The organism is Brevibacillus reuszeri, from assembly GCF_001187725.1.
GTDB lineage: Bacteria > Bacillota > Bacilli > Brevibacillales > Brevibacillaceae > Brevibacillus > Brevibacillus reuszeri.
This window is the reverse complement of the sequence record NZ_LGIQ01000009.1, coordinates 669,216-726,886: the sequence shown is the minus strand read 5'-3', so window position 1 is coordinate 726,886 and position 57,671 is coordinate 669,216. Positions and strand designations below refer to the sequence as shown.

Genomic DNA, 57,671 nt, shown 5'->3' with positions numbered 1-57,671 from the left:
CCGCTGCTCAACCTGATCGGACAGACATGGGGCTGGCGTTTGGCATCCTCGTCGCGGCCTGTTTGCTCTCGGCGCTGTTAATGGCCATCGTGCTGCCGCAAATAAAAGCCGAAGGATCGGTTGGATTCGCCACCTTGGCCAGTGTGCTACGGAACAGCAAACTGTGGCGCGTCTATACGGTGGCAATCATCACGGTCGCTGCGCATTTCGCAGCGTTCACATACATTGAACCGTTTCTGAGAAACGTCCCTGGCATTGCCCCCGCTATGATCGCCGCTCTGCTCTTTGGCTTCGGGGCCGCCGGTTTGCTCGGAAATGTGCTTACCGGGGCACTGATCGACCGCTTTATGAAGCCGGTCATCGCCGTATCACTGTTACTTATGTTCGCATCACTCATTGGTCTGGGAACGTTCGGGCTAAGTTCCGGGGTAGTGCCAGTGCTGGCGCTGCTCATTATCTGGGGCGCCGCAATCTCGGTACTTATTATCGGTATCCAGACATGGGTATTGCGAACTGGTGGGAAGGCGGCCATACCGGCGTCTGCCGTATATACGACCGTGTTCAATTCCGCTTCTGGCGTGGGAGCCATACTCGGTGCATTCGTTCTGAACAATGCCGGTTTGTCTGCCATTATGACCTCAGCCGGTCTGGTTATCGTCATGGCTATTACTATCGTCGTATTGGATCGTGGGGTGAGGAAGACATCATCACGATAGGCAGGGAGCGGAGCTCAGAAAAACTCTGCACACGATCCTGCACGATACGGATCATCCCTCCCATATTGTGTTGTCAGTGATCCCTCAATTGAACTAAAACATAAGAGAAAGGTGTTTGCAAATAGCCAAGATTGTGTCGTCTTCGGTACCAATGGCGTGGCGGGTAATCGGTATGCGGGCAAGTTGCTCGACAAGCATATGTTGAGAACGACGCTGCTTTATCCGATCGCTTTGATGGTGTGCTACATTCTTCTTCGATAAGCAGAGGCGTCACTTATATGGCTCGTCGGTATTGTTTACTGTGGGAGCCGTGCATACAAGTGGGTTGATTGTCAGTCAAATCTAGATGACAGCGGCAGCACCCGAAGCGCCGGAATTTGCAAACAGTCTGTTCGTCTCCTTCTCAAATCTTGGTGTCAAGACCGGTAGTCCGTAGGAGGCTGGCTGATTGCTATCTCCGGTACGGGTGAATCGTGTGGGGAGGAATTTTGTTTGCTATGCTTGCCAAATCACTTACTTCTGGGTCATACTGTGCTGCTTTCTCCATGAAGCTCTTCGCAGACCATTAAGAAAGAAGCGAATAATCGATGTTCCAATGGGGCTGCCACCATCCAATCATAGATACTATTTATGGTCAAAATTGAATTGTTGACATTGATCAGTCGTTTGGTTAATTCTTTAGTGGAAGTTAAACATACAAGAGGAGGAAACATAGTATGCTTGAAACAGTGCTCACGATCACTTCGATGCAGACCCCCGAAGAAGCGCAGGCCTTCAAAACACTTAACGAGGAATGGATCGCCCTCATCTTTGCCATCGAAGAGGAAGACCAGGTTATCCTCAATAACCCAGTGGAGAACATCGTGAACAAAGGAGGAGACGTACTCATCGCACGCGATGGCGATTCAATCGTCGGATGCGTTGCACTCGTTCCAACTGGGGCCGGTGTTTTCGAGCTCTCGAAGATGAGCGTTACACCCGAGGTCCGGGGGCGCGGATACGGACGGAGAATCATCCATGCCGCCATTAACCGCGCACGCGGGCTTGGCGCGACATCACTCTTTTTGGGCAGTAGTACCAAGCTACCGAACGCTGTTCATCTTTACGAATCGGTTGGGTTCAAGCACGTTCCTGTTGAGCAGATCGGGCCCATGCCCTATGTAAGAGCGGATGTGTTTATGGAGTTGAAACTAAAATGAATATGGAGACAAGATTATCGACGAATCCGTCAATGTTAGCACGAGATCTGCGCGTACTGGAAGATGGAGGCTATCGTACAGAAAAGGTGCAACCAGTGAGTATGCACCAACGTAGCGGTGCGACAGGATCGAATCGCCTGATACCGGACGGAAGCAGTTGGAAGATGAGCTTTACGTGTTATTTGAACGAGGTTCAGGATGAAAGAGACCGTCTGCAAAGTTTTACAGGGGAATCTGTTTTCTTTCATGCGACAAAATTCGAATAACATCTCCACTAAGCTTTGCAACTATATTGCTGATTCATTTTTTTGAGACACGGCGCTTATTAAATCCGTTTGATAGAATATAGAATTTATTGCAAAACTGAATCTGACTGATCGAGGGGATAAAGGTATGAGCAAAATTCAGGAGTTTAAAGTATTACATGAATCAAACGAGCTTTTATTGTTAGGAAACGCTTGGGACTTGTTTTCTGCATTGTCTCTGGAGAAAGCCGGATTCAAAGCTATCGGCACAACCAGTTGGGGAATAGCGAAAAGCTTGGGTTATCCGGATGGTGAAAAAATTGAATTTGACACAATACTAAATCGCATAAAAACGATATTGGATCATGTTAACATCCCTGTTTCTGCCGATATAGAGACGGGTTATGGAAAAGATGAGAAAACGATAGTCGAGAATGTATTGAAACTTGCGGATATAGGCGTTGCGGGGATCAATATAGAGGATTCTTGCAAGGATCAAGCAGGACTCAAAGCATTAAAAGAACAATGCGAGCTTTTATCGAAAATAAGAATGTCACTAGAGAAGAGTGGCTATAAAGATTTTTATATTAATGCAAGGACAGATACCTATTTGCTGAATATAGATCCGAGCAACGAAACGACGGTCCGGGCGCAAGCCTATGTGGAAAGTGGCGCAAGCGGAATTTTTGTTCCTGGATTGAGGGATGATAACGAAATCAAAGCGGCTGCAGTGCAAATTGCCGCTCCTCTAAACCTTATGTCTGCGCCAGGGCTTACAAGTTGCAAAAAGCTCCAGGAGCTTGGAGTAAAGCGTCTAAGTCTCGGGGGCGCCTTTTATCGGAAGCTTCAAACGTTATTGGACACGTGCGCGGCTCATATTTATGAATCTCAGGATACGTCTTTGCTATTCGATTGAATGCAGAAAGGATAGCTAAATGAACGAGCTTCTAATATGCTATCGAAATTCGATAACAGGTGGAATACAATCTTCAACCGTAGAACAACTGCTGGGCATAAAACCTGTAGCAATCGCCCCGTGGTCAAGTCCTGTTTGAGAGGAGGCGACCGAATAACAGCCTGGGTGGGACAGGCTCTATATGGTAGAAGAAGCCCCGGAAATGGGGCTTCTTCTTTCAAGGATTGGTTATTTTGTAGTATCGCCTTGGATTTATGCTTGAGTGAATCCAAGCAGTGCTTCGGTTCAGCTTTCAAATAAACAATTCAATTATACTGAATTTTTCTAAAGAACTAAATAAGCGTCAATTGAACTAACTGGTATCACTAGTTCAACAAACTCGAAATACGGATTAATCCCTTCCAAACATAGTGAAGCTAATAGAAAATAGCCTTGGGAGGGGTTTTGTTTTATGAAAATGACTGATATCTGAACGTTGTATGAGGCCGATAAACGCATTCTGGGTTTTAGTCCGCACACTTTGAAAGCGTATCTCCTTCAGATAAGGGTTTAGAGGTCAAGGGTTAGAGTTCAGGTTATGGTCTTTTTCTGTCCCCATTAGCGTTCGATCAGAGAATAAATTATCTTCTAAAATGTGGTATTATCATTTCATGCGTGTTTGAATTTTTTGACTGAAAAATCGAGAAGGTGAGGGTGAAAACAGCATATTATTATTGACTTTTCACAAGTGGAACTATATAGTCCTGAAATAATGATCTTAATCAAACTATCTGATACATACTTTAGTAACATCATATATTTGAGTCTTAATAGAAGTATAAATATTGAGATAACGGAGTATTTCGATGAAAAACATGAAAGATCTCATTCTTTATTCCCAAGATGAAGGAATAGCAAAAATCACTTTAAATCGTCCTGAAACCTTAAATGCTTTGAACTTAGAATTACTTCTAAGCCTATCTGAAACCTTAGATAAAGTTAAGGTAGATCAGAATGTAAAAGCTGTAATTATAACGGGAGCTGGAGAAAAAATATTTTCTGTAGGTGCGGATATTAAGCTATTACACTCATTAACTCCCCTTGAGGTAAGAGATCTAGCTAAACTTGCTGTCGAGATTACTCATAAAATAGAATCCTTGGGTAAAGTAGTAGTTGCTGCTATAAACGGCACAGCATTAGGAGGAGGACTTGAGATTGCCGAAGCCTGCATGCTGCGTATTGCAGCATCACATGCAGAGCTCGGACATCCTGAAGTTCGGATTGGTGCAGTAGCTGGTTTCGGTGGTACCACGCGCCTCCCACGATTAATCGGAAAGGGCCGAGCAGCAGAACTTTTACTAACTGGAAATTCTATCAACGCGGAACAAGCCTATAATATGGGACTAGTAAATAAAGTAGTTGAACCTGGGAAATTACTTATAGAAGCCGAAAATATAATTCGAGGGATTTTATCCCAATCACCTATGGCAGTAAAATTAACTTGGGAGGCTCTGCACCACGGCCTTAATCTAACATTAGAAGAGTCTGCCCAACTCGATGCGAATTACTTTGGTTTAGTCGCTTCCACAGAAGACTTCAAAATCGGTACGAAATCCTTCATAGATAAGACAACACCGGTGTATAGTAAAATCACAAATAAAGAACACGTCATACAAGTCGCTGCACAATTATTTTTGAAAAATGGCAATACATCAATGGATGAAGTGATGAAAATAAGTAAAGTTTCGAAATCAAATATTTACTACCACTTCAAAAACAAGGAAGAACTTCAATTAGCTGTTGTGAAGTATTGGACTATTTTATATGAAACCAGTCTGATAGAAGCTTTAAAGCAAGATTATCGACCTGTCAGAGAGCGTTTAAGCGATTTTACTGATTTACTTTTAGGTGGCGTGATAGAAAGAAATGGAGTTGGGACTTGTCCCTTCATTTCTTTGTACATCCAGTCTTCTGAACAATCTTCTGAAGTAAAGGATGCTATCACTCTTTTTTTCCGTGAAATAGAACCGATCGTCATTAAAATATTTAAACAAGGGAAGGATAATAATGAATTTAATAAAACTGTTCACCCTAGACAGATGGCATTATTATTCTTAAGCACATTAGAAGGTTCTCTTATTCTCGGAGAAATGATGAAGGACCCTTTACTTATTAAACAAACAATAGACAACTTCTTTCTTCTTCTTGATTAACATATTTCTCATCCACTCACCTTTATATAAGAGAAATAAAAAAACAGGCAATCCAGTCTGTTTTTTTTTGTATTCGGATTTTTTAGTGGAGACAAACTCAAAACATCTCACTTATAAATCGGAGAATATGGTGGTATTTTGCTAAAGACTTGATTTGTAGCAATATCTTAGTACAATGGTTTTATGACTACTCAAAAATCATTGAATAATGAGCACAGGATCAAAATGTTTCAAGCATTAGCTGATGAAACAAGATTGGAAATCATACGAGTTCTATACGCCAATAAGAAGGAGATGAATTGCGGAGAAGTTGGGGACATTTGCAATACTTCGAAGTCGAATACTTCGTATCATTTGCGTACTTTGAGGGAGGCGAAATTGATTAAGGTACGAAAAGAAGCTCAAACAAAGTATATGAGTATCGACATGGAGACGTTTGAATCTTATTTGCCGGGATTTCTTGATACGTTGTAGAAAGAAATTCTTTTTTTCTTCATTAGTTCAAAAGTTATTGAACAACGAAACTAGGATTGATAGGAGAAGATGAATCACATGAATAAGTTAACAGTTTTATTTTTTCTCATCATGTTTGTTATCGGTACGGATACATTTTTGATTTCTCCGCTCATCCCCACTCTTCAGAAATTGTTTCATATCCCGACCGAATATGCCGGTTGGATGGTCGGGGCATATGCGTTGGGATATGCCATATTTGCTCTGATAGCCGGACCGCTTTCCGATGGATGGGATCGCAAAAAAGTAATGTTTTCCGGCATGGTTTGCTTCTCGATTTCAACCATTTTATGCGGCTTTGCGACAGGATTTTGGACGATGTTTTTATTCCGTTTTTTGGCCGGAGTCAGCGCAGCATTCACAGCGCCGCAAGTCTGGGCCTCTATTCCTGCTCTGTTCCCTGCGGCAAAGACCGCCAAAGTATCAGGAATCGTAATGGCAGGCTTGGCTGCTTCCCAAGCGTTCGGCATACCGATTGGAAGCCTGCTTGCTGCAACCCATTGGTCGTATCCTTTTTTTACAATCGGTGCGTGCTCGTTGTTGGTGGCGATATTCATCCCCTATGCTTTGCCCGAAATGAAACCGAATCAAGACCAAAGAACCAAGCTTCCGATATTTAAAAGATACGTCCCGTTATTGACAAGCCGAATCGCGAGAAGATCTTTCCTGGCTCATTTCTTATTTCAATGTGGATTTTTTGCTGCCTTTTCTTTCATTGGAAAATGGATGACGGACCGCTTTCACCTTTCGGTTGATCAAGTGGGGTACGTAATGTTTTTTCTTGGTCTTGGAAATATGGTCGGGAGCATTAGCGGTGCTTATGTGATCAAAAGGTTGAACCGTTTCAATACGATGGTTGTGGGCTTTCTTGTCTCTATTGTATGTTTTATTGCTTTGCCTCACCTTCCATCGGTTTCGGCTTTTGAAGGTGTTTACTTTTTCATATTTGTTAACATGGGAATCGCATTTCCGCTGATATTGGGAATGCTGAATTCGTTAAATCCGACCATCCGTGGCACGATCTCAAGCTTAGCCAATTCGATCATGTACGCTGCGACAACACTCGGCTCTTGGTTTGCAGGCTTCATTTATGCGAATTTTAACGGTTTTTCCGCTGTAGCTATATTTGCGGCTATAAGCTTTGCCGGTTCGTTGTTAACATTTATATTAAGTGGTATTTTGACTACTCACTCAAAAACGAAAAAGGAACATGCATCATAAATGCATAGAAGAAATTCGAATGGATATTCTAAATCTTCCAAAATTCAACATCCTAAGTATTAGTGAGAATGAACACGATTTTCTAATACAAGTGGTGACGAACTCTCCACCTTCAGCTTGCCCTCATTGTGGATGCAATGCAAACCTCTATAAGCACGGTACCAGGGAACATGTTTGTATGGACTTACCTATTCACGGCAAGCATGTAGAGCTTCTTATAAAGCGTCAGAGGTATCGTTGTCGTGAATGCTCTCAAACCTTTTGGGAACGCTTGGACCACACGATTGACGCAAAGCGGAACTGTACAAAGCGTTTGTTATACTACGTAGAGAAGCAAAGCCTTAAGCGTACATTCGTCAGTATTTCAGAAGAAGTGGGGCTTAACGAAAAGACGATCCGCAATATCTTTCGCGATTACATTAACCACCTCGAAGAAACATTTCGGTTTGTGACACCTAATTGGCTTGGCATAGATGAAATTCATATAATCAAGCCTCGTTGCGTATTAACCAACATTGAAGAACGAATATTACTGGACATTCTTCCTAATCGAAATAAGGAAACAGTTGTTGGATATCTCTCACAACTTCCGAACAAAGGGCGAATACAGTATTTCACGATGGATATGTGGAAACCGTATAAAGACGCTGTGAAGGCTGTATTGCCAAAGGCTACTATCATCGTCGATAAGTTTCACGTTGTCTGTATGGCGAACCAAGCGTTAGAAACCATCCGTAAACAGATAAGAGAGGATTTATCACCAACGGAACGGCGTGGGCTCATGCACGACCGATTTATCCTTCTGAAACGCCATAAAGAGCTTACAGAGATGGATAAAATAACGCTTGATCTATGGACGAAGAATCACCCAACTCTCGGTATTGCGTATAACTTAAAGGAATCATTCTTCGATATTTGGGATTGCGATTCAAGACAAAAGGCATTCATCAAATATAACGATTGGAAAGCCAAAATACCGAAGGAACTCCAATCCGCTTTTGAGCCTCTTATAAAGGCCATGATGAATTGGGACGAAGAGATATTCGCTTACTTCGACCACCGCATTACTAACGCTTATACGGAGTCTCTGAAAAGCCTTATCCCTGTCATTAACCGTTTGGGTAGGGGCTATTCATTCGATGCCCTGCGAGCCAAAATTCTCTTTCAAAAGCGTATGGATGACTACGAACTCCGAGATTACAACTTCCCGATGTTCGATATTACGCCTCCTGTCGGTGTGGTTCGTGAGCGTGGCGAACAACTTCGTGGTATCTACATTTCTACCTTGATTGAAAAATTGGAGAAGGGCGAATTATAAGCCCTTTTCCACTATAATTTCCGAGTACCTTTTTTTCTGTGAAAAACGGTCATGACCGATTTGTTTAGTAATGTTCATCCCTAATAATTAGTAATTTTCCATCTCCTGCTTTCCGCTTCTCAGAGAAATTCCCCTCAAAGGTAAATGGAATAGTACAAATTTTTTGTCTAAAGGGGTATTGACTCCGGATTATTAGTACTATATATTTCTAATCATACACCAGGATTATCCATAACCCATTTTTTATAGCCTTAAATAGTACTGAGTGTTTCTAAAACACCGAGAGTTCTCGATACTTATCAAGTGAAAAATTTTATAAGAAGAGGTGATTTTATATTCGAGATTAAATTAGTACCGTTTAGTTCCTGTATCCTTACAGAAGAATGGGGAGATGTATTATGTCACACAATGATGTCGTTCTTTATTCGATTAAAAATAGTATTGCAACCATTGCGCTAAATAGACCTGAATCATTAAATGCTTTAAACCGAGAAATGCTTGAAAAGCTTTCAGTTGCATTAGAAAAAGCAAAAAAAGACCAAGAAGTAAAGGCGGTTATTATAACAGGTACAGGAGAAAAAGTATTTTCTGCTGGTGCTGATATTAAATTCCTTAATTCCGCTACCCCTCTTGAGGTAAGAGATTTTGCAAAACTAGCTGTTGAAGTCACTAGTAAAATTGAATCCTTAGGTAAGGTAGTAGTAGCTGCCCTTAACGGATCTGCATTAGGTGGCGGTCTTGAAATAGCCGAATCTTGTATGCTTAGAATTGCTGTCAACCATGCTAGAATTGGTCATCCTGAAGTTCGTATTGGTGCGGTAGCTGGATTTGGCGGAACTACTCGATTACCAAGATTAGTGGGAAAAGGTCGTGCTGCTGAGTTATTACTAACAGGAAACTCTATAAGTGCAGAAGAGGCATATACGTTCGGTCTTATAAATAGGGTGGTGGAACCTGAGAATTTATTACCTGAAGCCGAGAACTTATTACAAGAAATCTTAGCTCAATCACCAATAGCCGTTACACTAACGTGGGAAGCCCTTCACCGCGGGCTAAATGTAACACTAGAAGAATCTGCACACCTCGGGGCCGATTTTTTTGGATTAATTGCATCAACAGAAGACTATAGAACGGGAACAAAAGCTTTTATTGAAAAAACCAAACCGGAATATAAAGGGAGATAGAATAGTAACGAATAATAAAAGTTAGAAAATTGAGAAGAAAACGCTCATCAGTGAGTGTTTTCTTCATTATAATAACGATTCGTCTAAAAGGAGAGAATTGGATGCCAAGAGTAAAAAGAATGTACATTAACGGTGAATGGATTGAGGCAAAATCAAACAAAACAATAAACATATATAATCCCGCTGCAAGAGAAGTTGTAGGTGAAATAACTTTTGGAGGTCGAGAAGAAACACGAAGAGCAATTGAATCTGCAAACGATGCATTCAAAGAATGGGCAACTGCTACCGCAAAAGTACGTGCAAAATACTTATCAAAACTAGGTACTTTAATTGCTGAAAATCGTGATGAGCTGGCAACAATCATGGCGTCAGAAATGGGTAAGCCTATTAAAGAAGGAGTCGTCGAAGTATTAAGTGCTGCAGACAATTTCAATTGGTACGCTGAAGAAGCAAAGAGGGTGTATGGTGAAACAATACCTTCCACCTTCGCAAACAAAAGGTTACATGTGGTTAAGGCTCCAGTTGGTGTTACAGCGGCTATAACTCCTTGGAATTTTCCAATTAGTATGGTTGCAAGAAAACTTGCACCGGCTCTTGCTGCAGGATGTACTGTCATTTTAAAACCTTCTGAGCTATCACCATTAAGTGCAATCCGCATATTTGAGCTCATAGAGGAGGCTGGATTTCCTAAAGGTGTTGCAAACGTTGTACTAGGTGAACCAACAGAGGTTGGAAAAGAATTTATGGAAAACAAAATGGTAAAAAAGATAACTTTTACAGGATCTACAAGAGTCGGAAAGTTGCTATATCAACAAGCTGCTAATCAAGTTAAACGCGTTTCTTTAGAGCTTGGAGGTCATGCACCATTTATCGTTTTTGAGGATGCAAATATTGATTTAGCCGTAAAAGGTTTAGTAGAAAGCAAATTCCTCAATGCAGGACAAACTTGTATCAGTACAAATCGACTTTATGTTCATGAGAGTATTGCTGATGAGTTCACGAAAAAACTGGTTACACGAATTGAGAGGATCGTTGTTGGGGATGGTCGTAATGCTGAAACGGAAATTGGACCTTTAGTAAACGAAGCCGGATTAAATAAAGTATTAAATCAAATCGAAGACGCAAAGCAAAAAGGAGCTTCCATCATAATTGGTGGACACCGTTTAACAGGTGAGGATTATGATGATGGCTACTTTTGCGCCCCTACTGTTCTAGCGGACGTAAGCTCAAAAATGAAAATTTTTACAGAAGAAACATTTGGTCCTGTCGTTCCAATTGTTACGTTTACAGATGATGAAGAAGTTATTAACATGGCAAATAACAGTGATTATGGGTTAGCAGCTTATATTTTTTCACAAAATGTTAAACGATGCTTAACCTTTCCAGAAAAATTAGAATATGGGATTATTGGTGTCAACGATTCTGTTCCTCCGCAAACACAAGCACCATTTGGCGGAATAAAAAATAGTGGTCTCGGACGTGAAGGCGGAAAATGGGGGATTGAAGGATTCCTCGAAACAAAATTAGTTTCTTATGGAGTATAAAAGAGTAAGAATTAACATTTGCAGTTGAGAGTTTACACATGTATGGGTGAAACAACGTATTATTGAATCTCTTGATAAATGATCGCTCTGTGCTCGCCAAAACATCATTGTTGGGACCAGCACCGGGGCAGACCGAGAGGACGGAGCGAAGTTGAAGTTGAAATTGAGTCGGTGTCATGCGATTTCTCAACTAACGAAGTCGAGTTAGCTTAATAAAACAGCGGCAATACTCCATCACAGAATACGGTAAAGGTATGGTAACCATTTTGCAGGCGCTAAATGTTTGGGGAGTAGCTCATGTCGAGCATTTAAATGAGTTATACGGTAAGAATCAATCAGTGGAACCGTACACAAATGATGCAATGGATAAATAGATTACGCTAACGGGTACACTAGTTCAACAAATTAGTTCGAAAATACGTATTAATCCCTCCCAAACATAGTGAAGCAAATAGTAATTTTCCTTGGGAGGGGTTTTGTTTTATGAAAGTGACTGATATCTGGACGTTGTATGAGGCCAATAAACGAATTCTGGGTTTTAGTCCGCACACTTTAAAAGCGTATTCCCTTCAGTTTAAGGTACTAACTCGCGAGATTGGCAACTTAAATATCGGAGAAGTGACATTGGACTTGCTGAAAGAATACTTAGCAAAGCAGTCGGAACGGTTAAAGCCAAGTAGCTTCGGACATCGTATTCGGTTTATACGATCCCTGTTTCGTTTTGCATTTGAAGAAGGACATATTATTAAAAATCCTACGGCTAAGTTAAGAGAACCAAAACTAGAAAAGTTCATAAATGAAGCACATGATATCTAAATTTCAGGAATATAACAAAGTGAAAATTCGACGACATCATACCAAACATGAATTACATTTTTGCCACTATGCAATGATTCAACCCACATATATAATGAAATCAAACCGATCGGTCTCAAAACTCACAACGAACGATCTTTTCCAACGGAGGCAAACAGATTCATGGCTAATCGTAAGGGAGAACACACTAAAGCGCTGATCGTGCAAAAGGCATCGAAGCTGTTTAACAGCCAAGGCTACATGGCATCCTCCATATCCGGCATCATGCACGAAACCGGCTTGAAAAAAGGGGGGATCTACAATCATTTCGAAAGCAAGGAAGAGCTGATGCTGAGCGCTTTTTCCTATTCCATCGAGATGATGGGTCACTTTTTTTCTGAAGCGCTGGCGGGCAAAAAAGGATGTATGGAACGGCTGCTTTCGATCGCCTCTGTCTTTAAACGGCATTCCAAAAATGAGTTGCTGCCTGGTGGATGTCCACTTATGAACGCAGCGATTGAGGCGGATGATGCAGACCCAATCCTACGGGAAAAAGTCTGTGCGGCGATGGACGAACTTTTCGAGCTGATCGCTAGGTTTGTCCGCTTGGGTATCGAGATGGGGGAGGTTCGGAAAGGCGCCGATCCCGAGTTCGTCGCGACCATCATGATTTCCACGCTGGAAGGGGCACTGATGTTGAGCAAGCTTTACGGCAATCAGGTGCACATGGAACGCGCTATGCAGCATGTACAATTCTTTTTGACAGCAGAATTAGGTTTGCCCAGCAAAAATTAGAAGAAGCCGAAAGCGGCCTTTTTTCTATACAAAAAACAGACCGATCGGTCTTGTAAATCATTTTCTGGAGGTAATATTATGAAATCTGGCAATGATGCAGTCATTGTAGATGCTGTCCGTTCACCGATGGGGAAAAAGAATGGGACGTTGAGTCATATACGTCCTGATGAGCTTGCCGCACAAGTGTTGCAGCGATTGGTCGAGCGCAATCACTTGGACCCTTCGCTTGTGGGGGACGTCAAGATGGGGTGTGTAACACAGGTCGGGGAACAGGGCGGAAACATTGCACGATTAGCTTTGCTGCTCGCAGGTTTTCCGGTTGAGGTCTGCGGCGTCACGTCCAACCGGGCATGCGGTTCCAGCCTGGAAACGCTCAATCAGGCCGCTCACGAAATCATGGCTGGGATGAGCGATGTAGTCATTGCAGCGGGCGTTGAAAGCATGAATCGGGTCAAGATGGGCAGCGATGTCAAGGCTTGGAACCCGAAGCTGTCCGATCGGTATGAGATGATCCCCCAAGGCATTTCGGCTGAGCGAATCGCGCAGAAATGGGGACTTTCACGTCTGGACTTGGATGCGTACTCCTTGAGGAGCCATGAAAAGGCGTTAAAAGCCCAGGCCGCCAACCGATTTGTCGATGAGATCGTACCGGTGCGCGTTCCATATCTAGAGAGCACAATGATTGATTTTCAGGTAGATGAAACCCCGCGCGTGACATCGCTTGAAAAAATGGCAGCGCTGCAACCGGCTTTTCTTTCGGACGGGATCATCACAGCAGGAAATGCAAGCCCGATTAACGATGGTGCATCTGCGGTACTCCTGATGTCCCGGCAAAAGGCGGAGCAATTGGGTTACAAACCGCGGGCCCGGATTGTGGCCACTGCGGTTGCCGGAGTCGACCCGACGATCATGTTAACCGGCGTGATTCCCGCCACCCAAAAAGTGATGAAAAAGGCGAATCTAGCGCTTAATGATATCGACCTATTTGAAGTGAATGAGGCGTTTGCTTCCGTCGTCTTGGCGTGGGAAAAGGAGATCAAGCCTGATCCTGACAAGGTGAACGTCAATGGCGGGGCCATCGCCATCGGCCATCCGTTGGGTGCGAGCGGAGCGCGTCTGATCACGACGCTGCTGCATGAGCTGGAAAAACGTGAGGCGCGGTACGGTTTGGCCACTCTCTGTATTATGCACGGAATGGCAGTCGCTACGATCATTGAACGTGAGGCATGAGTAGTTGGGCAAATCGCTTTAACGGATGATGATCAGCAGACTCGCAACGAACATCATCAGGCCAGCCAGATGGTCGATGAGCGTCTTGGCAGAGGAAAACGCGAATGCTTTTCTCGCCACTTCTGCCGATGGGGTAGCGTGACATCTGCGACATAGGTAACACAGGTACACCAGCTGACATAATCCCGTCTAGAATGTCTTGTCTCTCGAATTACCTCACTTGACCAGAATTCTTTTTTGAATCTTGGGCAAGTGAGGTAATTATATTTCGTTCAAATCATTGGAAAATAATCTAAGGAACCTTGCTGACCCTTTTAGGTAGTTTAGTTTTTTTTCTGGATAAACAGAATGTGAGCAGAATAATAATGGCCAAGAAACCAGCCAGTGCATAGATGCTGAGAAGAAATGAATTGGCATAATTTTACTTGTTTGCAAGTGAAATGCTTTCAGCAAACAAGTGTTTTACTTCAGGAGCAGTTGTATTCGATTGGCAAATGGCCGGAACGTCAGTCGGATCGCTGGAATGTGCGTATTCCGAATAATACGATTCCGGAAGCAGAGCCAATGTTGCTTTTTCGGATTTTGGCAAGTATCGTATTCGCCAACGGAGCGGCTATGAACCCTTGACCAAGTCCTATCATGCTGAATGCGGGAATCCATTCATATCCGACAATGGAAGTTCCCGTCTTTTGGACGAAATAATCAAGAGTCAAATAACCGATTACGGTGAGCATCGCACCGAAGGCTAGAGGTGCAATTTATGATGGTTAGGAACAAAATAATGTTAATCGTTTCACAGTATAAGGCTCTTATGAAGATGAAGAGGCAAAATTTAATCAGATTTAACGTTATGTAAACTGAATAGTAAAAGTGTTGATCTCAGTTCATAAAAGAGCCATTTCATGAACTGAAAGTAATTTTGAGAAAACCTCAATCGTCAGGGATGTGTTTTGAAACGTCTCAGGTAACTGAGGTTTTTTCATTTGGTGAATTATTATCGTTAAAAATTGTGTTAATACCTAACTAGTAGCTAAGCTAATGATCATGTGTCAAATCTTTACGTGCTTGATCAATGCTAAATTTTGTGACACAAACAAGGTTACCAAAATCTCGGTTTAGTATACTTGTTTGCGTCACAAAACAATGAAGTATACATGTTTGTGTCACTCGACACTTCACCAATCTAGTTATGATTTGGGTTTATCGAACCATAAGTAAAAAGGCCTTACTTACTTCAGAAATTACCTCCTGAGAGAGATATTTTGTCACAGGAGAGAAGTGCGCTGATCTGATAGCTGCAATTAGTCTGTAAGTCTTGTTGAGCGTTTGAGAAGAAAAGTTCTTTGCTTTCAACTATTCCGAAAAGGACACTTTTCTGATTAGTTGGTTTTCTGATCGAGTCATCTCGAGTCATCGCCGGCGTTTCGATACTAGACCCTCATAAGCACTTACTTAAATTAATATATAGCATATTTTACATTCGGTATTTAAGGTTCAGTAATAAAAGTAAAGAAGTATTTTTGTGTCGCTGTACTCTTCCACAGCAGGGGTTTACTTAGACTTAATCACAAACTAGAAACAATTACCATTATTATACATAATGGTAATTGTTGAAAAATAGGGCGTGGCGGAAACAAAAGATTAACTCGATGTTAGAATCCTCCCAGATCAGCAGAATCAAAAGGATTTATTTTAACTTAAATGAAGCCTTCATTGCTATTTAAAGAAACAATAAACATCCCGGGTGATCATAGCGGATAAGACACACTAGAGCTTCCTGTTACCACATGATCGTAGAGAGTTTGAAATACAAAACGTGCTGCGGAAAATTACTTTAGCAGACCAACTCTTTTTTCTATATGAGGAGATGGTCCTGTGATTTATTTTATCACCGCGCTAAGAACGTCTAATACTTCTTATTCTTGTATTAACTGATGCACGGTGTCAGCAAATACTACCGAGTTGCATAAGTATACAATCTTAAAAAGTGAAGGTTTTTCATGGGGATTATTTTTTCCGAGTAATTATGTCAAATACTGAAAATAGGGCGGCATTTGTAAATTGAGTCCGGTTAAATATGTCATTTAGCTATCTATTTTATTGGCTCCTACAGTCAATATGTCCGATTAATTATGTCTTATCACAACGAGGAAACTGTACATGGCGAGGGAACGAAAGATTGATAAACAAAACAGCCGTCTATTGAGGTGGCTGTTTTGTATGTCTGTGACAAACCGGAATACCAGAAAAAGGAAATTTGCGAATGGGTAGGTGATTCCGTTAAAATAGTTTTGTATATTTTAACAAATCCTTACGATGTGCATAGCTACACATTGAGGTGAATAGAAGATGAAGTATGTAGATGCGAACAACCAATGGACATCAGAGTTTTTGACATACATTCAGAATTCCGCCAGATCATCCATCAAGCTGACTCTCTCCAAAGAACAGACGCGAATGACGGATAGCAAGGTTGGCGGCAAGCCGTGGCTGCCACCGATGGTTCAGATTCCAAAGGATGAGGATGGAACTGATTATTTGTTTATAGCACAAATAAATTGGGCGCAAATGCCACCATTGGAGGACTTCCCTTCACGTGGATTGACCAGTTTTTTTGTGAAGCAGGATGATGTCTTTGGCGTGCTCGACCAATCCTTTCATGTCTTTCATTTTGAAGAAGTGACCGACTCGCCAGATATCGATCCGTTTCAGCCAGAAGACCCTGAGTTGTATAGTCCGGTTCTGGGTGGTCCTTACAAGCTATGCGGGAAACTGGAGACGCAGCTGATCCCTTATAAGAATTGCCTGTCGGACAATTTTCAACTCCCTCCTGATCAAGACGAAGCTGCTTACTCAAAATATTGGGATCTATCTGATGCCAGTGGATCACGAATTGGCGGCTATCCATACTTCACGCAAGATGATCCGAGAGCAAGTGATTCGGTCCTCCTCTTTCAGCTGGATATGGAAGGCGACCACAAAGATTATTATGTTTCATGGGGAGATAGTGGTGTAGCCAACTTCTTCATACGCCAGGAAGACTTGGTTCGCCTGGATTTCTCAAACGTAGAATACACCTGGGATTGTCTATAAAAAGGAAAAGAAGATGAAAGAACGAGGTGTAGGGGAAATGGAACTGATACAAGATGTTCAGATGCTGATCAAAGCATCGAATCATACGCGATTGAAATATGTATTCTTTTGGGGCAACACCAAAAAGAACACGGATGTGATCGATAAAACCTGCTTCAGCCAATGGTATCCTGCTGCTTTTGTTGAGGACGATACGACGTACCGCACGGCTGAGCATTATATGATGGCGAAAAAAGCGGAGCTGTTCGGTGATCTTACCATCCGCGATGAGATATTGAAAGCTGGTCATCCGAAACAAGCCAAGGTACTTGGTCGTCGGGTTCATTCATTTCATGAGCGTGTTTGGGATGAAAACAAGACGTCGATAGTACGTCAGGCAAATCTGTTAAAATTCAGCCAGCATCCTGAATTGCTGGAATATCTTTTGGGAACAGGAGATCGGATCATCGTAGAAGCGAGCCCCTATGATCGCGTATGGGGCATCGGAATGGCTCAAGATCACCCACACGCTGAGCAGCCAGAACGGTGGCGAGGTGAAAACCTTCTGGGCTTTGCCCTGATGGCCGTAAGAGCGCAGCTGCGCACACGAGCTTAATGCAAAAAGTATAAGTGTGCGAGAGCAGGGTGGCAGCTGCTTCTGACGGATGCCAAGTTTGAATCTATTTGCTCAAAATATAATCAGTCATAACGACGCTTTCCCATTTGGGAGCACCCTTTGGACTCGTATTGCTATAAAGGGAGATGGAGCTGGCAGGATCGAGAACGGCCTTTAGTTCGAAATTCATTTCTTTTGGCTGACCATACTCTTTGTATAGCTGCTGGTAACGAGGATCGCCATTTGCCTTTGCTTCTTTAATGTAATCAACGGTGTCAGGATCTTTCTCATAGTTTTTGTATATCAACTTATACGCAAAAGTTGCTTCAACACTCCCGTTCACTGTTGTCTCCTGATAATCTGTCATTTGGTATTCCAGGAGCTGATAGTACGGAGAAAATGCTTTTTGGCATTCTGTCTCCAAATAATTGGAGATTTTTTTCTGACTTTCTGATTGATTCTGTTTACCAGTGCTTTCTGAATCGTTTTGTTGCTCTGTCGGATGTTGTACTACCTGGGTCTGAGTGGTTGGCGTTTCAGCTTCTTGATTGGTTACAGAACTACAAGCACTTGTGCCAAAGAGCAAGAGTATGGCACATATGCTTGTTATGCTTTTTTTCATGTGGGATCACCTCTTCTAGTTATCATATACAATTTTTGTCATTTTTTCATTCATTCCCATTCATTCATTCATGAATACTACTTTCTGTAGATGTGTATTGAATCTCGCAAGCGCTGCGTGATAGGATTTGGGAAACGTGAGTAGATGATAGAAACGGGAGGGTCGTTGCCATGCACTATTTTGGACAATTTGAGTCGCGCGAGTTCATACCGGATTTTTTATCAGGGAAACGGCATCCTGCAGATGATCCTTCCTGGCAAACATCGGGTGCAGCGGATCAGAATGAATATGCGCGGTGGTGTTCCCATATTTGCGGAATGGCATGTCTGAAAATGCTGCTTGCACAGTGGCGCAATATCACGATTCCTACGATTGAGCTGACCAAGCGGTGCCAAGAATACGGAGGATACACAATCACCGAGGACGGTTCTATTAAGGGCTTGATTTATCGCCCATTCGTTACTTATATCGGAGAGAAGTTTTCCCTTCACGCTGAGGTAAAGGAGCATACGCCAATCGAAGAAATATACGACTTGCTCGGTCATGGCTATGTGTATCTCGCTTCTGTTCATCCCAGTATCCGTACTCCAGAGGTGACGCCACCAAAGCAAGGGGGACATCTTGTGTACGTATTTGACAAGGATGACCGTCAGCGGGAAGTCATTTTTCACAATCCTTCCGGACATACAGCCGCTAGTCAGGAAAATGTTCATGCAAGTCTTGAAGACTTTTCACGTTTTTATGCCAACCGTGGAGTATTAATCAAGGTTTCTTAAAAGGTAGCCAAGTTATTTTATAAGCCTGTCGAACACTTCGCCTTTCGTGTTTGAACAGGCTTATTCTATGCAAATTCAGCTTGGAAGTTGATCTGCATGCAAGATGATCATATTTTCAAGAAAATTATAAATCTTGTGTCTTGAAAAAGGTGGGGGAAAAAATATAATATTGGAATTAGAGCATAAACTTCTGATATTAGATCATAAAGAAGTTTACACTTCATAGAGGGATTGTGAAGCCGCCTAGGCGGAATTTTTACAAGGGGAATGAGGGATAGGGGAATGGGAGTGCAGGCCGCGGAACGGGTACAGCAGCTACAACGTGCTGCTCAAATCATTGATGGGCATTTTGATCTGTTGATGGATGTGGAGATTCAGCGATCACGAGGACGAAAACGGGTGATCGAGACAGATTATCTGCCTGCATTTGAACAAGGCGGTGTCAAAACGATTGTTGCCGCTATCTTTGTAGACAACGAGTTTTTACCGGAAATGGGTCTGCGCAAGGCATTGAATCAAATTAGCGCCATGCATGAGGAAGCTTTAGAGTCCTCTGACAAAATCATGCTGTGTAAAACAATGGAGGACCTCAACACTGCAAGAGAGCAAGGAAAGGTCGCTTTTATTTTGTCATTGGAAGGCGCGGAACCGCTTTCAAATGATCTAAGTCTGCTGCGAATTTTTTATGAGCTGGGTGTGAGGCTGCTTGGACTCGTGTGGAGCAGACGCAATTACGTCGGGGATGGCAGCTTTTTTTCTCCCGTTCGCGAGGGGAAAAAGGGAGGAATTACAGATTTCGGTGTGCGCTTAATTGAAGAAGCAGAAGCCATGGGGATGATTATCGATGTAAGTCACCTCAATGATGAAGGCTTCTGGGATGTGATGGAGATCGCGAAAAAGCCGGTGATTGCGTCTCATTCCAATTGCCGCAGTCTCGCGAATTCCATGCGCAATCTGACCGACGAGCAGATTAAAGCACTCGCAGTACGCAACGGCGTTATCGGAATGAACGCAAATAACTTCTTTACTGCCGACAGTGACGAGGAAGCAAATGTCAACTCGTTACTCAATCACGTTGATTATATTGCAAAGCTGGTTGGGGCCGAGCATGTCGGTCTTGGTCTTGATTTATGCGATGACTTCATGAAATACGTCTCGCCAGAAAGCCTGAAGCATGCGCCTCGTAAGCCATTTGATGTGGTCAAGGGACATCAATCCGTACCTCAGTTGACGACAGGACTTGTCGAACGCGGATATACAGATGAGCAGATCGAAGGAATTTTAGGAAAGAATTTTGAGCGTGTATACCAGGACGTTTGGAAGTAAAAGCAATGCTTTTCAATAAAAAAACCGTGATGGAGGAATCGATTCATGGCAAACGAAAAATGGATTTCTACCTATGAGACATTCGTTGACAAATTGGTCCTGGAAGAGAAGGTACCGGGTGTGGCGATTGGCCTTGCCAAAGACGGAGAGCTTGTTTATGGAAAAGGTGTGGGCTATCGCAACGCTAGTGAGCAGCTGGAAGTAACACTGGATACCATTTTTGGTATCGGTTCGATCACCAAATCGTTCACCTGCATGGCTATTATGCAGCTGCAGGAAGCAGGGAAGCTGTCCGTCCATGATCCGGTTATTAAGTACCTCCCTGAATTTCGTCTAAAAGTCGGCGATGTGGTTGAGCAAATGACCATTCATCATTTAATGACCCATTCGGCTGGTCTGCCACCTATGTCTACACTGGCGGCAGCACTGAAGCGTAGTATTGAGCTTGATCCTGAGTTTGAACACAATGAGCAGGATAAATACAGCCTTGCGAAGATCGTTCCTGTCGATACGTACGCTGAACTGTTTGATTATATGGCTGAGCAGGACTTCGAATTACTCGGAGCTCCGGGCACCGAATTCAGCTATTCTAACGAATCTTATGCCATGCTTGGCGTGATCATCGAACGCCTCAGCGGTAAATCTTACGAAACGTATATGAAAGAACACATACTGGAGCCAGCAGGAATGAAGGACAGTGTTTTCTTGCTGAATGAGCTGGATGAGTCAGCGACGATTACCTCTATCTATGCTGCCAAAACCAAGGACGGAGAGAAAGAAGTGTTCCTCTCAGACAACTGGTGGGATGCACCAGCCATGCGTGCTGCTGGATTTCTCAAATCGACTGTACGAGATATGTTGAAGTACGCGGACATTTACCGCACGGGCGGTCTTGCTGGCAACGCACGGATTTTGACAGAGGACAGTGTTAAGCAGATGGTGACGCCTTTTATTCAATGCGAACAGGGTTGCTACTACGGCTACGGCCTAATGATTGCCCCAGATTATCATGGCACACTTTTGGTCGAGCACGGCGGCAGCATCAAAGGAGTTCAAGCACAAATGCATGTACTTCCAGAAGAAGGCATCACAGGTATCGTACTCACCAACCTCGTTGCATCACCTGCTACGGCACTGATGAACGGCGCAATCAATGCATTTGCGGATCGCGCAGTTGATGCATCTCATATGCCTGAGAACGATTACGAGGTTCCTCTTGATCGGGTGGAGGACTTTACAGGTGAATATCATTCCAATGAGGGCTCAAAGCTCACGATTATCCAGGAAGACGGAGCCTTCAAGCTCGTAACGGAGGATAACCAATCAATGCTGATGAAACCAATTGGCGAAGACCTCTTTTTAGTCAAACGCAGAGGATCGGCAGCGACTGTTCGGTATATCAGGGATAGCAATAATAACGTGATTCGCATCAGCTTTGGTTTCCGCCAAATTCCGAAAGCAGCAAAGCCGCAGCCTGTTTAATTCGAGTCACATGTCACGTAACCAACAACTGTTGATAAAAGGGAGCGATGAGAAATGAGAACAGTAACTGCAGCAGACATTTACAAGTTCCAATGGCCGAGCAAGCCTACAATCTCACCAGATGGTCAGCACGTTGTATACGAAAAAACCGTCGTTCGAAAAAAGACAGATGATTATGAAACACAGCTTTGGCTGTCTGATGCACAAGGGCAAACACGTCGTGTGTTAACTTCTACTGGTACACGCAATATCTACCCAGTGTGGTCACCGGATAGCAGGACGATCGCCTTTCTTTCCAACCGAGCTTTTGGAACGCAGCTCTGGCTGCTTTCACTAGATGGTGGTGAAGCACGTCAAGTAAGCCGTTTTTGTCAAGGGATCAGCTCGATTTCTTGGGCACCAGACGGAAAGACCATCTATGGAATAGTCCCTGTTGCACAAGGGGCAAGTATTGAGGTCTACGATGCCGAGGTGACAGCCAAAGAAGCAAATGAGCGCATCGATCAGGAAAACAGGCAGTGGGTGAACGGCCCTAAACGCTTTGATCGACTGTACTACAAGCTCGACGCTGCTGGTTTGCAAAAGGCTTTTGTACGTCAAATCGTTGCCATTGATATCGAAACAGGTTTGCACACACAGATCACGGACGGTCCTTACGATATTTTTGAACCGACTGTTTCGCCAACCGGAAAGCATATCGCTTTTATCGCCAATTCAAACCAGAATGAACAGCAAGCTTTTGGTGGACAAATTTATCGGGTCGCGATTGACGGAGGGGATGTGGAGCTTCTCTACAAAGGGCTCCGAGTTTCGTACCTCTCTTATTCTCCAGATGCAAAAAAACTGGCATTTGTCGCAAGCAATATCGACCACAAAGAGATGTTTGTCCTTCCAGCTGGTGGGGGAGACCCGGTTTGCCTAAGTAATGATTTTCCCGATACCCTGACTGATCTCACTTTCACCGATATGCGCTCTCTGAGGTACACGCCAGTGCCAAAGTGGTCCGATGACAGTCGCTATGTTTTTGCACTGAGTACCCGCCAAGGAAAAAACGAGATTGTCCGTTTTTCCACTGAGGATCGCAATTCGCCCGCGGTTACTGTTATTGGCGGAGAACGCACGATTTTCCATTTTTCCTATGACGGGAAAGAGACAGTTGCTATCGCTTACTCAACCGTGCAGCACCCTGGAAAAATAGCTTCGGTGAAGCTTTCACAAGCAGCTGAAGTGGTAAGAAAGCTCAGATCACCGAAAGAAGAGTTTTCGACCGAATATGAAGCTATTTTTCCTGAGAATGAAGTGCGTCTGGATGATTGCAATGATGAGCTCTTGGCTGAGCTTACTGTCTCTCTACCGGAAGCATTTTCGTATACTTCCGAGGATGGCTGGCAAATCCAAGGGTTTGTGCTGAAGCCAGCAAACCTCAAGCCAGGTGAAAAATATCCGGTACTCTTGGACATCCATGGTGGCCCACACTCCATGTTTGGCTATACATTTTTCCACCAAATGCAGCTGTTTGCCGCAAATGGCTACGCTGTCGTTTATACAAACCCGCGCGGCAGTTCGGGCTTTGGCGCAGAGTTTACGCATTCTGTCCATGGCGATTACGGCGGCAAGGACATGGCTGATATTTTGAATGGACTGGACGAAGCAGCCAAGAGATACGATTTTATTGACAGAGAACGCGTAGCTATTAACGGGCTTAGCTATGGCGGCTTTATGGTGAACTGGCTCGTCACACATACTGATCAGTTTTTTGCCGCTGTTTCAGAAGGCTGCATCTCCAACTGGATTTCCATGTACGGAACGAGCGATATCGGTCCAGACTTTCTGGATATGGAGTTCCTCGGCATGACGGACCTGGAAACCCTTTGGAAGTTCTCACCTTTGGCCTATGTGCAAAATGTAAAAACGCCGCTGCTGCTGCTTCATTCTGATGATGACCTGCGCTGCCCGCTTGAACAGGCAGAACAGTTTTACACGCATATTAAAAAGCAAGGTGGAGAAGTGGAGCTGCTTCGCATACCACACTCCAGCCATGGGGTTTTGCAAAACGGAATCCCTTCCTTGCGACAAGCGCGATTGGAAGCCATGTTTGAATTCATTAACGCTCGGTTGCCTGTTTCGAAAGAGCAAGCTTCTCTGGCAAACGAAAAGTGAGAGACGAGAGGAGAACCACTATGAGCTTAGAGCAAAAATTGCTGGACGTGATAAGTGATGTATCTGGAACGTTTGGTGTCGCCGTCAAGCACCTACAAACGGGAGAAGCAGCGAGTATCAACGGCGATCAGTTGTTTCAACTAGCCAGTACATTCAAAATTCCAATTCTCGCAGCCTTATACCGGGACGTGGAAGCAGGCAAGCTATCCCTGGAGGATCGAATCAAAATCACCGAGGAAGATATGGTCCCGGGTTCTGGTGTGTTGCAAGAGCTACATTTAGGCGTGGAAGTAACCGTTAAGGATTTAGCCATGCTCATGATCATTGTCAGCGACAACCTGGCGACAGATCAACTCCTCAAGCTGGTAGGAACTGATCAGGTAACGGCGTATATGAGAGAGCTGGGTTTAGCAGATGTTCACATCCATCATAGCTGCTGGGATCTGCTTAGCCTGTGCGTAGGAATGGAGCCATCAGCTTATTCACAGCAAGCGCTTAACCAAATAAAGGCATGGCAGTTTGATCCAAGCAGTATCGTTTTTCAGGCGGACCCGCGTAACAACGTCGGTACCCCGGTAGATATGGCAAAGCTAGTAGAGCTGATTGCGCTAAAAGAACTGATCTCTGAGCAAGCGTGCGATGGCATGCTGGATATCCTCTTCCGTCAGCAGTTTAACAGTCGGCTGCCTTATATGCTCCCCGGCAAGGCCAAGGTTGCGCATAAGACGGGTACACTCAGCAGTGTCGTCAACGATGTCGGTGTTGTCTATTTGCCGGATAACAAAGGGGCTTTCTCGATCGCGGTCCTGTCAAAAGACAACCCGTCGATGGAAGAAGGAGAGCGGACGATTGGTCGAATAGCAAGAGCTGCATACGATCATTTCGTGAACGCATAGCTGGACCCGTTTGGGATCAAGACAACGATTGTGGAGCCGGGCATTTTCCAAACCGAATTCATGGGCAACTCCCGCATACTGGCAGAGTCTTTGCCGGAATACAAGCCGATCTACGATGCCTTCGATAAGAGCTATGCAGATGTGAAAAAGGGAGATCAGCAGAAGGCCGTTGAAGCCATTATCGCCATGGTTAAAAGTGATAACCCACCTGTCCATTTCCCGGTAGGATCAGTAGCCACATATGGCATTCGCGATGCTTTGCGCAAACGTATTGATGAAATAGAGGCATGGGAAAAGGTTTCCCTAATCGCTGAATAAAACGAGCAAACTATGAATGCAAAATGAAAAGGCCGCCAATTGGCGGTCTTTTGACTGAGCGTGCGTCTAATATTTTTGATGCAGCAAAAGAGGGGAACTGGCAGGGGCAAATAAAAGCTACTTGCATATGAGGACCAACTGTTATCACAGAGGTTGGTCCCCAAGGACGGCGTAATAGCTGGTCAATGACCATTTTCGAGGCAAAAAGGATTGACGATGTAATTTTACAGCAGTGACCCAAGACAAATCCTCCACGTGAACATTGGATGCCCCTGCCTGTCGCCAGATTTCGGCAGCCTGCTCTGCATGCTTGATATTCGATAAGGGAGTGGCTTCTTCAGACGAGAACAGCAGCTTCCCTTTATGGGAGCGGGAATCAACGCCGAAAAAACGGCGAAGGGCAGACTGCTGTTTGAACACTCGACTCCGGTTGTCCAAGCGCCGCAGGCTATCGATGGCGGCAACTCTGCCACTGGGGCCGACCAATTTACCCCAAGCTTGCACAGCTGCTAGGGGATTGGGGAGAAGCCAGATTAAATTGCGACTAATGACTGCATCGACTTCGCCTGGCTCAATCGGCGGTTTCACGGCATCTCCAATCCGAACCTCTGCATGTGGGAAGTGCTCCAGACGTTCAGTAGCTAGCTTTGCGCGACTCTCTGCATTTTCAATCGCAATCACTTTGTAACCAAGCGAGGCAAGATGCTCGGCCATAATTCCGGTTCCACTGCCCATGTCAGCAACACAACGAATCGTTCGTCCCTCTGCAGGGTTTTTAAGTAAAACAGGGATAAGAGAAAGCCAGATAGGGTGTTCTCGAAAACCTGCGCTACCCCCGAATCGCTCTTGCTCACGCAGCGTTTCCACTTTACCCCGATTGTCCCAATACTGTTGAATTTTATGTTCGATTTCTTTCATTCGAGCAAGTGTCCTCCTTTTTGAAACAACACAACATTCTCTTAGTTTCTTTGCTTGGCTCTTTGCCACAATAGAAAAAGGAAGTATGGACCTCCGATGACGGAAACAAGTAAACCTGCTGGTATTTCAAGTGGTGGAAGCATGCCTCTTCCCAACGCATCCGCAATCAAGATAACCAATCCACCGAGCACAGCAGCAGTGGGGATCAGAATCCGGTGCCTAGAACCAACTAATTTTCTGGCTGCATGAGGCGTAATCAAACCGACAAAACCGATTGTTCCAACGGCAGAAACAGCAAGCGCGGTCAGCATAACCGCAATAGCTAGAAAAAACATTCTTGTTCGTTCGACACCCACACCGAGATTTTTGGCTAAGGGATCACCCAAGCGAAGGACATCGAGGCGCAGGCCCAAATACCACACAATGGGAATGAGGATGACCAGACCAGGCAGCATTTGCATGAATTGGGGCCATGATCTTCCCCATAAGCTTCCCCCGAGCCATATAAGAGCGGAGCTGACATTCGATGTTGATTTGGAAATGAGCAGTTGGATGCCAGAGGAGCAGAACGCACTTACGGCTATTCCCACCAGTGCGAGGCGGACTGGAATAATCCCTTTTCGATAGGCGAGCAAATAAACGGCTATAGCAGCCACAACCCCACCACCAAAGGCAGCCATTGTCAGGAGAGGGGGGAACTGTCCTGGAAACAGAATGGTGACAATAACAGCAGCCAGCCCGGCACCACTTGTTAGCCCCAAAGTATCTGGCGCAGCGAGTGGATTTCTCATCACGCTTTGTGCGATAACTCCTGCAACGGACAGGCATGCTCCGGCTGCTAACGCTACTGCTACTCGGGGCAAACGATAGCTGTAAATGAGATCACTGACCTCCGGGTTGCCCATTCCGATCATGGCAGACAGAATATCTGTAAATCCGATAGCTGCACTTCCCAGCTTCATACTTAGGACTGCACTAGCGCTTGTCAAGATAAGCAGTAAAGCCAGCACGGCGAAGTTGCGATTTTCACTCTTCCGATTCATTCCGCCGCTTCCTTCCTGCGTTTTCTAGCCAAATAAATGAAATAAGGAGTCCCGATAAGGGCAGTAACGACACCCACTGGAGTTTCAAATGGGAACATGACGTACCGCGAGAGCAGGTCTGCTGATAGCAAGAGTATCGTACCGAATAAAGCAGACAGTGGCAGCACCTTGCGATAATCGTTTCCAATCAAGTATCGGACCATATGGGGTACAATCAGGCCGATAAAACCGATGGGGCCAGCCACAGCCACCGCGGAGCCAGCAAGCATGATGACAACCAGTGAGATGAGACCTCTTGTTCTCTTGATTTTTTGCCCAAGACCACTTGCCATTTCATCACCCAGGCTTATTACAGAAGCGGCTCGCCCCAGGGTAAATGCCGCTAGCAGAACAGGAAGACTCCACAGCAAAAGTGTTTGGACATGCTCCCATTTTCGGGAGGCTACTGATCCTGCCAACCAAAATAAAATGCGATCCATTTGTGTTTCATTAAAAATAAGCATCATTTGTGTAACAGAAGACAGCATGAGCTGAATGGCTACTCCGGTTAAAGCCAAATTGACAACGGGATGATTCCCCCGGAAAGCAGAGGACATCCCATATATGAGCAGCGCGGCAGAAATCCCACCCGCCAAAGCGGCAAAAACAGTTTCGTGAGCGGTTACATGCGGTACAAGTACAGTCAGCATCACGACCGCTGTTGATGCTCCCGCATTAATACCGAATACACCAGGGGAGGCGAGAAGATTGCGGGTGATGGCTTGCATGAGGGCTCCAGCAACCGCTAAATTGGCACCGACAAACATCGTTACAATCAGCCGGGGAAAACGGACCGTATTCATGATGACATGATCCCGGGAGCCGTCATTGTATACAAGAGCCTGCACCATTGTGGCGAGGCTCATCCTCCTTGTCCCGAGTGCGAGTGACAAATAGGCACAAAGGATAAGCAGGAGCAGACCTGCGATCCAGATCCAAATGAGACGGCTTTTTGATTGATGTTCTAGGGATGTGTGAAGTGGCCATTTCCCCAAAGTAAGTTCCTCCCCTGACAGGCAGCTTTCGGCACAAGATTAGACTATTTGACGATGTCTGCTTCCAACTGCTCGATAATTTGATTCGCACCTTTTATACTTCTGCGAAGAGACCATGTATAGCGGTTCACATCAAACAGCTGATTGTTTTTTACAGCCGAGAGTTCGTTCCACAGAGGATCTTCGAGAATAGGTCGGTTTCCTTTGGCATCTTTTTTATCTACTTCACCAGACATAAGAACAAGAATATCGGGATTGATCTCCAGAAATTGCTCCACGGTCATTTTGATATTTCCTTTTTCTTTTTGTCCGGCAAAAGAAGGGACATCATCGAGTGCATAACGATAGCCGACCGTTTTTAAGAGCTCAGCCGTAAAAAAGCCAGTATTGCGGACTGTAATTTCGGTGTCTGTGTTTCCTACCAAAACGATGCTTTGCTTGTCTTTGGTGACTTTTGCCTGTACCGCTTGAAGCTTTGCTTTATGCTTGGCGACTACATGTTGCATTTCGGCTTTATTGTTTACAGCTTCACCAATGGTCAAAGCAGTCTGGATCGTCTCTTCATAACCGGCTTCAAGGTTGTTCAAGGCAATCGTTGGTGCGATTTTGGACAATTGATCATATACACTGCTATGACGACTTGTATCAGCAATGATCAGGTCAGGCGACAAAAGCTTGATCTGTTCCAAGCTTGGTTGGGATCGCATTCCGACGGAGGTATATCCTTTTATTTGTGTCAGAGCATCTTCCAGAATCAGACTTGACTTATTGTCATCAGCTACACCGATCGGTTTTATCCCCACATCGAGCAAGGCGTCGATAAAGCCCAATTCCAGTACGACAATTTTTTGCGGTGTACCGTGGATGACGGTTTCGCCCAAATCATGCTTGATGGTTCTCGTGTCTGCATAAGCATCGTTAGATGGGGCAGCAGCCGCCGGTGTAGAAGTCTCTGAACTTGCGGGAGTGCTAACAGCCCCGCAGCCTGCTGCTAGGATAGCGATCACGAACAGCAATAGAAAAGCTAGCGGATTTTTTTGTAGTACCATAATTTCTCCTCCAAACCTAATTGGTTATGATAATCACTATCAGTGATGGTAGAACATACGGAATAAACAATCCATGGATTATCACCGTTTTTTTGTGCATGGATTATCTTTGGAAGGCTCTTTTTTATTCGAATCATGACCTCATGACCGGGTGAGCAGAAACGTTGCTTTTTTTAGCTGCATTTCAATGGAGTTTGGCGCATATACGATCCACTGATCCCAATGCAGCGTGAATACCTTATTGTTTTTGACTGCCGGATGCGAGTGCCACCCTGGGTATGTTTGCAGCTGCTGTAATTTTTGCCGAGCTTCTGCCGCTGATCGTGTCACCAAAAACAGGTAGTCTGAGGAGTAGTCAAGGATGGATTCCAGCGTGACCCCAAGCCAGTTCACTTCAGTGCCCGGGGACCGATTGTCTAAAATGGATTGCAGGCGCTCAGGTGGCCGCAGACCCAGGGAACGATAGAACACATGTCCCATATTGCGATCGCCATAGATGCGACATTGCTCGCCAAATGCAGCACAAATCGTAACAGACACATCACCAGCAGTGGCTGCTACTTGTTTTCTTGCCTTCTCAACAAGCTGTTCATGAGTTTGAATCCAATCCGAGGCTGCCTTTTTTCGATCGATCAGCTCGGCAATTTCTGTCAGATGGCCGAAAATATCCTTTTGCAGCCAAGGGATGACGATAACTGGGGCGATATCTCCGACATTCTCCCGAGCTTGATTGCTAATATTTTCCTTGCAAACAACCAAATCAGGCTGAACCTGTAATAGAAGCTCCCGTCTCATATTCCAGGATTCGGCACGCTCCAGTGGAACAGGGACCCTGTCGGTAATCCTCTGGAAGCCTTTCGTGATTTGGGCAGCATGAGGTACAAAATTAAGCGTGAACAAATGATCCGTAAACGCATAAGAGAGGGGAACGACATTGCAGTAAGCGTTCTGTTTTATGTAGATAGAGGGAGCCACTCCATATTGCTTTTTGAATCTGCGGCTAAAGTAAAACTCGTCCTTATAGCCCACCTGACGGGCGACATCGCTCACTTTTTCATTCGTCCGAATAAGTATTTCCTTTGCACGATTCATCCGAATGGCAGTTACGTACTCTATCGGAGCTCTTCCCATTTTTTGCTTGAACAAGGTGGAGTAGTAGGAGGGGTGTACGCCCGCAATCTTAGCCAGCTTGTTCAGCATAATGGGTTTATCATATTCCTTCTGGATATAGTGAATGGACTGTTGAAATGAATGATCCTCTGATGAAGGGAGCTTTTCTATCATTTTTGGGCGCAACAATTCCAGCGTCTCATATAAACACGCATGCTGACGCAAAAAACCGAGCTCGCCATCATGATGATTTTTGTCCATTTGCTTCATGAGTCGTTGGATACCGGAATAGGAACAGATGGGTAAGGCACCTTCAAACGGCAACGTCTCTACCTTTTTATAGGTTCGCGATTGCGCACTCGTCGCTGACAGCTCAAGCATCTCAAAGGTAATACAATGCACGTGGAGCTCATTTTCCGCCTCACTGCTCAGGTGCAAATTCAATAAACGAGGGAATAAGAGGGCATGGGTTCGCGACAATGGATAAGTGTGCTCGTTGACTACGAGTTCCCCTTTTCCTTTACTGACAACAAGCAGTCGGAAATAATCTGTCGCTGGCAAATGCAGAGGATTGGCAGAATCGAGTCTTACATGTTGATAGTCTGTACATTCGAAGAGGGTAGGTGAAGCCGCGATCGTATCATTTTCTGTAAACATGTTTCCTCCAAAAAGCCCAAGAATCGTGGATGATCGTTATCGTTAAGAGAATAAAAGAAAGTATAACGATAATGATTTTCATTATCGCATACATGATAAAAAAATTCTGTAACGTTTTTACCGTGATGTGCGTTTAGCAAAATAATGTATAGTTGTAAAATAGAGAAATTTCTATGTGTGATTTTGAAGGAGTGCTACCTTGGCATGAGCAAAATACTGATTGTAGACGACGAAGCGCATATCCGCGAGTTGATCAGCCTTTTTTTACGAAGCGAAGGGTTTGACATTGTCGAGGCTACCAATGGGACTGAGGCCTTCTCGATAATAGAGAGTACGCCCATTGATCTTGTCATCCTGGATATAATGATGCCGCACATGGACGGCTGGGAATTGTGCACAGCGCTGAAAGAGCAGTATCCGGACATTCCCATCCTCATGGTGACAGCAAAAGGTGAATCCGCGCAAAAGGTAAAAGGCTTCCAGCTTGGAACCGATGATTACGTAACCAAACCGTTCGATCCGCTTGAGCTTGTCATGCGTGTCAAGGCTTTGCTGAAACGATACCGAATCGCTTATTCACAGACCATCCGGCTGGGTGGGATCATATTGAATCGGCTTACCTACAAGATCATGCGAGGTGAGGAGGAGCTGACACTGCCTTTAAAGGAGTTCGAGCTGCTTTTTAAGCTCGCCAGCCATCCCGGTCAGATTTTTACCCGTGAGCAATTGATTGTCCAGATTTGGGGGAGGGATTATGAGGGCGATGATCGGACGGTAGATGTCCATATCAAAAGATTGCGCGAGAGGTTTGCGAACGACACTGACCATTTTCGGATTGAAACAGCCCGCAGCCTTGGGTACCGTTTAGTGGTGAATGCATGATAAAGACGCTGTATGTTCGTCTGGTGCTTACCTTTTTGGCTGCCATTGTCATTGCGATCCTCTTCTCCTCTCTCATTAGCCTTGCCCTTTACGAGAAAGAACTGGACCAGCTTCAGAGAAACGAGATGATCTCCATTGGCGAGAACATTCTTCGTGTCTACGAGCAGACGAGCTTTCCTGATTTGCATACATTCACCAAAAACATAGAAGCGCTAACTTCCAACCCAGTGCTGCTCTATAACGCCACCGGGAGATTGATTACAGAGGATAGGAAGCACACAACGATCCCTCTGGAAACGGTTCAGAAAGTTCTTACAGGTCAGACATACTTACCGTCAGAAAATGCGGATTTGGAATTCATCGGGATGCCCTTGTCAGTAAAGGAACAGCCCTATGCTTTGTTTTTATTGCCTTCCTCTAAAAATGAAGAGACAATCCTGTGGTTGTTTTTTACAGTCCTGCTTCTCGTCCTGATCATCGGGAGCATCTGTATCCTCATTGCGGCCAGATATTTGGTAAAGCCGCTCAAAGCTCTGACACAAGCGACCAAGCAGCTGGCGAGAGGAAAATTTGATGTCCATTTGAACATAAAACGTTCAGATGAACTCGGAGGGCTGGCCCAAAGCTTTAGTCAAATGGCAGGGGAGCTGAAGCAATTAGAGCAGATGAGGCAGGATTTTGTTTCGAATGTGTCGCATGAAATTCAAACGCCGTTAACGTCGATCGCAGGGTTCGCCAAAGCCTTGAAATACGAGCATTTGGTTGCAAAAGAAAACCGCGATTACTATCTGGATATCATCCTGGCCGAAAGCGAGAGGCTATCCAGGTTGAGCGATCAATTGTTGAGGCTCGTCTCGCTCGAATCAAGCCATCATCCATTCGAAGCCACAACGTTCCATTTAGATGAGCAAATTAGACAGGTGGTAGTCAACTGCGAGCCGTTGTGGTCCGCCAAAAATATTCGGATTGATTTGAAGCTGCCCGCCCCCGTCAAAATCACAGCTGATGAGGATCAGCTCAATCAAGTCTGGATGAATTTGCTGGGAAACAGTATTAAATATACGCCAGACGGCGGGCGAATCAGCATCGTACTGATGCAAGCTGCAGATGAATATGCGGTCACGATTGCAGATACAGGTATCGGGATCACGCCGGAGGATCTCAGTCAAATATTCATACGCTTTTACAAAACGGACCGCTCACGCAGCAGCAAAGGAAACGGTCTAGGGCTTGCGATCGTAAAGCAAATTATCACGAACCATCACGGAAGCATCGAAGCCAAAAGCACGATTGGGCAAGGAACAACGATTACGGTTTCACTCCCGGCAGACTGCATCATTTTCAAATAAGATCTCGGTTCACACTCCGTTCATATTTCTCGTCTAAGCTTTGCGCAGATTTGAAATTTTGACGGGAGGAACCGAAGCATGCGTTTTTTGATAGACTTCATCACTTCATTTACTTGGTTCACGATCTTGGAAATGATCATCATTCTCATGAATCTGGTGGCTTTGATCGGATACGCTGTTCCCAAATCTAAGCCTCATCGATGGCTTGATTTTTTGCCGAGTATAGCCTTGATCGCTATGATTGTCAGTATTTTAACCGGGAATATCACTTTGGTCTCGATTGTATTCTACGGACTAACACTGATTCTTTTCTTATGCACAATGTGGAAGCTGTTCAAGCGTAATCCCGCTGCTCCCAGGTTCCATGTAGGTAAGAGTGTGTTGTGTGTATGCGGGGTGATTGCCATGCTAAGCACATTCATTTATGCGGGTGAATTCAGGTATAATCCGACGAGTGAGCTCAGTGATTTAAGCTATTCGCAAGCTTTTGTGCAGCTGAACGAGCGGTTGTCAAAGGAGTATCCATTTGGCGAGTGGAAAAAAGTCAACTGGCAGGAATTGAAGGAGAAGTATGAGCCCCTTTTTAAAAAGTGGGAGGAAGAAAAAAACAAAAATGCCTATTACAAAACATTAAGAGAATACCTCTATTCTTTTCGGGATGGGCACATCAAAATCGTCAATGAAAACTTGTACGAGGATAATCCGCTCTTTAAAAGCGAGGTTGGAGGCGGCTTTGGCATCAGTACGATTCAGCTGGATAATGGCAAGGTGTTGGTGAATCTGGTATTACAGGGCAGTTCTGCTGAAAAGAACGGGATAAAAGTAGGTGCCGAAATCATTACCTGGAACGGAAGTAAAGCACAGGATGTTTACAGGCGTACCACCTGGAGCGAAAATCCTATGGCTACCGATGGGGATGCCAGATTTAATCAGGGAAGGTTCATGGTCCGTGCACCGATCGGAACAGAGATTTCGGTAACATTTACAAATAGGGACGAAACACAAATTCGTACAGCCACACTAAAAGCTGAGGATGACAATTACGAGACCTTAAAGAAAACGCGATTAAAATTGAAAAAAGAGGACGATCCAATCGAAGCGAAAATCTTAGAGAATGGATACGGTTATGTGAAAGTGAGATACTTTCTGCCCTCTGAGACAATGCCGAATCCAGGAAAGGTAGTTGAGGAGAAAGTAAAAGGGTTTAACGATCAGCACATAAAGGGCCTAATCATTGATCTGCGGGATAATCCAGGCGGAAATGATGACTTGGTTGCGGACATGGCAGGTTTTTTGGTACCGAAGGAAATGATTTATGAAAAAGTCAGCTATTATAATCGCCTGCTCGGTACATTTGAGATCAATTCCTTAGAAACGCGAACAATTACGCCTGTGGCACCACATTTTGAAGGGAAGATTGTCATTTTATTCAACCATCGCACAACAAGTTCGGGTGAGGGCCTGCCGATTCTATTAAAAGGATTGCCGAACGTGAAAAATGTGGGCTTCACGACAACGAATGGCTCATTTGGTGTAGTCAGCAGTCCGATTGAAGTCGAAATGCCGGAGGGGTACATGGTTCGCTTTCCTGATGGAAGATCCTTAAGTGGCGATTTCGTCATTCAAGGGGATAGTGATCATGCTGGACATGGAGGGGCAATCCCAGATGTTTTCATTCCGCTCAATGAAGAGACCTTTACAGAAAAATATGTTCATGGAAGAGACGTTGAACTGGAATATGCCCTCAAAGTATTGAAGGACTTCGCTCATTAAGCAAGCAGGTTGATGGACGTGAAAACCACCTGATGGGTGGTTTTTTCGTTTCCGCTTTTTCGTTTCCGCTTTTTCGTTCATACTCCGTTCATAGTTCTGGCCTATTCTCGAAAGCGAACGATATGGAAGAAATAATAAAAATACGGAAAGGAAATGAATTCTATGAAGCTATTTCACAGTTGTAAAAATAAGTGGCAAGTGAGTGCTTTAACCCTTTTTCTCACGCTCGGAACGATATCATCCGCCTTTGCGCAGCCAGTCAGTACAGCTGCGAGAGGACCCATGGAGCCGAAAGAGGTGGAGGCGTTTGCGGATCGTTTTTTTGAACGTGAGGATATCAGACAATTTCAGGCACCTGGAGCGGCGGTAGTCGTTGTAAGAGATGGCAAGGTCGTATTGCAAAAAGGATACGGATATGCGGATATCGCAAAGAAGACACCTGTTGATCCGGAGAAAACGGTATTCCGGTTAGGCTCGATTGCCAAATCGGTTACGGCAACAGCGGTGATGCAGCTTGTCGAGGCGAAAAAAATCGATCTGCATAAAGACATTCAAAACTATATGGGAGATATTCCTATAAATAATGCCTTTGACGAGCCGCTTACCATGCACCACCTGCTAACACATACGACGGGTTATGATTTCACCGAACCTAAGCTAGGTGATATCAACGGTGATTTGAGTAAAGTCACGCCACTAAAAGAGTACGTAGCGAAAAACATGCCGACCGTGATCAGAAACCCAGGAGAGTCCTAAAACTACGATAACTTTGCCTCCATGCTTCAAGGCTATATCGTGCAAAATGTATCCGGGATATCGTTTGAGAAATATATGGACGGGATGCTCCAATTACAAGGGGTACCACACATGGAAGTAAGGCTTGACGGGAATACGGATTCCTGGGCTGTGGATAGCGTTATGCTGATCGTTGCACTCGGACTATATGGACCAGAAGTCACCCAAAACACGGATGGCTCGATTGATTACCAATCAAAACAACCCATGCTGCGGCAGGAGGCAGCCATTCTAATTGCAAAAGCTCTCCAGCTATAGTCCTTCTATTAAAATGAAATGCACTATAGGTAAACAGCATCAGCCAGAAGTATAATAGTGGAAATGGTAAGAAAATCCACAATGTGCGAGGGTACAAGAAAGTGAGGAGGATCATGAAAACGAAGCTCTTACTCGTAATTAGCCTGCTCTTCCTGATGAGCGTACTGACTGGTTTTGATTCGAATTCAACCAGTTCCCTGCAACAAACATTTCAAACGAAGCTAGTGCCTGTTTCCCAAATCGAGCTCCCCACAAAAACAATCATCGGATTTGGTGAAGCCACACATGGCAACAAGGAATTTACGACGCTAAAATTAGATATTTTCAAGTATCTGGTCGAAAAACAAGGATATCGCGTCTTTGCCATTGAAGGTGATTTTGGCGGGGGGCAAAAAGTCAACGAGTACATTCTAGGTGGCAGCGGAACGGCGCAAGCTGCTGCAAAAGCAATCGGCTTTTCCATCTACAATACGGAGGAAATGGCGCAGCTAATCGCATGGATGCGAACCTACAATGATCGTTCGGACAACAAGGATAAAATACATTTTTACGGCTTTGACATGCAGCGCTATGACCATAGCAAAAACGCGTTATTCGCATACATAAAAAAAGTCGACCCGGCGCTTGCTGCAACGTACGAGGCTGCTTTGTCGAATTTGAATGACAAAACCGTGTATGATCAAAATCAAGCGATTGTTCAGGCTGGGCTTACTCATAGTAAAACCTTACTGGAGCGGATGCGAGAAAACAAATCCGCGTATATTGCCAAAAGCTCAGATAAGGATTATGAATTGGCTCTTGTCTACGCGGAGTCAATCAAACAAAACGCTACTCTGCAATCAGCAAAAATGAACTATGGCAATATGCGCGATACATTTATGGCAGAAAAAGTAAAATGGATATTGTCTTATGAAAAGAAATACTTCGGGCGTGAAAAGCTGTTCATAACAGGACATAATGGTCATATTGAGAAAACATCCTCTTCCATGGGCATCACGACTTGCATGGGAGCGTATCTTGCCAATGCATTTGGGGACAACTATTACGCGATCGGAAGTGAATTTTACGAGAGCTCCTTTCTCGCGAATGACGCCACTACCAATGAGCGAAAAGCGTTTTATGTTAAAAACAGTGGAAGCAATCGTCTGGCATCCCTGTTTGCAAACACAAACAAGCAGAATGGATTCCTGGACTTCGCAAAAGCAAAACAGGATGAAAATTTCACCGCTTATCTCCTTAAACCGCAGCCTATCAGTGCGATAGGAGCAGTCTTTAGCGGTTTATACGGAAAAATGGAAAAGATGTATACACTACAGATGACTCCCGCTAAAGCGTTTGATGCCATTCTTTTTGTCCGAACAGCTACACCTTCAACCATGCTGGTGAATTGATCAGGAGCATGGCTCGTTCCATCTACATGAGAGAATGCCCTTGTCAAACAGGCAAAAGGCATTCTTTTTCTTTTTTTGAAAAGGAGAGGGGGCATCCATAAGCTTCTTTTCAAGCATACTTGTATCGTTCATAATAAGTATTTATCCTGTTTCTTTTTTTGGTTATGTGTAGGGGGTGGTCATATTTGCGGCAATTAGGTTTGCTTATGATATTTGTTACGTTATTTCTGTTCACTTGTTTGCCTGGATCGGCAAAAGCCGAGGAAGAACGCTTGATTCGAGTCGGCTTTGACAAGAGCTTGCCCCCCTTATCGTATTTGGATAAAAACGGAGAGGCAGCCGGTTTTGACATCGATATGATCCGAAAAATAGCTACATTGCACGGATATCAGATTCAATTCATTCCACTGGAGTGGGAGGATACGGTTAGTCAGCTAAAAGCAGGACAACTGGACCTGGTCGTAGGCATGAAATATACGAGCACACGTGATACCTTCTTTGATTTCAGTGACTCCTATTTGACGATGGCAGACGCTCTCGTCGTTCCGGCGACAACCCGAGATATCACCGGGATGAATGATTTGAGAGGAAAAGTGGTAGCAGTCCAGCGAGATGATGCAGGAATCTCCCAATTAGAAAGTATTCGGGGTGGCAAAATGTTGCTGGCCTTCAGTCAGCCAGATGCGATGGACATGCTCTTTTTAGGGAGAGCGGATGTTTTTCTGGGGAACCGGTGGACAGCGGAATATGTCCTCCAGAAAGCGAATGTGCAGCAAGACTACCGGCTTCGCACGGGTCTCATCCCGCCATCCGATTATGCCTTTGCTGTGCGAGAGGGCAATTATGAGCTTCTAAACAAGCTGAATGAAGGATTGGAGGAGCTGCATCAGAACGGCACGTACGAGCTTTTGTATTCGCAATACCTGGAGCCTTATAACGCTTTGGCCATCGATTGGTGGCGCAAGCTGGTCTACGGATTGCTTGTCGTGATGGGACTCGTAGTGATCGTTTTGGCAGGGAGCTTTCTTTGGAACAAACGATTGCAAAGAGAGGTCAGGATTCAAACAGCTGCTTTGGCAGACAGCTTCGCTTTTCAGAGAAAAGTGCTCGATAGTGTGGATAACGGAATCCTTTCATTTGACCAAACAGGTCGAATTACCTTGATCAACCATGCTGCAAAAAAATTGCTGGGAGTAGAGAACCGGCAAGCGGAGACATTTGTTAGGGACTGCCTGCCCCAATTGCCAGTTCAGGAGGCTCTGAAGCTGGGAGAGAGGAACATACTCGAAGGCGAGCTGCGTTTAGGAGATGGGACTGGAAGAATCGTTTATTACTATATCGCCACGTTATCGAACAGCTTAGGAGCGCAGGTAGGCGGAATTCTTTGTCTACAGGATCGTACTGAGCAGAAGCATCTGCAAGCCCGTTTAATCGCACAAGAAAAAATGCGCGCTCTTGGAGAGCTGGTAGCAGGTATTGCCCACGAAATCCGTAATCCGTTGACTGCGATCAAAACCTTTACAGAGCTGCTTCCTAAAAAGCTGGATGATACACGTTTTCGGGCCGAGCTCCTGGAGCATGTCCCGGAGGAAGTCGCCAGAATGAATCGGATTATTGAGGACTTGCTTGATTATTCCAGAGAAAAACCGGTCCAACAAAAATGGGAGAAGCCTTTGGACCTCGTTCAATCTGTAATGGGACTGTTCACCAAGCGGATAGAGAGCGAAGGAATACGAGCTGTGGTTGACATTTCGCCAGAATGGGTAGTGTTCGTAGATCGTGACCGAATCAAACAGGTACTGATCAATTTGATCCTTAATGCCATTGAGGCCATGGCAGACTCACAGGAAAAGCAATTGACGATTCAAGCGAAGCAAGACGGTAAAAAGGTCTGTCTGGCTATTTCCGATACGGGCTCCGGGATAGCGCGGGAGGAATACCTTCAAATGTTCCAGCCTTTCTATACGACGAAAAGTCAAGGAATTGGGCTTGGCCTGTATATTAGCCAGAAAATCATGCATGAGCATGGCGGAGAGATTGAAGTGAAAAGTGAAATGGGGAAAGGCACTATGTTTCTATTGCAGTTTTGCGAAGGGGGAGATTGCTAATGAACATTTTGATTATTGATGATGAACGTGCGATCTGTTCCTCGCTCTCGTTTGCACTTGAGGATGTATATGGCGTCCTAACCGCTTCGGGACCTGAAGAAGGACTCAGGCTACTGGATGAAGAACCGATAGACGGCATCTTGCTTGATTTGAATTTGCGCGTAGCGAACGGGATCGATCTTCTGCGGGTAATCAAGGAGAGAAAGCCGGAGGTAGTTGTCATTATGATGACAGCGTATGGATCGATTGAATCGTCCGTAGAGGCGATAAAAGCAGGAGCCTATCATTACTTATCCAAACCGCTCAATTTAGACGAGGTAAAGCTTTTGCTTAGCAAGGCCTTCACGTTTCAACAGCTTCATCGCCAGGTGCAGGCTCTCAGCCACGCAGTGCGGCAACAAGAAACCTATGCGGGCATTATTGGCAAGAGTAGTGCCATTCAGAAAGTATTTCAATTGATTGAAAAGGTAAAGGATATTAATTCCAATGTCTTGATTACGGGAGAAAGCGGTACAGGCAAGGAGTTAGTAGCCCGCGCGATTCATTTCCAGGGAGGACGGCAGAAGCGTGCTTTTTCGGTCATCAATTGTGCGGCCATACCTGAGCTACTGCTGGAAAGCGAGCTTTTTGGGCATGAAAAAGGAGCATTCACTGGCGCCTATCAGAAGCAGCAAGGGCTGTTTGAGCGATCCGATGGCGGCACGATCTTTCTGGATGAGATCGGAGAGATGCCTTTGTCGCTGCAAGCGAAAATATTGCGGGTCATTCAAGAGAAGGTCGTGACTCCAGTGGGCTCCCAGCAGCCAAAGGAAGTAGATGTACGGATCATTTCCGCAACCAATCGCAACCTGCAGGAAGAAGTGGCGAAAGGGAGCTTTCGAGAGGATCTGTACTATCGCTTGAATGTCATTCCGATCCATCTGCCACCTCTTCGTGAGCGCAAGGAGGACGTGCCGCTTCTCATTGAGCATTTTTTAGCGTTTTACTCAGCCAATATGGGAGTCCGTACGAAATCATTCAGTCCAGAGGCAAAACGCAAGCTGTATGACTATACCTATCCCGGCAATGTTCGCGAGCTTTCCAATATGCTGGAGTATGCGGTTGCGCTTTCTGAGGAGGAAGTTATTCACCCTGACGATCTTCCGGAAGCCGTTCGCGGAAACCGTGCCACCCCTACAAGAGGGCATGCAAGTGAAAGCGGACTGTTGATTCCAGAAGGACTGACGCTTGCAGAAGCAGAAAAAATGTATATTCTCTATACGCTTGAGAAAAATGAGAGGCATCGGTTGAATACAGCCAAGCAATTATCGATAAGTGAGCGGGGATTACGGGAAAAGCTGAAGCAATATGCAAGAGGTCCGGAATGAGAAAAATCATCCATTGGATTGTGCTAACTTTTGCTGTGGGAGTCGTGGCGAGCGGCTGTGACCATAAACCCGAGCAAATACCTGTGCCCTCCGACCAAGAGCAACCGTATGTGACGATAGCGACGGGCGGTGCTTCCGGTCCGTATTATACGATTGGAGGAGCATTGGCCAAGGTGTATAAAGACAAGCTTGGTTACAATGCTGCCGTGAGGTCCACAGATGGCTCAGTAGAAAATGTACACCTCCTGGAGGGAGGAAAAGCGGATGTGGCTTTTGCCATGTCAGATGTTGCTTCTTTTGCGCTTGGAGGAAAGGAAGGCTTTCAGGCAAACGGTCCGGCGAAGCAGATGAGCTCAATGGCAGGACTTTATTTGAACTATGTGCAAATCGTCACGTTAAAAGATCGTTCGATTCACTCGGTGTATGATCTAAAGGGCAAACGGGTAGGCGTCGGTGCCCCGAATAGTGGGGTAGAGGTTAATGCTCGCATGATCTTGGGGGCGCATGGCATCACGTACAAAGATATTAGACCAGAATATCTCTCTTATGCTGAAGCAATCGAGCAATTGAAAAACAATGCGATTGATGCTGCTTTCGTTACGTCCGGACTTCCCAATTCGGCAGTTCTGGATCTGCAAAGCACGGATGAAGTTGCAATCGTACCCATCCAGCCTGAAGCCGTCGAGCAGCTCACAAAGCAGTTTCCGTTTTTTGAAAAAGTACAGCTTCCGGCAGGGATTTATCAAAACGACATGCCTGTCCCGACAGTGGCAATTCGCAATATCCTGCTCGTGCGTTCTGATTTAACCGATGCACAAGTCTACAAGTTAACCAAGGCTTTTTTTGAAAATCTGGATGTTCTGCAAGTGGCGCATGAAGCCGCCAAGCAAATTGACAGGCAGGAAGCGGGGAAGGATCTCGTTGTTCCACTCCATCCTGGAGCTGAAAAATATTATTCAGAAGCGGCAAATGCATCTACTCATGCAGAATAGGAGGAGAAAAAGTCCGATTCGATCATCGTACCCGGCAAAAACTTCCGTGTTAAGCGGATTTTTTTGCCGGTTTTTTTCGTGCACTGATTGTTTTCTCTTTCATCAAATAAGAACCCTTGTTTTAAAAACATTCGGTTGTATCAAAAAATTCTTTGGTAAATAAGGAGTCTACTAAGCTGGAAACACTTAAAGAGATTCCAATTACAAAGAGTTGGCATGTAATTTGCTTGTATACTTATGCGATCGCAAGCTGAAACCGGTTACATTCTCTTGGAGAACAGTATGGTTTCTGAAGAATAACGACAACAAGGAGGATTAAGAGTGAATCAAACGAATGATCGCGCAAACACGCGACGCATCACGGGAAACATTTTTAAGGGTTCGATCGGTAACCTGATCGAGTGGTATGACTGGTACGTTTATTCGGCTTTTGCCGTGTATTTCTCGTCTGAATTTTTCCCAAAAGGAGATACGACGAGCCAACTGCTCAATACAGCCGCAATCTTCGCCATCGGCTTTTTAATGAGACCACTCGGAAGCCTGCTGATGGGGCGCTATGCTGACCGTCACGGCAGACGTGCTGCCTTGACTCTGTCCATCACCGTCATGGCAAGCGGTTCACTGATTATTGCACTAACTCCAGGTTATAGTACCATTGGCATTTTTGCTCCTATTATTCTCGTACTTGCACGTCTGTTACAAGGCTTATCACTTGGTGGCGAATATGGTACATCTGCTACGTACCTGTCCGAAATGGCGAGCAGTGGTCGCAGAGGCTTTTATTCCAGCTTTCAGTATGTAACCCTAATTGCGGGTCAGCTGTTGGCTCTGGGTGTTCAGATTATTCTCCAGCAAGTACTTAGCGAAGCCGACATGCATACGTGGGGTTGGCGTATTCCATTTGTGATCGGTGCTCTTGGGGCATTAGCTGTACTATGGCTGCGCCGTTCGATGGACGAATCCGAGCAATTCACGAAAATGGAGAAGAAAACAAAGGAGAGTGCTGGAACTCTTCGCGCACTGATGAAATATCCAAAAGCAGTGCTGACCGTAGTTGGACTTACACTAGGTGGAACGATTGCTTTTAATACGTACACAACTTATTTGCAAAAATTTATGGTGAATACCGTTGGTCTGCCGAAGGAAACCGTTAGCTGGATCAACTTCACGGCCCTGCTCTTATTTGTAGTGCTCCAGCCAATCGCCGGCATGCTTTCTGACCGAATCGGGCGACGTCCGCTCTTGATGGCATTCGGTATTCTTGGAACGCTGTTTACGGTTCCGATGTTCCTTTTGATGGAACAGACCAAGAGCCCTATGGTTGCTTTCTTGCTCATGATGGTGGGTCTGATTATTGTCACAGGCTATACCTCTATCAACGCCATTGTAAAAGCTGAGCTGTTCCCGACTGAAATTCGTGCCCTTGGTGTCGGATTCCCTTATGCAATCACCGTTGCTGTATTCGGTGGAACAGCGGAGTTCATTGCCCTTGGACTGAAAAATATCGGATCGGAATCTCTCTTTTATTACTATGTAGCGGGCTGTATTGCGATTAGCTTGATCACTTACTGGCGTATGGGGGAGACTTCGAAAGCATCTCGTATTGAAGCCGAGCTCAATTCCAACAAAAGTGCCAACTAATCTAAGTACGTAAACGAAAATGAACAAAGCCAAAAAAAGACGCGTAATGCGTCTTTTTTTCGTTCGGGTGACCGTGCTTACAAGGTATGACCAATCTGATAAGCGTCATTCAATAAGGTGGCATAGTGTGCTTGCGCTGATTTTGTACATTCTCATTGAATTTCCCGTAGGTATTGTACATAAAATGCACGGTTGAGTCGTTTACACCGGTATATTGCGCCAATCCCACATTTAAGTGTTGCTCCATCATGACATGATAACTGCGTTTTTCAAATTGAGACTGCGTCTCGCCGACCAAAGCGATCCATCTTATTTTTTGAACGGGCAACTTGGCTGGACCGTAGGCAAAGCCGTAATTCCACACCCGATCGATATATCCTTTCATAATGGCAGGCACGCTGTACCACCATACAGGGAAAATAAACGCGATGGCATCGCTTGACCGAATCCGTTCCATTTCGTGCAGCACTTCGTTCGAGTACTTTTTATCCGGATTACACCAATCAGGTTCATCCTCCGGGTACAATACGGGATTGAACCCATCTACATACAAATCAGCGATTTCGAATTGATGCCCTGCTTCACCCAATCCTTCAGTAAAACGTTTCATCATGCTCGTGGTGAGTGAGTCTGTTCGGGGATGGGCAACGACAACCAGTATTTTCATAGAGGGTTCCTCCCTATTCATCTGAAAGTACCCTCAGTCTAAACCCTACAACGATTGTAGGGTCAAGGGGTTTATCTGCACCTGCAGCTCCCACATACTGGTGTAGCAAAATTCATAAACAGGGCTAACGATCTCGATTTCTTGTTCCAAGATATGTTTACGCAGCAAGCTGTAATAATTTGGGGAGTTTGCATGGCTATCTTCGATCAGAAATGTTAAATAAGCGCCTCCAGCCAATCGATGGGACTGGAACTCTTCCGGTACGACCGTTGGATTGACCAAAAATAAATAGGAGGGATTCATTCGTTCTTGAAAGAATGCGGACTGCGTCACAATAAAGCCAGGCTCCAAGTTGATGTAATCAAGCTGATTGGAAAAGGGCAGGAATGTGCGGTAATATTCTGCTTCCTGTTCCTTGTACGTTGAAACGTCAATCGATTTGCAAAAGACTTGTCTTGCCTCGTATTCGCGAACAAAAATCTGGTTTTTAGGCTGAGATTGCAGTGTCAAGCGACGATGGCGTTTGGCTTCCAATTCTATTTTCACCGCTTCCAGCTCTCTCATTTTCTGCTCAAGCCGTTCGAGCTGGACGGCATAGACTTGATCCATTCGCTCAGCATCCCACTGTGTCGCTGCCAACTCTTTTATTTCTGAGAAGGGGAGCTCCATGCTTTTAAATTTTTTAATCCGATGCAGAAGCGGGAGCTGAGAGAGGGAATAGGTTCGATAGCCCGTGTCACGATTGATATGGACAGGAGAAAATAAACCGATTTTATCGTAGTATCTCAGAGTTTGCAGGGGGATATTAAACATAGTGGATATTTCGCCAATTCGAAAATATGCTTCCAATTTCGTTTCACCTCTCCTTCATTCTCTTACCAAGAAGCCACTATTGATCTAATTAAAAAGGGTTTAAAGCTTATCCAGCACCAAAGCGGGAGAATAAACGCCAGATAAGCTCTCCACGGCTTGTAACTCCTGTCTTGAGAAAAATGGATTTGATGTGATCTTGCACTGTGTATGCGGATATATGTAGCGATTGTGCCAGAGCCTTTGTAGACATTCCTTTAATGAGCGCGTGCAGGATCTGTTTCTCTCGTGCGCTTAGCTCACATGCTTCAGCCATAAAGCGAAGCGTATCCCTTTCGATGTTTTCCCACTCTCGCAGACGAGCCAGCCAACGCTCTGCGGTTCCGTTGATTGAGAGAATGCGCAGACGTTCATCCAGCACCAGAATGCCAATCTCAGTCTCCGGTTCCGTCTCGACCTTTTCTGGCATTGCAAAGCTGGACTGACGTAATCGCAATGCAATGACTGGAACGAGAGAGGACAGGAAGACACGCTCTTCCTCTGTGAATAATGGCTGCCCAAAACGGCGGTATAAAGTCAAATAACCCCAGCATGCTCCTTTATACATCAAGGCCGCCCGCAGCTCATCCGTGAAGCCAGCAGGGGAAAGCACATTCCGAAAACGTGCGCTTCTCGTCAGCTTGCCCTCCGTCGCTGCGCTAAGCGACGCGGTTGGATCGACTGCCTTGACCAATTGGTGATACGGAAAGTAATCCGCTCTCAAATTTTTACCCCCAATATTCATAGTCAGAATCGACAAATCCCTGATTTGAGGGATGGTGAACAGGCTGATTCCTTATTAATATTGATAATGGTTATCAGTATAAAAGAAAAACGAGGAGTTGGGAAGAAGATGGTTCACACACTACGAGCATAACCCCAATCAGACCACTGCTATTCGTTACAGTATCAATGAATCGAATCAGCATTGATGGCAAATCTGATGCGTGACATTGCCACTAAGGTGACTGCTGCCATTAATAAAGGGGCGATAGGAGCGGGGATACAAACTATGTTGGTCCAAGCGGAGGTACCAGCAGAAAAAGCGGCTGCCGCTTCGAGTTCATTATCTGAACGGGTAACGTCCGATTTTGTTCATTCCAATGTCGTCCTTGGGATGAACAACCAAATGGTGCCCATGCTGCTCCTGCTCGCCTCTTATGTCGGTACAATGATTATGAGCATGAACATGGCGCAATCGTCCATGGCACTGGCTGCAGCAGGAATTCCCCGTTGGCGGTTGTTCGCTGCGAGAAATATCATCAATGTGGCGGTCGCTTTACTCGTATCCTTGATTGGGGCATCACTTTTAATCTTGCTAGGAGTTCAGGCAGAGCATGGTTTTCTGGGTTGTGGGGATTCCAGGCATTGTTTGTCCTATCTTTTATTGCGTTGTCTCAGTTGTTTCTGCTTTTGCTCGGAATGGGTGGCATGCTCATGAATATTTTCCTGCTGTCGATTCAGTTGGTTACCTCCGGTGCAATGATTCCCCGAGAACTGCTGTCTTCGTTTTATCTGCGGGTGGGAGAATTGCTGCCTGCGTCTTATGCGGTCGAGGGAAGCATGGATATACTCTTCGGCGGAACGGGAATCGGCGGGAATACAATAAGCTTGCTTGTGTTCATCGTTCATTCCATGGGCTTGGGCGGCTTGGTGGTTGGGCTGCGCAAGGATCGTATAAGGCAAGCTGTGCAGAAACCTGGAGATCCACAATTCAGTTTTTGATCTGATGATTGTACTAGCAAAAGTTGCTATTTTCCGAGCATTTTTCACAACGACACCCTCTGGCGAATTTTTTATGATAGATCATACGAATAACGCACAAAAGAGGGGACGAAAGCAAATGGAATACGTGATTGATATACAAGGAGTTTCGTGGATCAGGGGAACGACTACTCTGCTGAGTAATGTTAGCTGGCAAGTGAGGTCCAATGAGCACTGGGCGCTGCTCGGTTTAAATGGATCGGGGAAAACAACTCTTTTAAATGTGATAACTGGGTACATCTGGCCTACAACCGGTGATGTTTCCGTGCTAGGTCATCGGTTTGGCGAAGTAGATTTGCGCGTGCTTCGCCAGTCTATTGGCTGGGTGAGTCTTTCTCTTCAGGAAAAGTTGCATGGTGGTGATCTGGCTCAGTCGGTCGTTGTTAGTGGAAAATATGCGAGTATCGGCCTATACGAACGTACATCAGAAGAGGAGTGGACGCGGGCAAAAGAACTGATGCGCACACTCGGATGTGAGCATTTGTGGAACCGTGAATTCAATACCTGCTCACAAGGTGAAAAGCAAAAGCTCCTGATTGCCCGTGCGTTGATGGCAAATCCACGTATTTTGATTCTGGATGAACCTTGTAATGGGCTCGATTTGTTCTCTCGGGAAAGACTGTTGGAGAGTATTCATGATCTGACACAGCAAAAAGACACACCAACCTTGATTTACGTGACGCATCATACTGAAGAGATCCTCCCCGCATTCACGCATACCTTGCTTCTGCGCCAAGGAGAGGTCATTGAAAGCGGGGAAACAGAAAAACTGATGAACGAGGAAACCTTGAGTGAATTTTTCCGCGCCCCGGTAGTGGTCGATAAGTATGAACAACGCGTATACGTCCGAGCTGCCAAAAGAATCGGAACCTATTAATAGGAGAAACGGTGATGTGGCGGGATAACAGAATCAAATAATTGACATATTATTAAGAAAAATCTGATGGACAATACATGAGAATGTTGTACGATTTATGGTAAGAAGAAACGCTTTGTTCACAGCTCTGGATTTATAAGTATTCGATGGATAGGAGAGGGTATTGCTTGATTCGATTTGAAAATGATTACGCGGAAGGTGCTCATCCGCGAATTTTGAAACGACTATTGGAAACGAATGAAGAGCAGACACCCGGATACGGAGCCGATGAGCATTGTGAAAAGGCAAAGACATATATTCGGAAAGCATGTGATATCGAGCATGCAGATATACACTTTTTAGTGGGAGGCACACAGGCAAACACGACAATTATTGCTTCTATTTTACGACCACACCAAGGCGCTGTTGCCGCTATAACAGGTCATATTGCCGTACATGAAGCTGGCGCTATTGAAGCAACTGGCCATAAGGTACTGACTTTGCCAAGTGATGATGGGAAAATCCGGGCGGAACAAGTCAGAGAAATGGTTGACAATCATTGGAATGATGCCGCACATGAGCACATGGTACAACCAGGGCTTGTATACATATCCCATCCTACCGAGAATGGAACGGCCTATCGCAGATCTGAGTTGGAAGCATTAAGTAAGGTTTGCCGGGAAAGTGGTTTGCCTTTGGTATTGGATGGTGCCAGATTAGGGTATGGTCTGGTTTCAAAAGATAGTGAGGTTACCTTGGCTGATATTGCAAGACTATGTGATGTGTTCTATATCGGGGGAACGAAAATAGGAGCTTTGTGCGGGGAAGCAGTTGTCATTGTCAATGAAGCGCTAAAAAAAGACTTCCGATATGCGATCAAGCAAAAGGGAGGATTACTGGCTAAAGGGAGGTTATTGGGGATACAATTTGAGACCTTGTTTGAAGATGGTCTTTATCATGAAATTTCGAGTCACGCGGTGGAAATGGCGATGATGATTCGGGAGGCATTTCGTGAAAAAGGGTTTTCATTCCGCTACGACTCTCCAACCAACCAGCAGTTTCCTATCTTGCCGAATCAAATACTCAGTGAATTAAGCAAAACGTATTCCTATTCGCTTTGGGAGAAATTCGATGCGGAGCACAGCGTAGTGAGATTTTGTACCACCTGGGCAACCAAAAAAGAAAATGTTGAAAGATTGATCGCGGACATCAAGGCATTATAAACCCGCCTTCATCGTGGTAGAGAGGCAGTCAGAGTGCATTTCACCCTGGATGCCTCTTCAACATGTGTAAGATTCTGTATGTATTCATGGACGTAAGAGAAGCGTTAGGCTATACTTTTGATAGTAAACATAGGACTCAGAATGAATATCCATTCGATAAGTGTTAGGAGTCAGGACTACGTTGTTACATAATAATGGTGAGAAAAGGCTAGCGAAGTGGAGTATTTTTTTGGGTCTAAGTTTATTTATCCTTATTCTAACGGGAGCGCGGTTCATGTGGAGCGCTTCGTTTTCCTATGCCAATGACACAAAGGCAATAGGCGGAGTGCTTGATTTACGGGACTGGAATCCTGAGCTGGAAAGCATCGTGCTTCTTAATGGCGAGTGGGACTTTTATCCTCAGCAGTGGTTGATTGGCGAGCAGAGCAATCAGCAGTCACAAGAAGAAAAGGCTGTGTCCATCCTTGTTCCGGGATCCTGGAATCAAGCCTTGCAACCGAGAAATGACACGCCCTATGGCTTTGGGTCTTATCGCTTGAAAATTCTTATAGATCCCGCTAACGAACAAAACTACAGCCTGCGGTTCACAAGTATTCGTAGTGCGTCCACAGTATACGTGGATGGCGTCATGCTCGGGAAATCGGGGCAGACCGGAGAGAATGGGCTACCTTATGCAGCTGAAAACAGGCCGTATACAGCAACCTTTTCGTCAAAAGGCAAGAATGTAGTCGAGCTTGTAGTTCAGGTTGAAAATCATATCGATTCTCGCAGCAATGGAATTGCCCAGCCGATTAAAATTGGCACAAAAGAAGCGATTGAAAAAGATAGATGGCTGTCGTTGACCATGCAACAGCTGGTTACAATCATTTTCTTCGTACTGGCTGTCTATGCGCTGATTTTGAATGTTGTCGGGAATAAAGATAAAAGACTGCTTTGGTTTGCCTTACTCGCAGTAAGCATACTGGTTGCGATTTTGGTAGGAAGCGAAGAGAAATTATGGCAGGAACTATTCTTCTTTCCCTATGTGGTGCGGTTTAGACTGACTTATCTGGCATTGATCGGAATTGCCTCTGGCTTAATGGGATGTGTGAGGGAACCAATTCAACGAACATGGCCCAAATGGTATCCATTCCTGAAAATAGCTTGTCTTGTTTCTGTGGTTTTGGCATTATTCTTACCTGGTGCAGCTATCATGAGTCTTTTGCCGTTTTTTGTGGCCGTGATGGACAGCTTGATCTTCATCTCTATTGTCTCCATCATTCGCGTATTTTTGAAGGATTGGAAAGAGAATATTTTCATTATGCTGTCACTGATTGCTTTAGCAAGCCAAATGGTTTGGTGGACGTTTACGTTTGCTACAGAGGTAGAAATGCCCTACTATCCTTTTGATTTGATCGTAGCAGTCATTTGTTTTTCTTCTTTTTGGCTGAAACAATACTTCAAGGTTTACGCAGATATGGAAAAACTGACGGACCAGCTGCAACGAGCAGACAGGCAAAAGGATGAATTTCTTGCCAATACATCGCATGAGCTACGCAATCCATTGCACAGCATCCTCAATATGACGCAGTCGATCCTTGAGCGTGAGAGCATGGTCCTGACGGAGGACAGCAGGAAGAATTTGGACACAGTACTGTCTGTGGGACGCCGTATGTCACTGATGCTCCGCGACCTTTTGGACGTGAAAAAGCTGCAAGAGAGCCCTCCTCGGCTGGAACTGCAAAATGTTTCGTTGCATCCGATTGCAAACGGTGTAATGGATATGCTTCATTTCATGACCGCTGGCAAATCGCTACGTTTGATCAATGAGATCCCCGAGCATTTTCCCCATGTCCTTGCCGATGAAAACCGGGTGACGCAAATTTTGTTCAATCTGCTGCATAATGCGGTGAAATACACAAACGAAGGAAAAATTGTTGTTCGCAGTGAGGTCAGAAACAAATATGCGCATATCTTCGTAACGGATACTGGCATTGGTATGGATGAGGAAACGAAGCATCGTGCCCTGGAGCCTTATGTGCAGGGAGAGTATGGCAAGACGATGGCGGAGGGAGGATTTGGGCTTGGGCTGAGCATCTGTAAACAGCTGGTCGAATTGCATGGGGGAGAGCTCTATTTTCGCTCAGTTCCAACTCAAGGTTCGGAATTTGTTTTCACCCTACCGATATTTGACATGGCAGCTACAAACAGTACAGGACTACCCGAGGAAAGAGCTGCACGAATGGAGTCAGTTGAAGCTCTCGTGGCTGTCACCTCGACTTTGTACGCTATTCCGCTTGAAAAACCAGTACAACAGCTGGTTGGCCGGCCCCGCATCCTGATTGTAGACGACGACCCGGTGAACCTGAAGGTATTGGAAACGATTCTAACGGGTGAGCAGTACGAAATGACTTCGGTCGTCAGTGGCAAGCAAGCCTTGTCCATCCTGGATACAAAGGAATGGGATTTGGTCATTACCGACGTGATGATGCCGCAAATGTCTGGATATGAATTGACGCGACGCATTCGTGAGCGATTTACACTAACCGAGCTGCCTGTGCTCCTTTTGACTGCGAGGAGTCATCCGCAAGACATCGAAAACGGCTTTTTATCCGGTGCCAATGACTATGTCACCAAGCCGGTAGAAGCGCTGGAAATCAGATCGAGGGTCAGAGCTTTGACAGAGGTCAAAAAATCAGCCCAAGAACGTCTCCAGATGGAAGCAGCTTGGCTGCAAGCGCAAATTCAACCGCATTTTTTATTCAATACGCTTAGTGCCATCGCCGCTTTGAGTGAAATCAATTTGGAGAGGATGCGCACACTGCTGGAGGTATTCAACCATTTTCTGCAGAGCAAGTTCAAGCTTCACGACCACAATCAGCTCGTTTCGATCGAGGATGAGCTGGATCTTGTACGCTCCTATTTGTTTATCGAGCAAGAACGATTTGAAGAGCGTTTGCATGTGATATGGGAAGTAGAGGGCAGTACAGATGTCAAAATTCCGATGCTGACGATTCAGCCTTTAGTCGAAAACGCAGTCAATCACGGCCTTATGAAGCGCGTGGACGGAGGAACGATTCGAATTCGGATCGAAAACAAAGAGAGTCATGTTGAGGTTTATATTGAGGACGACGGGATCGGCATGGAAGAGGACAAGCTAACGACATTACTGGAGAAGACATCTGGTAACTCGGGTGTCGGTCTGCGAAATACCGATCAGCGATTGAAGCGGTGCTACGGTCATGGCCTTCTTATTCAGAGCAAGCTGGGACAGGGAACCATCGTCTCTTTTCGTGTTGATAAATAGATACGTTTCTCCAAACGAGGGTCCCTTCGAACAATGGTTTGAATGGACCCTCGATCTAGTACATAGTCTCGAGCGAAAAAAAACACCAGCATGCATAGGATAGTTTGTAGTGAAACCAGCCGTCATAAAGGAGACCATGATGAACATAACAGAGAAAGAAAAAATGATTGGCGGGGAGCTGTATTTTGCTTCCGATCCAGACCTGGTTGCAGATCGAGAAAATGCCCGCAGGCTAGTCAGGCTGTTCAATCAATCATTGGAAGCAGAGTATTCCCTGAGAACGAAGCTGTTGAGGGAGCTATTTGGCAGGGTGGGTTCGAGCATTACTATCGAGCCACCGTTTCGCTGCGATTACGGTTACAACATTCATGCAGGCGATAACTTTTTCGCGAATTTCAATTGTACGATACTCGATGTGTGTGAGGTAACGATTGGAGATAATTGTCTGCTTGCACCGAATGTACAGATTTACACGGCGGCACATCCGATCAATCCTGCAGAACGAAATACAGGTGCTGAGTACGGCAAGCCCGTTATAATAGGAAGCAATGTGTGGATCGGTGGGGGAGCCATTATTAATCCTGGGGTAACGATTGGTGATAATGCCGTGATTGGTTCAGGCTCTGTTGTAACTAAAAATGTGCCAAGCAATGTAGTAGTGGTAGGAAATCCTGCAAAAGTAATACGTGAGATACAGTCCTAAATCCTAAGAGATGAGATAAGGGAATCTTTTGATGAGACCCCCGCTAAAAATACCAGCCGGGCATACATATCCCGGCATGATTGCGATTGATAAGACCTTGAGGCATACTAGTCGAAACCATCAAATATCGTTTTGGATTTCATCTAACACCCAAATGTCATCTTTGAGAACAAATTTTAGCACTAGTACACCTGCATAATTCCCACCAGACTGCCAGACCTCATAGCCAGTAATAAATGAACGCTCTGATTCCAATGAATAGAATCTTTGTCGAAAATCATACCCGTTTTTAACAAAAGGGATGGTTATTTTTTCATTGTCAAAAAAATAGGTCATGGTTTTATTCGCAGCTGTCAGCTTATCTGAGAGATGGGGTTGTAATTCAATTTCCTTCCCCTCAGTCATAAGATGAAAGATCTCTCTTGCTTGGATATCGAGGATATTTCGCAATTCGTATTCCTTTTGCTTCGTCTCCAGTTCCTTCGTGAGTTTATTCATTTGAAGCTCTAATTCAGCATTTTGTTGCTTCACTTCTTTTAACAAGGCTTTCGTTGATTCTAATTCAGTTGAGCGTTCTGAACAGCCCGATGCTATCAAGAGGAAAAACAAAAAATAAAGCTTCTTCATTTCTGCCACTCCTTTCACCATTAAAAGGTAAGACGGATTTTCGTGTAAAATGTTTCCAAGTGTGGCTCTGTAAGCATGATTAAATGTGCATCCTGCAAATGATAACGAAATCTGATCATGATATGGAAATAATGACTTTACTTTAGTAGAATTAACTGTTAAGAAAGAATGACGAGCGTTATTTTGAAGGCACAACCCAATGTGTATGATAATGAATCGAATGAGAACGTTTTATCGATTAGACAGGTGGAATATGCATGAAAACCAACTCCCAAAAGGATATGTTAAGTGATTGGTTGTCCTTAACCCAAATACAAACAACGATTACCAATGAACTTGAAAAAGCATTGCAGGATAAATTCAATCTCTCTTTGAATGAGTTTTATGTTCTTTATTTTTTATCTCAAACAAAAGAGAAAAAACTAAGGCTACAGCAGTTACAGGATATGGTTGGATTAAGTCAAAGTGCGGTTTCCCGATTGGTTGGGAGACTGGAAGAAAAAAACTGTAGAGCCCTGCAGAGACATGTATGTGAAGCAGATCGGAGAGGGATCTATACGTGCTTAACGGAATTAGGCGAAGAGAGGCTCCAACAAACCATCGTCGCAGTTAATGAAATTCTTCAAACTGCCTTTTCAAATGACAATCTTCAAATGGAATTACGGACGCTCCTTCAAAAAATATCTGACAAATGACAGCCACGTAAAACACCGATTGGAATTGAAAGGTTGATCGTTCCTGTTCCAGGCAATGATCGACTTTTTTGTGTAAAACGATACACAGGGACATCTCGAAGCTTTTAAGATTGTCCCGTATGCACCTTTTCGTTTGACAATTGAAAAAGAGTAATGATAAATTAGATGCACGCGCATACATTTAAAAATCATGAAGAATTTTTTCAAAAAACCTAAAGGAGTGGGCGTTTCCATTATGGAACAATTAACTAGTCCCGATAAGCGATTGGATTAGAATGATAGAAAAGACGTTTGAGTGAACAATATAAGAAGCAATTACCAATAATATTCTAAACCGAGGTGGGAATATCATGAATTCTTCAAAATCTGTAGCACCTTTGTTCAATCCTTTTGAATACAAAGGGTTGAGACTTGAAAATCGATTTGTCATGGCACCGATGACTCGCGGTTTTTCACTAAACGGCATTCCAGGTCCCAATGTAGCTGAATATTACCGCAAACGAGCTGAAAATGGTGTTGGTCTCCTCATCACCGAAGGAACACTAATCGAGCATCCAGCCGCAGGAGCAGATCAAAATGTGCCCCATTTTTATGGAGAGGAAGCTCTGAACGGATGGGCACGGGTCGTTCGGGAGGTACATGAGGCTGGTGGGAAAATCGCACCACAAATCTGGCATACGGGCACGGCTCGTCAAAAAGAAAAGTTCCCTGAATCAGATGCCTTACCAATCGGGCCATCTGGCCTCAGTGCGACGGGTGAAAAGGTATCAGAACCACTCACTGTGGAAGAAATCCACGGTCTCATCGAGGCATATGCAGAAGCTGCAGCAAACGCTAAGAAAATCGGTTTCGATGCAGTAGAAATCCATGGAGCGCATGGCTACCTGATCGACCAGTTTTTCTGGGATGTCACGAACAAGCGAACAGACGAATACGGCGGTGATCTGGTAGGTCGCACCCGTTTTGCAGTAGAGATCATTAAGGCGGTACGCAAAGCTGTCGGTCCTGACTTCCCGATTATTTTCCGCTTTTCCCAATGGAAACCGAGCGATTATACGTTCAAGCTTGCAAAAAATCCTGAGGAGCTGAACCTTTTCCTCACGCCACTGTCTGAGGCCGGTGTAGATATTTTCCATGCTTCCACTCGCCGATTCTGGGAGCCGGAGTTTGAAGGCTCTGATCTCAATCTCGCAGGGTGGACTCGTAAGCTGACAGGTAAACCAGCCATCACTGTCGGATCAGTTGGATTGGACTCCGAATTCCTGAGCTTATTCAGCGAGGGCAAGGGCGGACAGCCGGACAGCCTCGATAATCTGATTGACCGTGTAGAACGAGAAGAGTTTGATCTTGTGGCTGTTGGGCGAGCGCTCCTGAGTGATCCAGCTTGGGTCGCAAAAATTCGTAACGGCAACACCGAAGAACTGAATCCATTTACGCGGGAAGCTTTGCAAACATTAAGCTAAAGCAAAAACAAAAGCAAAAACAAAAGCGGGCACGAAATATGTGCTCGCTTTTTCGTTTAGCAATATTAGTGGGGAGAGAATCGTAGGTAACTGACGGGCAACCCGTTTCTTATCTCAAAAGCCCTCCACTTTACCAGAGGATGTGCGCCAAACCTTGAGATCTGCAATCCCTTTCGTTTTGAAATAAGAAAACAAAAAGCATCCCAGGATAACGATCATGCCCCCAACACCTTGCAGCCACGTCATCTGTTCCCCAATGAGAAAAAACGCAAGAATCGAAGTGAAAATCGGATTGAAATTAAGAAAAATACCTGAGGTCGTCGCGCCTAGTTTTTGTACGCCAAGATTCCAAAGAACCATGCATACGACCGTTGAGATCACACCTGTATATAAAAGTGAGCCGATAAACGGAGCGTCGATGTTGGTAATGGTAAAGTCCCCGACATTAAATGGCAAGAGAATCAATAGTCCGAAGATTGCAGAGTACAAAATGGACATGAGCGGAGTCGTCTTGCTCATGGCCCATTTGCTGCATACCGAGTAAATTCCCCACACGCAGACTGCCGCCAGCATCCATAAATCGCCTGAATTAAACTGTAACGAAAGAAGATAGGAAATATTCCCTTTCGACAAAATGAGTACGACTCCCACTAGCAAAAACATCATGGTGAAGACCTGAAGAAGCTTGATTTTCTCTTTTAAAAAGACAAAGGAAAAAAGTGAAATCGTGATCATATTCAGTGTGGAAATTAAGCCAACATTCGTCGCGGATGTCATTTCCAACGCCAAAAATTGAAAGACGTTGAAGAGGACAACGCCCGTAATTCCCATGCAAAGCAATGGAAGAATGGCATCGCGCGGAGGCAGCAGCTTTTTTTCCTTCCACCATACCATCGGAAGCAGGCACAGAACGGCAATGATCCAGCGAAGGCTCGTCAGTGTAAGTGGGGAAGCATGACCGACAAGTGATTTTCCCAGAACAAAATTTCCTCCCCATAACAAGCTTGTTAACAGCAGCAACATGACATAAAACCTTGGCATCTTTTTACGCTCCTTTATGTAACTGGCTATTAATAAACATAACAGTAACATTGCCTTTACAGCATAACGTTTTGTATAATTGATGAAATTCAAAATAAAATTCTGTAGATTTGTAATAAATAGCTTGATCATTCAGTTTTAGGGTTGAAAAGCTCCTTTTTTTCGAATAAATGAAAGAGGGAAAAAACATGGAATCTTTCGTTAGTAAAGTACTCGATGAAGTCGATATTCAAATACTCGATCTGATGCAAAAAAATGCTCAGCTGAGTAACGCGGAGCTGGCAAGGCGCGTGAATTTGTCGCCACCAGCGACACATGCAAGAGTCAAGCGTTTGGAGAGCGAAGGGTATATTAATCGGCAGGTTGCGATTCTGAATCTGGAGAAGCTCGGCTTTGATCTATTGTGTTTTGTGTTCATCAGTACAAATATTCACCAGGCTTACGAGCTGGAAATTTTGGAGAATGCACTGCGAGCGATGCCGGAAGTTTTGGAGTGCCATTGCTTAACAGGAGAGCACGATTACCTTTTGAAGGTAGCCATCAAAGATCGGAAGGGATTGGACAGCTTCGTCCGAAAAATAAACAAGCTGGGCGTATCCCGTATTCAAACGAATCTGTCCCTGCGGGAAATTAAGTATTCTACTATTTTGCCGATAGGGGATGATCCATTTTCATAGATATGATAAAATAGAATGCCGGAAAAACTAAAATGAAGGGAAAGAATCTATGAATACATCAGAAGAGAAAAAGAAATCCAATCATAAAAAACTATCAATCAGAAACATTATCAAAAGAGGTCTGTTCATTACAATTGGTGCCGTGATTATGGCATACGGTCTGGAAGCCGTATTAATCCCGAACAATATCATTGACGGTGGAGTAACGGGCTTATCCATGATCTTGAGTCATGTCACGTCTATCAATCTCAGCTTGTTCCTCGTCCTATTAAACTTACCTTTCTTTTTCCTAGGGTATAAGCAAATAGGAAAGACAT

Annotated in this window: 53 protein-coding genes and 1 pseudogene (2 of these 54 cut by a window edge); 42 read left to right on the top strand and 12 right to left on the bottom strand. The window is 44.8% G+C overall.

The features are described from left to right. The 13 genes and pseudogenes from ADS79_RS36725 to ADS79_RS17770 all read left to right on the top strand — a co-directional run. Positions 1–716 (top strand): annotated as a pseudogene (locus ADS79_RS36725) (MFS transporter) (it extends 483 nt beyond the left edge of the window). Between the two features lie 716 nt (positions 717–1,432). Further along, positions 1,433–1,915 carry a GNAT family N-acetyltransferase gene (locus ADS79_RS17825; protein ID WP_049739752.1) on the top strand — a complete coding sequence of 161 codons (483 nt, stop codon included), beginning with the start codon at positions 1,433–1,435 and terminating at the stop codon, positions 1,913–1,915. Beyond that, positions 1,912–2,181: a hypothetical protein gene (locus tag ADS79_RS35470; protein ID WP_049739751.1), complete on the top strand. Its 270-nt coding sequence runs from the start codon at positions 1,912–1,914 to the stop codon at positions 2,179–2,181. Before ADS79_RS17825 ends, ADS79_RS35470 begins: the two co-directional genes overlap by 4 nt. A gap of 127 nt (positions 2,182–2,308) precedes the next feature. Continuing rightward, a complete protein-coding gene (locus ADS79_RS17815; RefSeq protein ID WP_049739750.1) occupies positions 2,309–3,076 on the top strand; it encodes an isocitrate lyase/PEP mutase family protein in 768 nt (255 codons plus the stop codon). An 845-nt stretch (positions 3,077–3,921) separates the two neighbouring features. Next, entirely contained in the window at positions 3,922–5,268 is a 1,347-nt protein-coding gene (locus ADS79_RS36485) for an enoyl-CoA hydratase-related protein (protein ID WP_084765980.1), read from the top strand. Between the two features lie 183 nt (positions 5,269–5,451). Continuing rightward, entirely contained in the window at positions 5,452–5,742 is a 291-nt protein-coding gene (locus ADS79_RS17805) for an ArsR/SmtB family transcription factor (protein WP_049739749.1), read from the top strand. Positions 5,743–5,820: 78 nt separating this feature from the next. Further along, complete coding sequence (locus tag ADS79_RS17800) at positions 5,821–7,002, top strand: MFS transporter (protein ID WP_049739748.1); 1,182 nt, start codon at positions 5,821–5,823, stop codon at positions 7,000–7,002. A gap of 19 nt (positions 7,003–7,021) precedes the next feature. After that, positions 7,022–8,320 carry an ISL3 family transposase gene (locus ADS79_RS17795; RefSeq protein ID WP_049739747.1) on the top strand — a complete coding sequence of 433 codons (1,299 nt, stop codon included), beginning with the start codon at positions 7,022–7,024 and terminating at the stop codon, positions 8,318–8,320. 398 nt (positions 8,321–8,718) lie between these two features. After that, a complete protein-coding gene (locus tag ADS79_RS17790) occupies positions 8,719–9,504 on the top strand; it encodes an enoyl-CoA hydratase/isomerase family protein (RefSeq protein ID WP_049739746.1) in 786 nt (261 codons plus the stop codon). A 101-nt stretch (positions 9,505–9,605) separates the two neighbouring features. Then, on the top strand, positions 9,606–11,048 hold the full coding sequence (locus ADS79_RS17785) for an NAD-dependent succinate-semialdehyde dehydrogenase (protein ID WP_049739745.1): 1,443 nt from the start codon (positions 9,606–9,608) through the stop codon (positions 11,046–11,048). Between the two features lie 483 nt (positions 11,049–11,531). Beyond that, positions 11,532–11,864 (top strand): site-specific integrase, encoded by a 333-nt coding sequence (locus tag ADS79_RS36195; RefSeq protein ID WP_049739744.1) that lies wholly within the window; start codon positions 11,532–11,534, stop codon positions 11,862–11,864. A gap of 162 nt (positions 11,865–12,026) precedes the next feature. After that, complete coding sequence (locus ADS79_RS17775) at positions 12,027–12,638, top strand: TetR/AcrR family transcriptional regulator (protein WP_049739743.1); 612 nt, start codon at positions 12,027–12,029, stop codon at positions 12,636–12,638. Between the two features lie 78 nt (positions 12,639–12,716). After that, entirely contained in the window at positions 12,717–13,868 is a 1,152-nt protein-coding gene (locus ADS79_RS17770) for a thiolase family protein (protein ID WP_049739742.1), read from the top strand. Positions 13,869–13,886: 18 nt separating this feature from the next. Here the strand turns inward: ADS79_RS17770 and ADS79_RS35345 are convergent, their stop codons facing one another. Next, the gene (locus ADS79_RS35345; RefSeq protein WP_161807304.1) at positions 13,887–14,039 is read right to left on the bottom strand and encodes a hypothetical protein; all 153 of its coding nucleotides are present in this window, start codon (positions 14,037–14,039) and stop codon (positions 13,887–13,889) included. Positions 14,040–14,273: 234 nt separating this feature from the next. Between ADS79_RS35345 and ADS79_RS17765 the strand changes: the two genes are divergently transcribed. From ADS79_RS17765 to ADS79_RS17755, 3 genes are all read left to right on the top strand, one after another. Continuing rightward, positions 14,274–14,495 (top strand): hypothetical protein, encoded by a 222-nt coding sequence (locus ADS79_RS17765; RefSeq protein WP_049739741.1) that lies wholly within the window; start codon positions 14,274–14,276, stop codon positions 14,493–14,495. Between the two features lie 1,722 nt (positions 14,496–16,217). Beyond that, complete coding sequence (locus ADS79_RS17760) at positions 16,218–16,961, top strand: YwqG family protein (protein WP_049739740.1); 744 nt, start codon at positions 16,218–16,220, stop codon at positions 16,959–16,961. 37 nt (positions 16,962–16,998) lie between these two features. Next, entirely contained in the window at positions 16,999–17,556 is a 558-nt protein-coding gene (locus ADS79_RS17755) for an NADAR family protein (protein ID WP_049741043.1), read from the top strand. Between the two features lie 64 nt (positions 17,557–17,620). Here ADS79_RS17755 and ADS79_RS17750 read toward each other — a convergent pair whose 3' ends face one another. Next, positions 17,621–18,178: a hypothetical protein gene (locus ADS79_RS17750; RefSeq protein WP_049739739.1), complete on the bottom strand. Its 558-nt coding sequence runs from the start codon at positions 18,176–18,178 to the stop codon at positions 17,621–17,623. A 170-nt stretch (positions 18,179–18,348) separates the two neighbouring features. On the opposite strand from ADS79_RS17750, the gene ADS79_RS17745 reads away from it, so the two are divergent. The 6 genes from ADS79_RS17745 (at position 18,349) to ADS79_RS17720 (ending at position 25,136) form a co-directional block, all read left to right on the top strand. Further along, positions 18,349–18,954, top strand: coding sequence for a C39 family peptidase (locus ADS79_RS17745; protein WP_049739738.1), 606 nt, complete (start codon positions 18,349–18,351; stop codon positions 18,952–18,954). A gap of 282 nt (positions 18,955–19,236) precedes the next feature. Continuing rightward, positions 19,237–20,280 carry a dipeptidase gene (locus tag ADS79_RS17740; protein ID WP_049739737.1) on the top strand — a complete coding sequence of 348 codons (1,044 nt, stop codon included), beginning with the start codon at positions 19,237–19,239 and terminating at the stop codon, positions 20,278–20,280. Positions 20,281–20,325: 45 nt separating this feature from the next. Then, a complete protein-coding gene (locus tag ADS79_RS17735; RefSeq protein WP_049739736.1) occupies positions 20,326–21,762 on the top strand; it encodes a serine hydrolase domain-containing protein in 1,437 nt (478 codons plus the stop codon). Positions 21,763–21,816: 54 nt separating this feature from the next. Next, positions 21,817–23,922, top strand: a complete 2,106-nt coding sequence (locus ADS79_RS17730; protein ID WP_049739735.1) for a S9 family peptidase — start codon at positions 21,817–21,819, stop codon at positions 23,920–23,922. A gap of 20 nt (positions 23,923–23,942) precedes the next feature. Next, positions 23,943–24,818 carry a serine hydrolase gene (locus ADS79_RS17725; RefSeq protein WP_049739734.1) on the top strand — a complete coding sequence of 292 codons (876 nt, stop codon included), beginning with the start codon at positions 23,943–23,945 and terminating at the stop codon, positions 24,816–24,818. Positions 24,819–24,848: 30 nt separating this feature from the next. After that, positions 24,849–25,136 carry a Rossmann-fold NAD(P)-binding domain-containing protein gene (locus ADS79_RS17720; RefSeq protein WP_049739733.1) on the top strand — a complete coding sequence of 96 codons (288 nt, stop codon included), beginning with the start codon at positions 24,849–24,851 and terminating at the stop codon, positions 25,134–25,136. Positions 25,137–25,280: 144 nt separating this feature from the next. Here the strand turns inward: ADS79_RS17720 and ADS79_RS17715 are convergent, their stop codons facing one another. The 5 genes from ADS79_RS17715 to ADS79_RS17695 all read right to left on the bottom strand — a co-directional run bounded on the left by ADS79_RS17715 (position 25,281) and on the right by ADS79_RS17695 (position 30,947). Continuing rightward, positions 25,281–26,054 (bottom strand): class I SAM-dependent methyltransferase, encoded by a 774-nt coding sequence (locus ADS79_RS17715; protein ID WP_049739732.1) that lies wholly within the window; start codon positions 26,052–26,054, stop codon positions 25,281–25,283. Between the two features lie 41 nt (positions 26,055–26,095). Beyond that, a complete protein-coding gene (locus ADS79_RS17710; RefSeq protein ID WP_049739731.1) occupies positions 26,096–27,097 on the bottom strand; it encodes a FecCD family ABC transporter permease in 1,002 nt (333 codons plus the stop codon). Beyond that, on the bottom strand, positions 27,094–28,131 hold the full coding sequence (locus tag ADS79_RS17705) for a FecCD family ABC transporter permease (RefSeq protein ID WP_049739730.1): 1,038 nt from the start codon (positions 28,129–28,131) through the stop codon (positions 27,094–27,096). The genes ADS79_RS17710 and ADS79_RS17705 overlap by 4 nt, the downstream gene beginning before the upstream one ends. 44 nt (positions 28,132–28,175) lie before the next feature. Next, on the bottom strand, positions 28,176–29,180 hold the full coding sequence (locus ADS79_RS17700; protein WP_084765979.1) for an ABC transporter substrate-binding protein: 1,005 nt from the start codon (positions 29,178–29,180) through the stop codon (positions 28,176–28,178). 141 nt (positions 29,181–29,321) lie between these two features. Next, positions 29,322–30,947, bottom strand: coding sequence for a helix-turn-helix domain-containing protein (locus ADS79_RS17695; RefSeq protein ID WP_049739729.1), 1,626 nt, complete (start codon positions 30,945–30,947; stop codon positions 29,322–29,324). A gap of 204 nt (positions 30,948–31,151) precedes the next feature. Here ADS79_RS17695 and ADS79_RS17690 point away from each other — a divergent pair, with 204 nt between their 5' ends. The 10 genes from ADS79_RS17690 (at position 31,152) to ADS79_RS17645 (ending at position 43,503) form a co-directional block, all read left to right on the top strand. After that, positions 31,152–31,829: a response regulator transcription factor gene (locus ADS79_RS17690; RefSeq protein ID WP_049739728.1), complete on the top strand. Its 678-nt coding sequence runs from the start codon at positions 31,152–31,154 to the stop codon at positions 31,827–31,829. Then, a complete protein-coding gene (locus ADS79_RS17685; protein WP_049739727.1) occupies positions 31,826–33,178 on the top strand; it encodes a HAMP domain-containing sensor histidine kinase in 1,353 nt (450 codons plus the stop codon). Before ADS79_RS17690 ends, ADS79_RS17685 begins: the two co-directional genes overlap by 4 nt. Before the next feature lie 78 nt (positions 33,179–33,256). Next, positions 33,257–34,951: a S41 family peptidase gene (locus ADS79_RS17680; protein ID WP_049739726.1), complete on the top strand. Its 1,695-nt coding sequence runs from the start codon at positions 33,257–33,259 to the stop codon at positions 34,949–34,951. A gap of 162 nt (positions 34,952–35,113) precedes the next feature. After that, positions 35,114–35,707, top strand: coding sequence for a serine hydrolase domain-containing protein (locus tag ADS79_RS17675; RefSeq protein ID WP_049739725.1), 594 nt, complete (start codon positions 35,114–35,116; stop codon positions 35,705–35,707). 111 nt (positions 35,708–35,818) lie between these two features. Beyond that, positions 35,819–36,004, top strand: coding sequence for a hypothetical protein (locus tag ADS79_RS17670; protein WP_141260990.1), 186 nt, complete (start codon positions 35,819–35,821; stop codon positions 36,002–36,004). A 113-nt stretch (positions 36,005–36,117) separates the two neighbouring features. Then, positions 36,118–37,395 (top strand): erythromycin esterase family protein, encoded by a 1,278-nt coding sequence (locus ADS79_RS17665; RefSeq protein ID WP_049739723.1) that lies wholly within the window; start codon positions 36,118–36,120, stop codon positions 37,393–37,395. Positions 37,396–37,580: 185 nt separating this feature from the next. After that, positions 37,581–39,503, top strand: a complete 1,923-nt coding sequence (locus tag ADS79_RS17660) for a transporter substrate-binding domain-containing protein (protein WP_236700024.1) — start codon at positions 37,581–37,583, stop codon at positions 39,501–39,503. Continuing rightward, positions 39,503–40,870 carry a sigma-54-dependent transcriptional regulator gene (locus ADS79_RS17655; protein ID WP_049739722.1) on the top strand — a complete coding sequence of 456 codons (1,368 nt, stop codon included), beginning with the start codon at positions 39,503–39,505 and terminating at the stop codon, positions 40,868–40,870. The genes ADS79_RS17660 and ADS79_RS17655 overlap by 1 nt, the downstream gene beginning before the upstream one ends. Further along, the gene (locus ADS79_RS17650) at positions 40,867–41,862 is read left to right on the top strand and encodes a TAXI family TRAP transporter solute-binding subunit (RefSeq protein ID WP_049739721.1); all 996 of its coding nucleotides are present in this window, start codon (positions 40,867–40,869) and stop codon (positions 41,860–41,862) included. Before ADS79_RS17655 ends, ADS79_RS17650 begins: the two co-directional genes overlap by 4 nt. A gap of 321 nt (positions 41,863–42,183) precedes the next feature. Next, positions 42,184–43,503 (top strand): MFS transporter, encoded by a 1,320-nt coding sequence (locus tag ADS79_RS17645; protein ID WP_049739720.1) that lies wholly within the window; start codon positions 42,184–42,186, stop codon positions 43,501–43,503. A gap of 109 nt (positions 43,504–43,612) precedes the next feature. On the opposite strand, the gene ADS79_RS17640 is transcribed toward ADS79_RS17645, so the two are convergent. From ADS79_RS17640 to ADS79_RS17630, 3 genes are all read right to left on the bottom strand, one after another. Beyond that, positions 43,613–44,170, bottom strand: coding sequence for an NAD(P)H oxidoreductase (locus ADS79_RS17640; RefSeq protein ID WP_049739719.1), 558 nt, complete (start codon positions 44,168–44,170; stop codon positions 43,613–43,615). A gap of 45 nt (positions 44,171–44,215) precedes the next feature. Next, positions 44,216–45,019, bottom strand: coding sequence for a MerR family transcriptional regulator (locus ADS79_RS17635; RefSeq protein WP_049739718.1), 804 nt, complete (start codon positions 45,017–45,019; stop codon positions 44,216–44,218). Between the two features lie 70 nt (positions 45,020–45,089). Then, a complete protein-coding gene (locus ADS79_RS17630) occupies positions 45,090–45,743 on the bottom strand; it encodes a helix-turn-helix transcriptional regulator (RefSeq protein ID WP_049739717.1) in 654 nt (217 codons plus the stop codon). A 219-nt stretch (positions 45,744–45,962) separates the two neighbouring features. Between ADS79_RS17630 and ADS79_RS36190 the strand changes: the two genes are divergently transcribed. The 6 genes from ADS79_RS36190 to ADS79_RS17600 all read left to right on the top strand — a co-directional run bounded on the left by ADS79_RS36190 (position 45,963) and on the right by ADS79_RS17600 (position 52,851). Next, complete coding sequence (locus ADS79_RS36190; protein WP_236700023.1) at positions 45,963–46,460, top strand: hypothetical protein; 498 nt, start codon at positions 45,963–45,965, stop codon at positions 46,458–46,460. Continuing rightward, positions 46,457–46,744, top strand: a complete 288-nt coding sequence (locus ADS79_RS36185; RefSeq protein WP_049739715.1) for an ABC-2 transporter permease — start codon at positions 46,457–46,459, stop codon at positions 46,742–46,744. The genes ADS79_RS36190 and ADS79_RS36185 overlap by 4 nt, the downstream gene beginning before the upstream one ends. 118 nt (positions 46,745–46,862) lie before the next feature. After that, positions 46,863–47,660, top strand: coding sequence for an ABC transporter ATP-binding protein (locus tag ADS79_RS17615; RefSeq protein WP_049741041.1), 798 nt, complete (start codon positions 46,863–46,865; stop codon positions 47,658–47,660). Positions 47,661–47,827: 167 nt separating this feature from the next. Further along, positions 47,828–48,862: a threonine aldolase family protein gene (locus ADS79_RS17610; protein WP_049739714.1), complete on the top strand. Its 1,035-nt coding sequence runs from the start codon at positions 47,828–47,830 to the stop codon at positions 48,860–48,862. 274 nt (positions 48,863–49,136) lie between these two features. Continuing rightward, positions 49,137–52,148 (top strand): hybrid sensor histidine kinase/response regulator, encoded by a 3,012-nt coding sequence (locus ADS79_RS17605; RefSeq protein WP_236700022.1) that lies wholly within the window; start codon positions 49,137–49,139, stop codon positions 52,146–52,148. Between the two features lie 139 nt (positions 52,149–52,287). Further along, on the top strand, positions 52,288–52,851 hold the full coding sequence (locus tag ADS79_RS17600) for a sugar O-acetyltransferase (protein ID WP_162839541.1): 564 nt from the start codon (positions 52,288–52,290) through the stop codon (positions 52,849–52,851). Between the two features lie 120 nt (positions 52,852–52,971). On the opposite strand, the gene ADS79_RS17595 is transcribed toward ADS79_RS17600, so the two are convergent. Then, positions 52,972–53,478, bottom strand: coding sequence for a hypothetical protein (locus tag ADS79_RS17595; protein ID WP_049739711.1), 507 nt, complete (start codon positions 53,476–53,478; stop codon positions 52,972–52,974). Positions 53,479–53,735: 257 nt separating this feature from the next. On the opposite strand from ADS79_RS17595, the gene ADS79_RS17590 reads away from it, so the two are divergent. Beyond that, positions 53,736–54,173, top strand: a complete 438-nt coding sequence (locus ADS79_RS17590; RefSeq protein WP_049739710.1) for a MarR family winged helix-turn-helix transcriptional regulator — start codon at positions 53,736–53,738, stop codon at positions 54,171–54,173. A 350-nt stretch (positions 54,174–54,523) separates the two neighbouring features. After that, the gene (locus ADS79_RS17585; RefSeq protein ID WP_049739709.1) at positions 54,524–55,636 is read left to right on the top strand and encodes an NADH:flavin oxidoreductase; all 1,113 of its coding nucleotides are present in this window, start codon (positions 54,524–54,526) and stop codon (positions 55,634–55,636) included. 114 nt (positions 55,637–55,750) lie between these two features. Here the strand turns inward: ADS79_RS17585 and ADS79_RS17580 are convergent, their stop codons facing one another. After that, a complete protein-coding gene (locus tag ADS79_RS17580; RefSeq protein ID WP_049739708.1) occupies positions 55,751–56,677 on the bottom strand; it encodes a DMT family transporter in 927 nt (308 codons plus the stop codon). 188 nt (positions 56,678–56,865) lie between these two features. Between ADS79_RS17580 and ADS79_RS17575 the strand changes: the two genes are divergently transcribed. Together ADS79_RS17575 and ADS79_RS17570 are read left to right on the top strand one after the other, a co-directional pair. Next, positions 56,866–57,354, top strand: coding sequence for an Lrp/AsnC family transcriptional regulator (locus ADS79_RS17575; RefSeq protein ID WP_049739707.1), 489 nt, complete (start codon positions 56,866–56,868; stop codon positions 57,352–57,354). Positions 57,355–57,403: 49 nt separating this feature from the next. Then, positions 57,404–57,671, top strand: partial view of a YitT family protein gene (locus ADS79_RS17570; protein ID WP_049739706.1) — the 5' portion only. The gene runs 620 nt beyond the window's last position; only the first 268 of its 888 coding nucleotides appear in the window; its start codon is at positions 57,404–57,406; its stop codon lies off the right edge, out of view.

Bases quoted from the DNA above. Each gene is read 5' to 3' on its own strand.
- ADS79_RS17825 (WP_049739752.1), top strand. From the start codon at position 1,433: ATGCTTGAAACAGTGCTCACGATCACTTCGATGCAGACCCCCGAAGAA.
- ADS79_RS17750 (WP_049739739.1), bottom strand. From the start codon at position 18,178: ATGAAAAAAAGCATAACAAGCATATGTGCCATACTCTTGCTCTTTGGC.
- ADS79_RS17715 (WP_049739732.1), bottom strand. From the start codon at position 26,054: ATGAAAGAAATCGAACATAAAATTCAACAGTATTGGGACAATCGGGGT.
- ADS79_RS17655 (WP_049739722.1), top strand. From the start codon at position 39,503: ATGAACATTTTGATTATTGATGATGAACGTGCGATCTGTTCCTCGCTC.
- ADS79_RS17605 (WP_236700022.1), top strand. From the start codon at position 49,137: ATGTGGAGCGCTTCGTTTTCCTATGCCAATGACACAAAGGCAATAGGC.
- ADS79_RS17585 (WP_049739709.1), top strand. From the start codon at position 54,524: ATGAATTCTTCAAAATCTGTAGCACCTTTGTTCAATCCTTTTGAATAC.
- ADS79_RS17580 (WP_049739708.1), bottom strand. From the start codon at position 56,677: ATGCCAAGGTTTTATGTCATGTTGCTGCTGTTAACAAGCTTGTTATGG.
- ADS79_RS17665 (WP_049739723.1), top strand. From the start codon at position 36,118: ATGAAAACGAAGCTCTTACTCGTAATTAGCCTGCTCTTCCTGATGAGC.
- ADS79_RS17745 (WP_049739738.1), top strand. From the start codon at position 18,349: ATGCACTATTTTGGACAATTTGAGTCGCGCGAGTTCATACCGGATTTT.
- ADS79_RS17740 (WP_049739737.1), top strand. From the start codon at position 19,237: ATGGGAGTGCAGGCCGCGGAACGGGTACAGCAGCTACAACGTGCTGCT.
- ADS79_RS17575 (WP_049739707.1), top strand. From the start codon at position 56,866: ATGGAATCTTTCGTTAGTAAAGTACTCGATGAAGTCGATATTCAAATA.
- ADS79_RS17785 (WP_049739745.1), top strand. From the start codon at position 9,606: ATGCCAAGAGTAAAAAGAATGTACATTAACGGTGAATGGATTGAGGCA.
- ADS79_RS17690 (WP_049739728.1), top strand. From the start codon at position 31,152: ATGAGCAAAATACTGATTGTAGACGACGAAGCGCATATCCGCGAGTTG.
- ADS79_RS35470 (WP_049739751.1), top strand. From the start codon at position 1,912: ATGAATATGGAGACAAGATTATCGACGAATCCGTCAATGTTAGCACGA.
- ADS79_RS17725 (WP_049739734.1), top strand. From the start codon at position 23,943: ATGAGCTTAGAGCAAAAATTGCTGGACGTGATAAGTGATGTATCTGGA.
- ADS79_RS17670 (WP_141260990.1), top strand. From the start codon at position 35,819: ATGGAAGTAAGGCTTGACGGGAATACGGATTCCTGGGCTGTGGATAGC.
- ADS79_RS36485 (WP_084765980.1), top strand. From the start codon at position 3,922: ATGAAAAACATGAAAGATCTCATTCTTTATTCCCAAGATGAAGGAATA.
- ADS79_RS17805 (WP_049739749.1), top strand. From the start codon at position 5,452: ATGACTACTCAAAAATCATTGAATAATGAGCACAGGATCAAAATGTTT.
- ADS79_RS17735 (WP_049739736.1), top strand. From the start codon at position 20,326: ATGGCAAACGAAAAATGGATTTCTACCTATGAGACATTCGTTGACAAA.
- ADS79_RS17695 (WP_049739729.1), bottom strand. From the start codon at position 30,947: ATGTTTACAGAAAATGATACGATCGCGGCTTCACCTACCCTCTTCGAA.
- ADS79_RS17790 (WP_049739746.1), top strand. From the start codon at position 8,719: ATGTCACACAATGATGTCGTTCTTTATTCGATTAAAAATAGTATTGCA.
- ADS79_RS17815 (WP_049739750.1), top strand. From the start codon at position 2,309: ATGAGCAAAATTCAGGAGTTTAAAGTATTACATGAATCAAACGAGCTT.
- ADS79_RS17600 (WP_162839541.1), top strand. From the start codon at position 52,288: ATGAACATAACAGAGAAAGAAAAAATGATTGGCGGGGAGCTGTATTTT.
- ADS79_RS17650 (WP_049739721.1), top strand. From the start codon at position 40,867: ATGAGAAAAATCATCCATTGGATTGTGCTAACTTTTGCTGTGGGAGTC.
- ADS79_RS17770 (WP_049739742.1), top strand. From the start codon at position 12,717: ATGAAATCTGGCAATGATGCAGTCATTGTAGATGCTGTCCGTTCACCG.
- ADS79_RS17675 (WP_049739725.1), top strand. From the start codon at position 35,114: ATGAAGCTATTTCACAGTTGTAAAAATAAGTGGCAAGTGAGTGCTTTA.
- ADS79_RS36190 (WP_236700023.1), top strand. From the start codon at position 45,963: ATGCGTGACATTGCCACTAAGGTGACTGCTGCCATTAATAAAGGGGCG.
- ADS79_RS17710 (WP_049739731.1), bottom strand. From the start codon at position 27,097: ATGAATCGGAAGAGTGAAAATCGCAACTTCGCCGTGCTGGCTTTACTG.
- ADS79_RS17615 (WP_049741041.1), top strand. From the start codon at position 46,863: ATGGAATACGTGATTGATATACAAGGAGTTTCGTGGATCAGGGGAACG.
- ADS79_RS17765 (WP_049739741.1), top strand. From the start codon at position 14,274: ATGAATTGGCATAATTTTACTTGTTTGCAAGTGAAATGCTTTCAGCAA.
- ADS79_RS17595 (WP_049739711.1), bottom strand. From the start codon at position 53,478: ATGAAGAAGCTTTATTTTTTGTTTTTCCTCTTGATAGCATCGGGCTGT.
- ADS79_RS17795 (WP_049739747.1), top strand. From the start codon at position 7,022: ATGGATATTCTAAATCTTCCAAAATTCAACATCCTAAGTATTAGTGAG.
- ADS79_RS17755 (WP_049741043.1), top strand. From the start codon at position 16,999: ATGGAACTGATACAAGATGTTCAGATGCTGATCAAAGCATCGAATCAT.
- ADS79_RS17680 (WP_049739726.1), top strand. From the start codon at position 33,257: ATGCGTTTTTTGATAGACTTCATCACTTCATTTACTTGGTTCACGATC.
- ADS79_RS36195 (WP_049739744.1), top strand. From the start codon at position 11,532: ATGAAAGTGACTGATATCTGGACGTTGTATGAGGCCAATAAACGAATT.
- ADS79_RS17700 (WP_084765979.1), bottom strand. From the start codon at position 29,180: ATGGTACTACAAAAAAATCCGCTAGCTTTTCTATTGCTGTTCGTGATC.
- ADS79_RS36185 (WP_049739715.1), top strand. From the start codon at position 46,457: ATGAATATTTTCCTGCTGTCGATTCAGTTGGTTACCTCCGGTGCAATG.
- ADS79_RS17730 (WP_049739735.1), top strand. From the start codon at position 21,817: ATGAGAACAGTAACTGCAGCAGACATTTACAAGTTCCAATGGCCGAGC.
- ADS79_RS17775 (WP_049739743.1), top strand. From the start codon at position 12,027: ATGGCTAATCGTAAGGGAGAACACACTAAAGCGCTGATCGTGCAAAAG.
- ADS79_RS17640 (WP_049739719.1), bottom strand. From the start codon at position 44,170: ATGAAAATACTGGTTGTCGTTGCCCATCCCCGAACAGACTCACTCACC.
- ADS79_RS17760 (WP_049739740.1), top strand. From the start codon at position 16,218: ATGAAGTATGTAGATGCGAACAACCAATGGACATCAGAGTTTTTGACA.
- ADS79_RS17590 (WP_049739710.1), top strand. From the start codon at position 53,736: ATGAAAACCAACTCCCAAAAGGATATGTTAAGTGATTGGTTGTCCTTA.
- ADS79_RS17685 (WP_049739727.1), top strand. From the start codon at position 31,826: ATGATAAAGACGCTGTATGTTCGTCTGGTGCTTACCTTTTTGGCTGCC.
- ADS79_RS17800 (WP_049739748.1), top strand. From the start codon at position 5,821: ATGAATAAGTTAACAGTTTTATTTTTTCTCATCATGTTTGTTATCGGT.